Genomic DNA, 54,545 nt, shown 5'->3' on the forward strand with positions numbered 1-54,545 from the left:
GCTCAGATCCAGCGACGGGCGGTTGGTCAGAACCGCCCGTTCGCACATTCTGGCAGGTTTCGAACACACAAGAGCGCAGAGTAAGCGTGAAAACCATCGCGCAGGGAAGGCCGGGTCGGTCCGGCTGTACCTGTGGTTCCTGCCCCGTGCATTCTTTCCGCACGGGGGCCACGGGCCTCAGCCGAGGCTCGGCCTTCCCTGCGCCCTCGCTTCGGAAGAGGGCGGAATTGATCGCAACGCTCGGACGCGAAAGCGGGCGCGAGGATGAATCATCGTGCCAAAAATTCGGTTGTCGTCCGCGCGAAAGCGGGGAGCCATCCTTGCCGACGCCGATGCGAGACACGCTGGCGCGACGCGATGATGCGCCAACGGCCGCCGGTGGCTATGGATCCCGGCGTTCGCCGGGGTGACACCGAACGGGAGGTGGTAGATGCGGGCTCGCGGATGGCGTTCAATGTGTCAGCCATGTCCCCGAACGCCCGTGAGCCATCTGTCCAACGGTCGCCCGCGGCGCATGACGGAGAGAGGTTCATGGCGACCACCCCAGAAACCAAAAAGGCCGGGCGGGGCCCGGCCTTGATGATCAGATGACGCGGCCACCCTCAGTAGGGGATCGGAATCCGGGTCGGGTAGCCACCCAGATCGGACGGCGCCATCAGCGGCTGGCGGTCGATCGGGCGGTTCAGGTTCTCGCGGGCGAACGACGGATAGCCGACGGCCGGTGGGAAGGCGTAATCCGAGAACTTGCGGTCGCCGGGGAGAACCTCGGTGCCGCCGTCGAGGAAGGAGCGGCGGGTGATGTAGATGCGGGTGCGCGGGCCGGACTGGTAGGAGTAGTTCGGATTGCCGCTGCTATAGGTGGTCGTGACGCGACGCTTCGCGGGGGCGGCATCGGCCGAGGTGACGGCAAGAGACGTGACGGCAAGACCGGTCGCGGCGATCACCGCCAAGGCCTTGACCCGGGTCGCAGCAGAAAATTCAATCATCACGTCCTCTTCCTCGCGCCAAAAGGGGCGGGCGCTCGCCATGCGCATGATTTGGCCCGCACAATATCTGGGTCGGCTGTGGCATCACAAGGTCATTCCCGCGGGCGCACCGAAGATAAATTCCCGCTGTGGCGGGAAAGTTGCATCAAAATCCGTCACTTGGCTGCCGATGCGGACGCCCGAATGGGGCGTGGTCACGCCCAGCAACATACGGACGCAGGCGGACATTCACAGTGCGCCGCGCAGCCTCGGATTGGCGGTCGACGTCACCCAATCGGCGCTGCCGGTGGCGACGGCGGGTTCGTCGCAGCCGCCGCGCCGCTGATCGGACCCCGTGAACAGCTGGCTCAGGGCCCGGTGCCGGTCGGGCGCCAGCAGGGTCAGCCGGTTGAGCATGCAGCCGACCATGGCGCGGCGCGCCGGCATCGTCACGCCCTGGCACGACCAGCCGGAGATCCGCAAGCTCGGCTCGGCGATGGTCTTGAGAAAGCCGAGGCAGGCACCGGCGCCCTCGGGAGCCCCCGCCCGCCGCACCAGGCTCACCGGCCCGAACCGGCTGTCGATCACGCCGGCGGTCTCGAGCTCGGACGCGGAATTGCGCCCCATCCGGATCGCCAGATCGGCCCGGGGATCACGCCTTGCATCGCGCTCCGGTCCGAGCCGGTAGACCTCGAGCTCGGCAGCGGGGCGATCGACGGGTTCGCCCCAGCGCAACACGTCCTTGCGGCCGCCGTCGGGATGGATGAGGACGGTGTAGGTGGCGGTCCTGTCGGGCTGGTCGGTGAGACGGAGCGAGAACGCCGGCACTGCGGCGTCGGCCAAGGTCCAGCCGGCGCGTCCGGGCGTGTCATCGCCGCGGTCGAGCTGGTTCCAGCCGGCCACGCCGAGCATGGCGATCAGCGCCAGAGCCCCCACATAGGCGAACAGGCGCGCAAAGGTGCCGCAGACCTCGTCCGCGAAGCTCCTGAGCCCTTGCAGGACGGACCCGGATCGGGGCGCTGCGGCTGTTCTGGCCGAATTGGACTGCATCGAATGCGAGACGTCGTGGTAACGTTGTGTCAGGGACGTTTCTCGCATAGAAGCGCTGCCGCTTCGGTTTCCGCTTGTACGCGCGGCCGGCCTTATTTCTTCGGAGAGTGAACGATGGGTTACAAAGTCGCAGTGGTCGGCGCGACCGGCAATGTCGGACGGGAAATGCTCAATATCCTCGACGAGCGCCAATTCCCGGCGGACGAGGTCGTGGCGCTGGCCTCACGCCGCAGCGTCGGCGTCGAGGTGTCCTATGGCGACCGCACCCTGAAGTGCAAGGCGCTCGAGCACTACGATTTTGCCGATGTCGACATCTGCCTGATGTCCGCCGGTGGCTCGGTATCGAAGGAGTGGTCGCCCAAGATCGGCGCCGCCGGCGCGGTGGTGATCGACAACTCGTCGGCTTGGCGCATGGATCCCGACGTGCCGCTGATCGTGCCGGAGGTGAATGCCGACGCCGCAGCCGGCTTCAACAAGAAGAACATCATCGCCAATCCGAACTGCTCGACCGCCCAGCTCGTGGTCGCGTTGAAGCCGCTGCATGACAAGGCGAAGATCACGCGCGTCGTGGTGTCGACCTATCAGTCGGTGTCCGGCGCCGGCAAGGATGCGATGGACGAATTGTTCTCGCAGACCAAGGCCGTCTACACCAACGACGAGCTGATCAACAACAAGTTCCCCAAGCGCATCGCCTTCAACGTCATTCCGCAGATCGACGTCTTCATGGAAGACGGCTTCACCAAGGAAGAGTGGAAGATGATGGCGGAGACCAAGAAGATCCTGGATCCGAAGATCAAGCTGACCGCGACCTGCGTGCGCGTGCCGGTGTTCGTCGGCCACTCCGAAGCCGTCAACGTCGAGTTCGAGAATCCGATCACGGCGGACGAGGCCCGCAACATCCTGCGCAACGCGCCGGGCTGTCTCGTGATCGACAAGCACGAGCCGGGCGGCTACGTGACGCCGTACGAGGCGGCCGGCGAGGACGCGACTTACATCAGCCGCATCCGCGAGGACGGCACGGTCGAGAACGGCCTCGCCTTCTGGTGCGTGTCCGACAATCTGCGCAAGGGCGCGGCGCTGAACGCGATCCAGATCGCGGAAGTGCTGATCAACCGCAAGCTGATCACCGCCAAGAAGAAGGCGGCGTGAGAGGCTGACGGTGCGCCCCCTCTCCCCGCAAGCGTCCGGCCATCGCATACGACAATCGAAGTGTTGCGATCATCTGTCTCCAAGTCGTCACGGCCGGGCTTGTCCCGGCCATCCACGCGGTTAGGCGCACTGAGAACGACGTGGATGCCCGGGACAAGCCCGGGCATGACGGAATAACTAATCAGAAGGGTCATTCGCTGGGACAGTCCCAGTGGGACGACCGAGCGCTTTCTGGGTGGGGATTGTAATTGGCAGAGAGCAGCAAGACCGAGCCGGCGGAAGCATCCGTGACGGCGAAGCACGCGCCAGGTCCGCTCGAGCGCGGGCTCGAAGGCTTCCTGTTCAAGAGCCGCTGGCTGATGGCGCCGTTCTATGTCGGCCTCGTCGTCAGCCTCGCGGTGCTGTTGTTCAAGTTCGTCCTGCTGCTGTGGGAGAACATCGTCCATCTGCCCTACGCCAAGGAGAGCGACATCATTCTCGGCGTGCTCAGCCTGATCGACGTCTGCCTGACCGGCAACCTGGTGCTGATCGTGGTGTTCTCCGGCTATGAGAACTTCGTCTCGCGCATCGATCCGGGCGGCCATCCGGACTGGCCGGAATGGATGACCAAGGTCGACTTCGCCGCACTGAAGCAGAAGCTGCTCGCCTCGATCGTCGCGATCTCGGCGATCCAGCTGTTGAAGGCGTTCATGAATCTCGACGCCGGCTACGACTCGACCAAGCTCGCCTGGCTGGTCGGCGTGCATATGACCTTCGTGGTGTCGACCCTGATGCTGGCGCTGTCGGACCGCTGGTCGGGCGACCATTGATGGGCGGCGAATAGCGAGGCGCGCATGGCGAATAGGGCAGGTGAGCTACTCGCTGTTCCCCCTTCGCTATTGGCCAGCGCGCGCGCTCTTGAATTCCTTGGTCGCCCTGTCCAGCACGAACAGCGATCCCTCGGCGACGCCGAAATAGGCGCCATGGAGCTGAAGGTCTCCCGCCTCGACGCGGCTGCGCACGAACGGGAAGGTCATCAGGTTCTCGAGGCTGCGGAACACCGCGGCCTTCTCGATCCGGGTGACGAAGTCCTGCATGCTCTCATGCGAGCGCTGCTCGACGACCTCGCCGGGCTTGATGAACATCGACATCCAGCGGCCGATGAAGTCGCCGGGCGACAGCGGCGCGGCCTTGTCGACGAAGGCGCGGATGCCGCCACATTGGGCATGGCCCAGGATGACGATGTGCTTCACCTTCAGCACGGTGACGGCATATTCCAGCGCCGCCGAGACGCCATGCGCGTTGGCGTCCGGCTGATAGATCGGCACCAGGTTGGCGATGTTGCGCAGCACGAACAGTTCGCCGGGGCCGACGTCGAAGATCACTTCGGGCGAGACGCGCGAGTCGCAGCAGCCGATCACCATCACTTCGGGCGACTGGCCGCGCTCCGAGAGCTCGAGGTAACGGCTCTGTTCGGTCGGCAGGCGTTGGGTGGTGAAGGCGCGGTAGCCTTCGAGCAGGCGTTGCGGAAACGAGATCATGGATCCTGCCTAAACACATGCGGCTTCCGGGAACAAGCCTTTCGGGCCGGCTCCCGAAATGGTATCGCGGGCCGCGCCGATAAACCAAGGGAAACGCCGCAATGATCCGCCCGCGCCGCAGTCTTTTGTTCATGCCCGGCTCCAATGCGCGCGCGCTGGAGAAGGGGCGGAACCTGCCGGCCGACGGGCTGATCCTCGATCTCGAGGATTCGGTGGCGCCGGACGCCAAGGCCGCCGCCCGCGACCAGATCGCCAAAGCGGTGGCGGCCGACGGCTACGGCAAGCGGGAACTGCTGATCCGGATCAACAGCCTGGATACGGCGTGGTGGAGCGACGACGTCGCCATGGCCGGGCAGGCGGCGACCGACGGCATCCTGGTTCCCAAGGTGTCGAGCGTCGAGGACCTCCGCCTGGTCACGGATCGTCTGGCCGAGGTCGGGGCCGATCCGGCGCTGAAGGTGTGGGCGATGATCGAGACGGCGCGTGCCGTGCTCGATGCCGATCTGCTCGCGGCCACCGTGCACGAGGACGGCTCGCGACTCGCCGGCTTCGTGTTCGGGCCCAACGACATTTCGCGCGAGACCCGCATCCGCATGCTGCCGGGCCGCTCCACGATGCTGCCGATGATCAGCCACTGCATCCTGGCGACGCGCGCCCATGGGCTGGAGATTCTGGACGGGCCTTACAGCGATTTCGCCAACACCGACGGCTTCGCGCAGGAATGCATCCAGGCCCGCGATCTCGGCTTCGACGGCAAGACGCTGATCCATCCCGGCCAGATCGACGCCTGCAACGCGATCTTCACCCCGCCGGCCGACGAGGTTGCTGCGGCACGCAAGATCATCGCCGCGTTCGAGCTGCCGGAGAATGCCTCGCGCGGCGCGATCCAGATCGAGGGCCGCATGGTCGAGCGGCTGCATGCCGAGATGGCGCGGCGCACGATCGCGATCACCGATGCGATCGCGGCGGTGGCGAAGTGAGGCGTCAGATGCGGCGGAGGCTGAGGATGTAGTTGACGAGGTCGCCGCGCTGCTCGGCCGTCAGGATGACGTTCGGCATCGTCGGATGGCTGCTCTGCAGGAACACCTTGAGCGACAGCTCGGTCGTCGACGGCATGTTGGCGACCGCCACGAAATCGGGGGCGGTCGTGGTCTGGGCTCTCGCTCCGCTGGCGTCGATGGCGTGGCAGGTGCTGCACCAGGCCTCCGCCAGCTTGCGCCCCGCCTGCACGCTGTCGGCGGCCGGCGTTACGCCGCCGGCATTGTGCAGCCGGATCAGCAGCATCGCGCCGAGCGCGAGCAGGATCGCGGCGCCGACATGGAGCCAGGTGTTGCGGTGCAGATTCGGCAGGCTCATCGCATTGCTCCGCTGGATGGGAGGGAGACGGCGATCAGTGCTTGACCGCGGCGCTGCCCAGGCGGTCGATGGTCGGGGCGTTGAGGCAGTACTCCTCGTAGTGCTCGGCGCTCGTGCCGGCGGCGAGATCGCGATGGCAGCGCGGCTTGTCCTTGCACATGGCGCAGACGCGCTCCATGTCGCGCAGCACCAGCGGCTCGGCGCGCCCCAGCGCGGCCTCGTCGATGCCGAGCGCCTTCAGCATCTGCGGCAGCTCGTCGGCGGCGTGCTCGCCTTGGCGGACCAGCTCGTCGAGATCGGCCGGCGTGACCTGCAGGTCCATCGCGATGCGCTCGAAATCGTCGCGGTCGAGCTGCCGGAGCTCGCTCAGCTCACGCCGGTGCCGGAGCCATTGCGCGAACGTATCGATCAGGAACTGAACCCGCGGATAGGGCTTGGCGTCTACGGTCATGACACGTCTCCGATGATTGACCGCAATCAATCACCGGGTGGACGTGCGGACGTTGCGGTAGATCAAGCAGCAAATCGGCCCTGCGCCGGCCGCAAAGCTGCCCGGCGACGGTCAGCGCGAGGCAAATCGTTCGGCCGCCCACGCATACAGGCTGCCGGGGATCGGCGCCTCGCCGCCGCGACCCTTCGGCGAGATGTGCAGGCCGATGATCTGGGGATCAGCGATCAACCCGGAGAAGTCGGACGGATCGAAGAACGCCTTCGGCTCGGCATGCACCGCGTAGAAGCTGCGCTTCGGCAGCGCATGGCGTAGCGAGCCATGGCGGCGGGCCAGCGCCGTCAGCGCGGCCGGGCCGAAGATGGCGACGCGGATGTCCGACAGGCGGTCGGAGCCGCCGCGCAGGCGGCGCAGCGCAAAGGTGAGGCGGTGACGCAGCGACAGCCAGTTCGGCGTCAGCTCGTCCTGCGCCATCAGCGCGGTGAATTCGGCGACGATCGGATCCTCCGGCGGCAGGTAGAGCACGGAATTGCCGAGCTGCCGCGGCCGCTCCCAGGCGAAGTAGGGCAGAGCCGGATCAATCTCGACCGGCCTGAGCAGCAGCACGTCGGCATCGAGCCAGAGGCCGGCGCGTTGTGCCATCAGCCGCATCCGGAAGAAGTCGCTGAACTGCAAGGTGGTCCAATCGCGCCAGCTGCCGTCGGGCTGCGGCGGCCTGAGACGTTCGGAGAATGCGTAAGGAAGGATCGCCTCGGCCTCGGCATTGCCGACCCCGTCGGGCAGGCCGGGCAGCGGATCGAAGCTGTAGACCGTGACCTTGTGGCCGGCCGCGAGCTGCGACCGCAGGCAGGTCTGGCGCAGCCGGTCGAGCGGCCCCCGCCAGAAGGTCACGACCTCGGGCACTACACGCGTCAACGGCGGACCTGCTGGGCTGCTCTCGAAACAAGGCCCCGGACGAGGTCCGGGGCCCGTGAACTCTCGGCTGTCAGGCGGGGCTCAGGCCCAGGCGCGCTCGGCCAGCTTGGCCTCATAGCTGTCGATCGAGGCCTTCTTTTCCAGCGTCAGGCCGATGTCGTCGAGCCCGTTGAGCAGGCAATGCTTGCGGAACGGATCGATGTCGAACTTGACGGTGCCACCGTCGGGACCGCGGATCTCCTGCTTGGCGAGGTCGACCGTCAGGGTCGCGTTGGCGCCGCGCTCGGCGTCGTCGAACAGCTTGTCGAGATCGGCCTGCGACACGCGGATCGGCAGAATGCCGTTCTTGAAGCAGTTGTTGTAGAAGATGTCGCCGAACGAGGTCGAGATCACGCAGCGGATGCCGAAATCGAGCAGCGCCCAGGGGGCGTGCTCACGGCTCGAGCCGCAGCCGAAATTGTCGCCGGCGACCAGGATCTTGGCGTTGCGGTACGCCGGCTGGTTGAGCACGAAATCCGGGTTCTCGCTGCCGTCGTCCTTGTAGCGCTGCTCCGAGAACAGGCCCTTGCCGAGGCCGGTGCGCTTGATGGTCTTCAGGTACTGCTTGGGGATGATCATGTCGGTGTCGACATTGATGATCTTCAGCGGCGCGGCGACGCCTTCCAGCGTGGTGAACTTGTCCATCGGGGCACCTTCGAGAATACGGGCAGGCCGCTGTTTAGCCCGAACGGCAGGACGGATAAAGTCAAAATCCCGGTGCTATCGGCGGGATCGTCAGTCGACGGACGCCTCGATCGCCTCCATGTCGTCGTCGGACATTCCGAAATGATGGCCGATCTCGTGGATCAGGACATGGCGGACGATGTGGCCGAGGCTCTCGTCGTGCTCGGCCCAGTAGTCGAGGATCGGTCGGCGATAGAGCCAGATCATGTTGGGCAGGCGCGGCAGGTCGTCATTGCTGCGAAACGGCAGTCCCGTGCCCTGAAACAGGCCGAGCAGGTCGAACTCGCTTTCGGCCTGCATCTCGTCGAGCACCTCCTCGGTCGGAAAGTCGTCGACCCGGATGACGACGCCCTCGCACATCCTGCGAAAATGCTCGGGCAGACGCTCGAACATCTCGTGCGCCATGACTTCCATGTCGGCGAGCGAGGGGGCTTTCAGATCTGTCCACATTGCCGCCTTCTAGCCCGGCTTTGATCATCTTGCATCTTGGTTCTATGACATGTGTGGCGGAGCTGGTTGACGCAGGGGATGAAACCGGCGACCGTGACGCGCGAACTGGGGGGTGGGGGACAGATGAGGCAGATGTCGATGGTGCTGGCCGGAGCGGCGCTGGCTGCGGCGGTCGTGGTCTCGATCTCGGCGGCAGCGCAAGCGGAGCAGGCCGCCGGCGCGCGCGGCGCCGTGCAGAGTGAGGTGAGCACCGATCTCTCCGCGCAGCGCCGGCAACGACGAATCCAGATCTATCCGCGCTACGAGGGTCATTGGCAGCCCGACGTGGTGCCGCGCTTCAATCCGGGGCCGAACGCAGTTCGGGTATGCGATGCCACCTATGTTCCGGAGCATCGGCCGAGCGGCACCGTGATCGTCCCGCATATGAGTTGCATCTGGCGACGCGGCTGACTCCTGGGTCCCCCGCACTGATCGGCTCGGCAGGCGCGCACATGATCTGGTCGCGATCGATCGCGACGTTGCCCTGATGTTACCGTCCGGACACAGTGCCGATATGTCGCGCACTGCGGCGGAACCACGCGCGACATTCGGCATTCTGCTCCTGCGCAGGTCTTCATGTCCCATTCACGTCGCTCGTTCGAGACTGATCTGCGTCGCGCTGCTGCGGCCGCCATTCAGGCAACTGACAAGGCGGAATGTACGGAGCCGGACGTGATGTCAGGCGATCGAGGGAGAAGTTCATGACTGTGATGAAACTGTTGGGCATCGCGGCGGTTGGCGCCGTTCTCGTGATGGCTGCCCCCGCCGAACGCGCGCAGGCGCTGTCGCTGATCAATCTGGGCGCCGCGACCGCGGTGCAGCAGGGCACGGCGCAGGAGACCACTCAGGCGCATTGGCACGGCCGCCGGCATTGGCATCCCCGGCGCCACTATTATCCTCGGCATTACTACCATCCGCGTCATCACTGGCGGCCGCATCACTACGGACATCGCCATCACGGCCGCTGGTAAGTCGCGCTTTCCGTCCGATCGAGACAATGACCGAAATCATGCAGGCCCGCTTTGCGGGCCTGCATGTTGATGGGGGCTGGCAACGAGATTCGCCGTGAAACCATCAGTCGACAGAACCTGGTTCGGGATCGGCATTGTCACGGTGGCGATGCTGCTCGCAAGTTCCGCCGCCACCTCTCCTGTCGCCGCAGCTCCCGCCGTTACGCAGGCGCGTCAGACCGTCACGGATGCTGGCCCGCGCCGGCAGGGTCGCCGATCGAAGCCTGTGGTGGCGACGGCAGAGGTGCCGCATTATCTCGACCGTCCCACGGACTACACGCCAGCCTATCCGCCGGGACCCTTGGTTCTGTTCACGCCGTTCTACGATTGAGGCCGTGTCCGCAAGGCGCGTTGCGTTTCCTGCGTGTGGTTAGTTGCGAAGTCCCCGCACGAGCAGCACGTGAGCCGTTGTGCCGTCATCCGTGATCCTGAGTTGCAGGACGACGTAGAGGCTCCCGTGCATCTCCTTCGCCGCGACGCCACGCCGCAGATGCGCGTGCAACGTGCATCATTCATGCCGCATTCACGTCGCTATCTCTACGTTCATGATGGGGGTGCGCGAATCCACCGATCGGACGACCAGCATCGGCGCTGCATGGGTCCATCGTTGCACAGCATTCAGGGAGAAGGGACCATGATGAGGATGAAGGACCAGCGTGCTGGTCTTGCTCGTCGCCTCAGTCTTGCGGCGGCCACACTGTTTGTCTTGGCGGGCGCGTCCGGACGGCCTGCGCTTGCGATGTCGCCGGTGAGTCTCGGTGCCGGCTCCGCCACGCAGACACCTTCGGACGTGTTGGCCGTTCAGGTCCGAGGCCCCGGTGGCGGTGGCGGCGGGCATCCCGGCGGTGGTGGATTCCACGGTGGGGGCGGTGGCGGCTTCCACGGCGGTCCGGCGTTCCACGGCGGAGGCGGTGGCCCGGCGTTCCATGGCGGCGGCGCCATGTTCAGGGGCGGCGGCAGTCCCGCGTTTCATGGGGGAGGACATGCCTTCGGCGGTGGTGGCCCGCGTCCGGCCTTCCACGGTGGTGGCCCGGCATTCCACGGCGGATTCGGTCCGCGGCCGGTGTTCCATGGCGGCGGCTATCATTATCGCCCGCACTACGCCTACCGGCCGTACTTCCACCATCACCGCCGTCATTTCTACGGCTACCGCAGCTACTACACGCCGATTTATACGACGGGCTACTACTATCCCTACCGTCGCTGCCGCGTCGTCTGGACCCATTACGGGCCACGCCGCATCTGCCACTACCGGCATTGGCGGGGTCATCATTGGCGCCATCATCACCGATGGCATCATCGGCACCGCCACCATTGGCGCTACTACTGATCGTGCTTGAAGTTCGTCAAAACAGGAAGGGCGCCCAACGGCGCCCTTCTCTCATTTCAGGGGGATGGAGTGAGGCGCGACAATCAGAGCCAGTCCTTGAACTGCCAGTTCTTCACGCTCAGCTTCCACGGCACCAGCGTCTCGATGCGCCATTTGGCAAAGCGGCCGGGCGGCCAGTTCGACAACCGCCGCTCCTCCTTCGGAGCCTCCGGCTGGGCGATGATCTTGGCGGGCGGTGTCTTGCGGCGCTGGCGCGTCGCATCGCGGATGAGGTCGACGTATTCCGGCTTGTCGGCCATGTCAGGCTCCTCGGCACGTTCCTCTGCAGACGCGGCGCGTCCGGTGGTAGGATTTTGCGCCCGCGGTCCTAAGAAAGTATTGCCGAACTGCCAAGACTTCACTGAAGATTCGTACCGATCATCACGTCGTGCGCCGGAGCGCATCGTCAGGAGCAACCGACCTCACGATCACTGCGAATGTCAGGACTTTGCTTTCTTCGAGGCCAGTTGCATCCGGCTGGTCAGATCGGCTTTCTCCATCAGCTGCTTCTTGGCTTCCAATTGAGTCCTGCTCGCGAGCGCTGCCTTCTCGCTGAGTTGGCGCTTGGCTTCCAACTGATGTTTCGCAACGGCTTCGGCTTTGCTCGCAAGCTGCTTCTTGGCCTCAAGTTGCATTGATGCGGGATCAGACATTGTCGTGCTCCTTCGCAAGTCCGGGGATATGAATTTTTACGAAGTCGACTTGTTCATCCGTAAGCCCATCGAAAAGACGTTCGGCGGTCAGGTCTTCGGCCGTGAGTTGGCAATCCTTGGTAAGGCTGGGGTCCTTGCCTTGTGCAGCAAGGTCGACTTGATGTTCAAAGCCAGCCTGGCAGAGCTTGGAAAGCGCGCAGGTGATGCAATCGCTGCGATCCCGTCGCGCGCTCAAATAGCTCTTCTCTGCGATGCAGAACTCGTCGAAGTCAGGGCCGTCGTAAGGATTTTGAGGATCGACATTGAATGGATGAATCATACGATTCTCCCGCTCGACGGCGCCTAACCGATCAAATCATAAGAGACCTGTCTTCGAATTGCAACCTTGAAGAGTGCAGTCAGTAAACCGCTCGCACTGCAGCAGGTCGATGATCAGTTCGAAATAAATGGCCGGACATCCCGACGTTTCCGGCGCAAAGTTGAAGGCGTCGGCAGGCATAACAAAGGCGACGTTCGTTGACACGAACGTCGCCTTTTGAAGTCGAGCAACGCAGAAAGCGATGACCGGGCGGCTTGATCAGCGCCAGTCGCGCACGTCGACGAAGTGTCCGGCGATCGCAGCCGCCGCGGCCATCGCGGGTGACACCAGGTGGGTGCGGCCCTTGAAGCCCTGGCGGCCTTCGAAGTTGCGGTTCGAGGTCGAGGCGCAGCGCTCCTCCGGCGCCAGCTTGTCGGGGTTCATGGCAAGACACATCGAGCAGCCCGGCTCGCGCCATTCGAAGCCCGCCTTGATGAAGATCTTGTCGAGACCCTCGGCCTCGGCCTGCTCCTTGACGATGCCCGAGCCCGGGACGACCATCGCGTTGACGTGGCCGCTGACGGTCTTGCCTTCGGCGATCTTGGCTGCGGCGCGGAGATCCTCGATGCGGCCGTTGGTGCAGGAGCCGATGAAAACGCGGTCGAGCTTGATGTCGGTGATCTTCGTGCCCGCGGTCAGGCCCATGTACTTCAGCGCGCGATGCTTGGAGATGCGCTTGGCCTCGTCTGCGATCTTGTCCGGATCGGGCACCACGCCGGTCACCGAGATCACGTCCTCGGGCGAGGTGCCCCAGGTCACGATCGGCGGCAGCTTGGCGGCGTCGAGCCGGAGCTCGTGGTCGAAATGCGCGCCGTCGTCGGAGCGCAGGGTCTCCCAGTAGCGCATCGCTGCGTCCCAGGCGGCGCCCTGCGGCGCCTTGGGACGGCCGCGCAGGAAGTCGAACGCCTTCTGGTCGGGCGCGACCAGACCGGCGCGCGCGCCGCCCTCGATCGACATGTTGCAGACGGTCATGCGGCCTTCCATCGACAGCGCGCGGATCGCCTCGCCAGCGTATTCCAGCACGTAGCCGGTACCTCCCGCGGTGCCGATCTCGCCGATGATGGCGAGGATGATGTCCTTGCCCGTCACGCCGTCCGGCAGCACGCCGTCGACCGTGACGCGCATGTTCTTCGCCTTCTTCTGGATCAGCGTCTGTGTCGCCAGCACGTGCTCGACCTCGGAGGTGCCGATGCCGTGCGCCAGCGCGCCGAACGCGCCATGCGTCGAGGTGTGGCTGTCACCGCAGACGATCGTGGTGCCGGGCAGCGTAAAACCCTGCTCGGGGCCGATGACGTGGACGATGCCCTGGCGGCGGTCGAATTCGTTGTAATATTCGATGCCGAATTCCTTGGCGTTCTCCGCCAGCGCCTTGATCTGCTCGATGCTCTCCGGATCCGGATTCGGCTTGGAACGGTCGGTGGTCGGCACGTTGTGATCAACCACGGCCAGCGTCTTCTCCGGCGCATGCACCTTGCGCCCGGTGGCGCGCAGGCCTTCGAACGCTTGCGGCGACGTCACCTCGTGCACCAGGTGGCGGTCGATGTAGAGCAGGCAGGTACCGTCCTCGGCTTCGTGCACCAGATGGTCGTTCCAGATCTTGTCGTACAGGGTGGTCGGCTTCGACATGAGCGAATGCTCCCGGGAATTTAAGGTTTGAGACACGACGCGTGACGGGCACGCGCGAACAATCAGGAAGAGGCGCTGCGGCTTACAGCGCGCGCCTAAGCTCGGACGTCGCAGACGTCGCGAACCTTCCGAAGAACCGCCCGGGCAGCCGGCTATGATCGTCGATGACGACGCGGCGGCAGGCCATGCTGTTGCGATCTAGAACCATTTCAGGGCGATATATAGCACGCGGGCAAGGGAGTGCGAGATGCGTTTGCGCCCGCCGTCATTGCGAGCGAAGCGAAGCAATCCAGGGCTGAGCGAGGACTCTGGATTGCTTCGTCGCTCCGCTCCTCGCAATGACGGTGCCCAAAACAAAAAAGCGCGGGACCAGCCCGCGCTTTTCGTCAATCCAATCGAAGCAACGATTACTCGTTCACCGCGGCCTGCTGGCGGTCCTGCTTCTCGACGATGCGGGCCGACTTGCCGCGCAGCTGGCGCAGGTAATACAGCTTGGCGCGACGCACCTTGCCGCGGCGCACGACCTTGATCGAGTCGATCATCGGGGAGAGGATCGGGAACACACGCTCCACGCCCTCGCCGTAGGAGATCTTGCGGACGGTGAAGCTCTCGTTGATGCCGCCGCCGGACCGGCCGATGCAGACGCCTTCATAGGCCTGCACGCGGGTGCGCTCGCCTTCGACCACCTTCACGTTGACGATCACGGTGTCGCCCGGGCCGAACTCCGGAATGGTCTTGTTGGCGGACAGCTTGTCGAACTGCTCTTTTTCGAGCTGCTGAATCAGGTTCACGGGTAAATCTCCATCGGCGGCGCGCCCAGCCGGGTCACGCGGGGGCTGCGCTTGTTCCTGCCGTCACTTGCGGAATTGGGCGCTCCTATAAGCCAAAGCGCGAGGCTTGTCACCCGTCTGTCGTGCTTTTTGGCGCTTTTTGGCTGGTCCTGCTTTGTTCCAGGGTCTGGCGCACCTGCCATTCGGCCCACAGATCCGGCCGCCGCGCTTGCGTGAGCGCCTCGGCCTGCGCGCGCCGCCACGCCGCGACCTTGGCGTGATCGCCCGAGGTGAGCACATCCGGAATGGGACGGCCCTCGAACAGCTGCGGGCGCGTGTATTGCGGGTACTCCAGTAGGCCGTCGGAGAAGCTCTCGTCAGTGCCGGATTCGAGCTTGCCCATCACACCGGGCAGCAGTCGCACGCAGGCGTCGATCAGCACCAGCGCGGCGATCTCGCCGCCCGACAGCACATAATCTCCGATCGAGACCTCGATCAGCTCGCGCGCGTCGATGACGCGCTGGTCGATGCCTTCGAAACGGCCGCAAACGATCAGCGGGCCGGGACCGTCGGCAAGCTCGCGGACGAAGGCCTGGGTCAAGGGCCGACCGCGCGGGCTCATCAGCAGCTTCGGCCGTTCGGGTGCGACGGCGGCGGCATCGATCGCGGCGGCCAGCACGTCCGCGCGCAGCACCATTCCCGGGCCGCCTCCAGCCGGCGTATCATCGACACTCCGGTGCTTGTCGGTCGCCGAGGCCCGGATGTCGCGCGCCTCCAGCGCCCAAATGCCGCCAGCCAAGGCTCGGCCGGCCAGGCTCACGCCGAGCGGCCCGGGAAACATCTCGGGAAACAGCGTCAGCACGGTGGCCTGCCAGAGCGGGGCAGAGGGCGGAGGCGAAGCGGTCATGGCGTTCTGTTACGGCACCAGCGCGATGAGATCGAGCCCCTGCATCGGCGATGTATGCTGGTGCGGCTCCACACACCGCTGTCGTCCCGGACAAGCCGTGACGCGCACCAGCGCGTCGCGGCGCCGATCCGGGACACATACCGCGTGATTTTCGAAACCGGCAAGCGGCCAGTCCCGCGCAAGCCAATCAGCTGCGGTGGCTATGGGTCACCGCTTTCGCGGGGACGACGGGCCGAGTTTGAGGCGGCAGCGTCGCTCTCTTGTGAAGCCGAATCATCGGACGAGTCTTTGTCCTCGCCCTCAATCTCACCTGGCAATTCGATGATCACCCGCCCACCGGCGAGGTCCACCGTCGGCACCACAGCATTGGTGAACGGCAGCATCAGCGTGCTCCCGGAGGGCGGAGCGATCTCGATGATGTCGCCGGCGCCGAAATTATGGATGGCGAGCACGCGGCCGAGCGGGGCGCCTGAGGTGGTCTCGGCGGCCAAGCCGATCAGGTCGGCGTGGTAGTATTCGTCGTCATCGGTCTCGGGCAGGCGCTCGCGCGGCACATAGAGTTCGAGCCCGTTGAGCCGTTCGGCCGCATTGCGGTCCGCGACGCCCTTGATCGCGGCGACCAGATGATCCTTGGCCTCGCGCGCCTTCGCGACCTCGAACGATCGGCTGCCGTCCTTGGTCGTGAGCGGACCGAAATGCAGCACGGCCAGCGGATCCTCGGTGAAGGTCCACAGCCGGACCTCGCCGCGCACGCCGTGCGCGGCGCCGATCCTGGCGACGCAGATGAGCTTGGACATCAGAAGGCCTCGTCCTTCGAGATGGGCGCAAGGGCGCGCTCCTCAGGACGAGGCGCGAGTTCCTCATGCAAGGGAGCACGGCGCAAGCCGTGCGTCTCGAAGCATGAGGCCTCGCTCGTCAAGGGACCTTAGCCCTTGGCGGCGGCTTCGGCCTGCGCCTTGCGCTCCTTGCGCGGCACGGCCTTGATCGGGTTCTGGCGGGCTTCGCGCTTCTTGACGCCGGCGGCATCGAGGAAACGGGCGACGCGATCCGACGGCTGCGCGCCCTTGGCGAGCCAGCCCTTCACCTTCTCCATGTCGAGCTTGAGGCGCGCCTCGTTGTCCTTCGGCATCAGCGGATTGAAGTAGCCGAGACGCTCGATGAAGCGGCCGTCGCGCGGAAAGCGCGAGTCGGCGACGACGACGTGATAGACCGGGCGCTTCTTGGTGCCGGCACGGGCGAGACGAATGACGACGGACATGAAAGTTCTCCTTAGGTGTCGATGTCTTGATACGAAGTTGGATGGGTCGTCATTGCGAGCGAAGCGAAGCAATCCAGAGCGGCGTGCGCGACTCTGGATTGCTTCGTCGCTTCGCTCCTCGCAATGACGGGAGTGAGGTCATTTCTTCTTCCCCGGAGGCAGGCCGAGACCCGGCAGGGTCGGCTTGCCGCTGAGACCGGTGAGGCCCGGAAGATTGGGCAAGCCGCCGCGCAGGCCAGCGGGAAGATCCTTCGGCAAATTCGGCAGGCCGCCGGGCATGCCGCCCGGCATCTTCTCGGCCATCGCCTTGAGCTGCTCCGGCGAGGGCATGCCGCCACCGCCGCCAAAACCCATCGCCTGGGCGATGCCGGCGAGCGGGCCGCGCTTGCCGGAGCCCATAGCCTTCATCACGTCGGCCATGTTCCGGTGCATCTTCAAGAGCTTGTTGACGTGCTCGACGCTCTGGCCGGAGCCGGCAGCGATGCGCTTCTTGCGGCTGGCCTTGAGCAGGTCGGGATGCTTGCGCTCCTCGCGCGTCATCGAATCGATGATCGCGACCTGGCGCTTGAGGATCTTGTCGTCGATCCCGGCGGCGGCGATCTGGTTCTTCATCTTCGAGATACCGGGCATCATGCCCATCAGCCCGCCGATGCCGCCCATCTGCGCCATCTGCTGCAGCTGCTCGCGCATGTCGTTGAGGTCGAACTGGCCCTTGCGCATCCGCTCGGCGGCGCGCGCGGCCTTCTCGGCGTCGATGTTCGCCGCGGCCTTCTCGACCAGCGAGACGATGTCGCCCATGCCGAGGATGCGGCCGGCGATACGCGACGGATAGAAGTCTTCGAGCGCGTCGGTCTTTTCGCCGGTGCCGAGCAGCTTGATCGGCTTGCCGGTGACCGCGCGCATCGACAGCGCGGCGCCGCCGCGGCCGTCGCCGTCGATCCGGGTCAACGCGATGCCGGTGAGGCCGACGCGCTGGTCGAACGAGCGGGCGAGATTGACGGCGTCCTGGCCGGTCAAGGAGTCCGCGACCAGCAGCACCTCGTGCGGATTGGCGACCGCCTTGATCTCGGCGGCCTCCTTCATCATGTCCTCGTCCAGCGTGGTGCGGCCGGCGGTGTCGAGCAGCACCACGTCGTAGCCGCCGAGCTTGGCGGCCTCGATGGCGCGGCGCGCGATCTGCGGCGGCATCTGGCCGGCGACGATCGGCAGGGTCGGAATGTCCAAGTCGCGGCCGAGCACCGCGAGCTGCTCCATGGCGGCCGGACGGTAGACGTCGAGCGAGGCCATCAGCACCTTGCGCTTGTCGCGCTGGACCATGCGGCGGGCGAGCTTGGCGGTGGTGGTGGTCTTGCCCGAGCCCTGCAGGCCGACCATCATGATCGGCACTGGCGGCACGGCATTGAGGTCGATGGTCTGGCCGTCGTCGCCGAGCGTCTTGACCAGCTCGTCATGGACGATCTTCACGACCATCTGGCCGGGGGTGACCGACTTGACCACGGTGGCGCCGATCGCCTGCTCGCGCACGCGCTCGGTGAAGCTGCGGACAACCTCCAGTGCGACGTCGGCCTCGAGCAGCGCCCGGCGGACCTCGCGCATCGCGGCGTCGACATCGGCTTCCGAGAGCGAACCACGCCCCGTCAGCCGATCGAGAATGCCGCCAAGCCTTTCCGACAGATTGTCGAACAATGCCGTATCCTTTGCCCTTGCCGGGCGCTCGCTTCATTGCCGCCCGTCATCGCCGCGTGCTGCGGCCTATGACGACCATATAGGCCTCGGCAGATCGGCCGAAACCGTCAGTCCAAACACGTTTGCGCCCGAGGGCGCACAGCGCTGTCGGGCGGTGACCTCCGGCCTCCAGGGCCGGGCGGTGGCTCGAAAAGACGAAACTTTCCGAAATTCGGCCGGGTTAAACCCTCCGCAGCCGCAAAAGTCAAGGAAACTTGCTTCGCGCCGTCCCGTTGCCGGACCCTGTGCGGCCGCTTACCTCTTCAGCCAGTTCAGCTTTGCCTTCGCGAGGACGACCTTGTTGCGCCGTTCCAGGACCTATTCCGGCCCCGTCACCGACCATTTCGACGGCAAGCGCTTCTACGATCCCGACGGCGTTCCGCCCAAATCCCTCTCCCAGGTGCTGCGCTGGCAGTTCGACCGCAACGGCAAGCGTTCCCGCTGGCCGGCCTGGGCGCCGAGCCCGCATGCCGACGCGCCGCCGCACCGGATCGACGGCGAGGCGGTGCGGCTGTCCTTCATCGGCCATGCCAGCTGGCTGGTCCAGACGGGCGGGCTCAATATCCTGGTCGATCCTGTCTGGTCGGAGCGGGTCTCGCCGTTGTCCTTCGCCGGCCCGCGACGCCACAATGATCCCGGCATCGCCTTCGAGGCGTTGCCGCACATCGATGTCGTGCTGGTCTCGCACGGGCACTACGACCATCTCGATATCCGGACCTTGTCGAAGCTGACCGCGCGATTTTCGCCGCGGGTGGTCACACCGCTCGGCAACGACCTCACGATGATCGACGCCGACTCCAAGATCCGCGCAGAGGCCTATGACTGGCACGATCGCGTGACCTTGAACGAGGAGGTCGCGGTGACGCTGGTGCCGACGCGGCACTGGACGGCGCGCGGCCTGTTCGACCGCAACAAGGCATTGTGGGCAAGCTTCGTGCTGGAGACGCCGCGCGGCCGGCTCTACATCGTCTGCGATTCCGGTTACGGCACGGGCAAGCATTTCCGCCGCGTTGCGGAGCAGCACGCGCCGATCAGGCTGGCGATCCTGCCGATCGGCGCCTACGAGCCGCGCTGGTTCATGCGCGACCAGCACATGAACCCGGAGGATGCCGTGCAGGCGCTGCAGGATTGCGGCGCGGAGGCCGCGCTGGCGCATCACCACGGCACGTTCCAGCTGACCGACGAGGCGATCGACGCGCCCGTCCACGCCCTGCACGCTGCGCTCGATTCGGCCGGCATCCCACGCGAGCGTTTTGGCGTGCTGAAGCCGGGGCAAGTGGTGGAGATTTAGTCCGCTGCCGCAACAACAATGGTGTCGTCCCGGCCTTGAGCCGGGACCCATAACCACCGAATCAAGTCTTGCGAAGGCCGGCAGCTCCATCTCGCGCGATAACATCCGCCGCGGCGTATGGGTCCCGGCTCAAGGCCGGGACGACACTGAGTTTGTCGTGGCCGCGTCGCGTCTCACAGTATGAGACAGACTTATACCTACTGCGCCGGCTTGATCGCCCAGGTCACGTTGACCGTGATCGACAGCGTCTCCTCGCCCTGTGCCACCGGTGTCGGCGTCGCGGCCATCGGCGCGGCGAAGGTCTTGGCGCGGAACACCGGCGCCGGAGCGCCGTCCTCGGCGATGTTGAGCGGCTGGCCGAGCGTCACGCCAGCGGCCTTGGCGTAGATCTCGGCCTTGCGGCGCGCGTCGGCGACGGCCTTCTCGCGCGCCTGGTCGAGCAGCTTGGACGGCTCGGCGACGCTGAAATAGATGTTGCCGACGTCGTTGGCGCCGGCGCCGACCAGCGTGTCGATGACGCTGGCGACCTTGCCGACATCGTGCACCTTGATGGTGACGCGGTTCGAGGCGCGATAGCCGGTCACGGCCGGCTGGCCCGGCCGGTTCTGCGCATATTGCGGCTGAATCGACAGCCGCGACGTCTGATAGTCCTTGTCGGCGATCCCCGCGCTCTTCAGCGCCTGGAGCACCTTGGCCATCGCGGCATTGTTGGCCTCGGCGGCCTCGCGCGCCGTCTTCGCATCCGACGCCACCCCGGCGTCGATCTGCGCCAGATCCGGCGGCGCCGTCACGCTGGCCTCGCCGCTGACGGTGATTGCCGGGGTGTCCTGGCGCGCGATGTCGTCCGCCAGCGCCGGCAGTGTCGTAGCGGCCGCCAGTGTGGCAACAAACATCGATCTGATCATCATGGTGCTCACTTCAGCGGCACGTAGACGTTGATGACGAGCTTGTCCTCGGCCGTCTTCAAGGGGTCGGTCAAATACTCCTCGATGAAGGTGTCCTTGGCCTCCAGCCGGCGCTCATCAAGGTGGTTGGTGATCGCCTCGTAGGTGTTGTCCATGTTGTCGTAGGAGCCGCGATGGACGAACTTCAGCGCCTTGCCCTCGGGCGACTGGCCGATGCTCATGCCCTTGCCGAGCGTCTTCGGCTCCTGCTCGATCGGCATCTCGGCCAGGAAGGTGAAGCCGGTGTCGTCGGTCGAGGTGTAGACGATCATGCCGTTGCCGGCGGGCTTGATGCCCTGCTTGTCCAGCGTGGCCGACAGCGACTTGAAGGAGTCGATCAGCGTATCGAATGCGTTGTCCCAATTGGCGGTGCCCTTGACGAGGACAACCTTCTTCGCCTCGAGCTTGATCTCGTCACCGAAGGCGTCGCCCGCCTGGGCCGGCGCCGCGGCCGGCGGCGGCGTGGCGGGGGACTGGGCGGCGGTCGGAGATGACGACGGCGAGGGGCTCGCGCTGGCGGCCGGCGTCGGACTGGTCGCGGGCGCGGGACTGGCCGACGCGGCAGGCGCAGGAGAGGCCGGCGCTGCCGGCGCGCTCGGGGCCGGTGCGGGCGTGGCTGAGGCCGCCGGAGCCGGTGAGGCCGCCGGCGCCTGGGCCCGGGCGGGCATGCCGCCGAGCAGGAGCGCGACCGAGCTCACGGCCAGAACGAGGCGGAAAGTGCTGAGATTCATTCGACTATTCTCCAGTGGCCGTGCTGCTTTGCCCGGTTCGTGCCGGCGAATGAACCGGTCCTAACATGCTCGGCGGCGCGGCGTCCCATGACAGATGCGTCATGTCGCTCTGCAGGCTGGTCAATGCCGCGCCATTCGCCATATAAGGCGGACACAATTTGGATATTTTCATGAGCGCGCTGGCCAACCACAGCTTCGTCAAGATGAACGGGATCGGCAACGAGATCGTCGTGGTCGATCTGCGCGACGTGAAGCATGTCGTCACGCCGGACGAGGCGCGGGCGGTGGCATCCCGGGTGCCGTACGATCAGCTGATGGTGCTGCAGCCGCCGCGGCTCGACGGCACCGAAGCGTTCATCCGCATCTACAACAATGACGGCTCCGAGTCCGGCGCCTGCGGCAACGGCATGCGCTGCGTGGTACGCCAGGTGTTCGGCAAGACCGGCCAGACCAGCGCGACGTTCGAGACCCGCGCCGGGTTGTTGAACTGCTGGCAGGGGCCGGCGCCCGACCTCTTCACCGTCGATATGGGCGCGCCGAAGTTCGGCTGGCGGGACATTCCGCTCGCCGAGGAGTTCCGCGACACCCGCTACATCGAGCTGCAGATCGGCCCGATCGACGCACCGATCCTGCATTCGCCGTCGGTCGTCAACATGGGCAACCCGCACGCGGTGTTCTGGGTGGACGACGTCAACGCCTATGACCTGGAGCGCTTCGGGCCGCTGCTGGAGAACCATCCGATTTTCCCGGAGCGTGCGAACATCACACTCGCCCACATCGTCGATCGCGACCACATCACGATGCGCACCTGGGAGCGCGGTGCGGGGCTGACCAAGGCCTGCGGCTCGGCGGCCTGTGCGACAGCGGTCGCGGCTGTCAGGCTGAAGCGTGCCAACCGGATCGTGCAGATGAGGCTGCCCGGCGGCGAGCTCACGATCGAGTGGCGCGAGCGCGACGATCACGTGCTGATGACGGGCACCGCGACGTTCGAGTTCGAGGGACGGTTCGAGCCGTCGATGTTCGCCAGCGTCGCATGAGCGTCGACGTCGTCACCTTCGGCTGCCGCCTCAACGCGTTCGAATCCGAGCTGATCGCGAAGCATGCCGAGGCGGCCGGCGCCGCCGACACCATCGTCATCAACAGCTGCGCCGTCACCAACGAAGCCGTGGCGCAGGCGCGACAATCGATCCGCAAGCTGAAGCGCGAGCGCCCCGCGGCGCGCATCGTCGTGACCGGCTGTGCGGCGCAGACGCAGGCTGGCATGTTCGCTGCCATGCCCGAGGTCGACCGCGTCATCGGCAATGACGACAAGCTGCGGCCCGATGCGTGGCGCGCGACGGCGCAGGCGCTGGCCTCGCCACGATTCGGCATCGAGGCTTTCGAGAAGGTCGCTGTCTCCGACATCATGGCGGTGACGGAGATGGCGCCGCATCTGGTCGACGGCTTCCAGCGCGGCCTGCCGCGGGTGTTCGTCCAGGTGCAGAACGGCTGCGACCATCGCTGCACCTTCTGCATCATCCCGTTCGGCCGCGGCAATTCGCGCTCGGTGCCGATGGGCGCCGTGGTGGATCAGGTGCGGACGCTTGTCGAGCGCGGCCATGCCGAGATCGTGCTCACCGGCGTCGACCTGACGAGCTACGGCGCGGATCTGCCGGCGACGCCGAAGCTCGGCAGATTGGTCAAGCAGATCTTGCGCCACGTGCCCGAGCTGCAGCGTCTACGCATCTCCTCGATCGATTCGATCGAGGCCGATGCCGACCTGCTCGATGCGCTCGCAGATGACGCCAGGCTGATGCCGCATCTGCATCTGTCGCTGCAGGCCGGCGACGATCTGCTCCTGAAGCGCATGAAGCGGCGACATTCGCGCGCCGACGCGATCGCGTTCTGTGACCAAGTGCGGCGGCTGCGTCCGGATATCTCGCTCGGCGCCGATCTGATTGCGGGATTTCCGACCGAGACCGAGGAGATGTTCTCGCGCTCGATCGACCTGGTCGAGGAATGCGGCCTGACGTTTCTGCACGTGTTTCCGTATTCGCTGCGCCCGGGCACGCCGGCGGCGCGCATGCCGCAGGTGGATGGCGCCGTCATCCGCGATCGCGCCAAGAGGCTGCGGGCCGCGGGAGAGGCGGCGTTGCTGCGGCGTCTGGATGCCGAGATCGGCAGCGAGCGCGAGGTGCTGATCGAGAGCGAGACGCTGGGGCGGACGGAGCACTATCTGCCGGCGGCCGTCCGCGGCGCTGTGCCGGGGACGGTGCAGCGGTTGATGATCGTCGGGCATGATGGCGCGAGGCTGTTAGTCCAGGACTCCGTCATGCCCGGGCTTGACCCGCCTGCGCGGCCGTAGCCGCTTCGGGGCGGCGAAGGCCCGGACATCCACGCCGCCTTGGGCAACTGAGACGTGGATGGCCGGGACAAGCCCGGTCATGACGAGTGGAGAGAGACGGGCTCACTCCCCGTTCCACCCGCACAGCCGCAGCCGCTCATGCATGTGCAGCGGCGCTGGTGCGACGACCTGCACCGGGGGCTTGTTCTTCGACAGCGGGATCGAAATCTCCCGCGCATGCAGATGCAGCCGCGGCTCGCCGAAGCGCGGCCCGTTGCCGTAGATGTTGTCGCCGACGATCGGCCAGCCGGATGCGGCGGAGTGCACGCGCAGTTGATGCGTGCGGCCGGTGACCGGTTCCATGGCGAGCCAAGTGAGCTTGGGTGTCTTGGTGGATTGAGGTTCGCTCTCTCCCCCGGCACCCTGCGCTCCCTCCCCCCTTGTGGGGGAGGGTTGGGGAGGGGGGTGGCTCCGGGCGACACTGCCCGTGGGGACCCCCGCCCCCGACCCCTCCCCGCGAGGGGGAGGGGAGTCGGTGTCGCAAGTCGAGATCGAGATCTGAGGTGGGGGAGTGAGAGAATATGACCTCCCCAACACCCGCCATTTCGTCACTGCCGGCTGGCCCTGCGGGTCCGGTTTCTGCCACCAGCCGCGTTCGGCGTTGAGCTTGCCGAGCGGGAGCTCGATCACGCCCTCGTCAGCGTCGGGCCCGCCTTCGACGACAGCCCAATAGGTTTTCGAAATCTTGCCATGCTTGAACAAAAGCCCGAGCGACGCCGTTGCCTTGCGATGACGGCCGAGCACCAGACATCCGGAGGTTTCCTTGTCGAGCCGATGCGCGAGCACCGGCGGGCGCGGCAGGCCGAAGCGCAGCGCGTCGAACGAGGCTTCGAGGTTCGGCCCGCCCTTCGGCCCCTTGTGCACGGGAATGCCGGCCGGCTTGTCGATCACCAGCATCAGCCCGTCGCGGTGGAGCACGCGGGCGAGCATCTCCTCGTCGGTGGGTTGGTTAATGTCCATGGAAACCGTAACGCGGGTGTGAGCTTTCGTTTGCGAATGGAAAGGGCTAACACCACGCCATGAACGATACCACCTCCGAAACACCCAAGCTGTCGTGGTGGCGGCGTCTGTCGGCCGGCCTGAAGCGCACCTCCGGCGCGCTCGGCACCGCCGTCGCCGATCTCGTCACCAAGCGCAAGCTCGACCGCGCGATGCTCGACGACATCGAGGACGTGCTGCTGCGCGCCGATCTCGGCACCCAGGTGGCGGCGCGGATCGCCGAAGCCGTCGGGACCGGCCGCTACGACAAGGCGATCAGTGCCGACGAGGTCAAGGCGGTGGTCGCGACCGAGGTCGAGAAGGTGCTGTCGCCGGTGGCGAAGCCGCTCACGATCGACGCTGGCCACAAGCCGTTCGTCATTCTCGTCGTCGGCGTCAACGGCTCCGGCAAGACGACCACGATCGGCAAGCTGGCGCAGAAATTTGCCTCCGAAGGCAAGCAGGTGATGCTGGCCGCGGGCGATACCTTCCGCGCCGCCGCGATCGAGCAGCTCAAGGTGTGGGGCGAGCGCACCAGGGCGCCGGTCATCGCCGGCGCGCAAGGCTCTGATTCCGCGAGCCTGGCGTTCAACGCCATCACCGCGGCCAAGGAGCAGGGCCGCGACATCCTGCTGATCGACACCGCCGGCCGGCTGCAGAACAAGGCCGAGCTGATGAACGAGCTCGAGAAGGTGGTGCGTGTCATTCGCAAGGTCGACACCTCGGCGCCGCATGCGGTGCTGCTCGTGCTCGACGCGACGGTGGGACAAAATGCGCTGTCGCAGGTCGAGGCGTTTCATCGTACGGCAGGCGTCACCGGCCTCGTGATGACCAAGCTCGACGGCACGGCGCGCGGCGGCATCCTCGTGGCGCTGTCGGAGAAGTTCAAGCTGCCGGTGCACTTCATCGGCGTCGGCGAGGGGGTCGAGGATCTCTCACCGTTCGCCGCGAGAGATTTTGCGCGGGCGATCGCCGGCATCGAGGATTGACGTCGCCACGCCCGGGCTCCGGCCCACCGCCAGATCGAGACGACCGGATCAACCGCTGCCGTGGCTGCAGCCAACAGGATATGGAATGGACAAGACCCAGCCGCACCCGCTGTTCAAGCTCGCGACCGAGCTCGGTCCGCTGATCATCTTCTTCGTGGTCAATGCCAAGTTCAACCTGTTCGCGGCGACCGGCGCGTTCATGGTCGCGATCATTGCCGCGCTGATCGCGTCCTACGTGGTGACGCGACACGTCCCGCTGATGGCGCTGGTGACCGCCGTCGTCGTCATCGTGTTCGGCACGCTGACCCTGGTGCTGCACGACGAGACCTTCATCAAGGTCAAGCCGACCATCATCTACGGGCTGTTCGCGGCCGTGCTCGGTGGCGGGCTCTTGTTCAATCGCTCCTTCATCGCGATCATGTTCGATCAGATGTTCAATCTGACGCCCGCGGGCTGGCGCATCCTGACGTTTCGCTGGGCGCTGTTCTTCGCCGCGATGGCGGTGCTGAACGAGATCATCTGGCGCACGCAGAGCACCGATTTCTGGGTCGGCTTCAAGGCCTTCGGCGTGGTGCCGCTGACCATGATCTTCGCCATCGCCCAGATGCCGCTGATCAAGCGCTACCACCTCGACCCGGCCTCGTTGGAAGCCAGCGACGCCGCGGAAGGGGATGTGAGCAAGGGGTAGTTGCGGCAAACTCTGCTGTCGTCCCGGCCTTGAGCCGGGACCCAGAACCACAGGCTTGAGTTTGGGGCAGGCGCGTCGTTAACATCTTGCCCACCACGACGGCCGCGGAGTATGGGTCCCGGCTCAAGGCCGGGACGACACCGTGGGTCGTTGCGCGAGCTCGGCAGTCACGTCCACTTGCAACGACGAGAAACTAACGACTTGCCGACCGCGAACTAACTCCCTGCCTTCAGCGCCTTCTCGATTTCCGGCTTCAGCACCGCATCGATGTTCTGCGCCGTGATCGGGCCGACCAGCTTGTAGACGATGGTGCCTTCGCGGCCGACGACAAAGGTCTCGGGCACGCCGTAGACGCCCCATTCGATGCCGGCGCGGCCGTTGCCGTCGACGCCGACGACGTCGTAAGGGTTGCCGTAGCGGCCGAGGAAGCGGCGGGCGTTGTCGGCGCCGTCCTTGTAGTTGATGCCGATGATCTGGAAGCGCTTGTCGCGGCCGAGTTCGACCAGCAGCGGCGCCTCGTCGTGGCAGGGCACGCACCACGATGCCCAGACGTTGACGATGCTGACCTTGCCCTTGAGCGCAGCCGGGTCGAGGCCGGGCACCGGCGTGCCGTCCTTCGCCAGCTCTGGCAGCGCCGGCAGCGGTGTGGCCGGCGCAGGGCGGCCGATCAGCGCGGAGGGAATCTGCGACGGATCGCCGTTGCCGAGGCGCGACCAGAACAGCGCCGCCAGCCCGAGGAACACCGCCAGCGGCAGCAGCATGAGGAATGAGCGGCGCCGCGGCGCCGGCTCTGTCGGTTCGGTCATTGGATGTCCGTCGCGGCGCGGCCGGAACGGCGGCTGATGCCGCTGTCCTCGAGCGCGCGCAGGCGCGCCTTCTGGGTGCGGTAGTCGATGGCGATCCAGCCGATCAGCAGCATCACGACCAGCGCCGCCGCAAGATAGGAGGTGGCGATGAAGGAGGTATAGGGGCCAAGGTCCATGTCAAGCCGCTCCCGCGATCCGGCCTGCCGCATCGTCGGCTGGTGCGGTCGTTGTGTAGGTGCGGGCCTGCATCATCTGCAGGCTGCGGACACGCCGGCGCAGGATCTCGTTGCGCATCGCGGCGACGTGCAGCGTCACGAACAGGAAGGTGAAGCCGACGGCCATCACCAGCAGCGGGATCAGGAAGGCCTTGTCGAGCGCCGGACCGCCCATCCGCATCACCGACGCCGGTTGATGCAGCGTGTTCCACCAGTCGACTGAGAACTTGATGATCGGCAGGTTGATCGCGCCAACCAGCGTCAGCACCGCGGCGGCGCGTGCCGCGCGCGTGGGATCCTCGACCGCGCGCCACAGCGCCATCAGGCCGAGATACATCAAGAACAGGATCAGCACCGAGGTCAGCCGCGCATCCCACTCCCAATAGGTGCCCCACATCGGCCGGCCCCACAGCGAGCCGGTGAGGAGCGCGAGGAACGTGAAGCTGGCGCCGATCGGGGCGGCGGCCTTGGCGGCGACGTCAGCGAGCGGATGCCGCCACACCAGGGTGCCGAGCGAGGCGATGCTCATGATGCTCCAGACGAACATCGACAGCCAGGCATTGGGCACGTGGATGAACATGATCTTGACGGTCGCGCCCTGCTGATAGTCGTCGGGCGCCACTGCGGAGAGGTACAGGCCGGCAGCCAGCAGCGCGGCCGTGACCAGCGCCAGCCACGGCAGCAGCCGCGCCGCCAGCGCAAGGAACCGAGTGGGATTGGCGAGGTCGATCAGCGACATGAGACCCTTGTTAACGGCGGACGCGGTTGCAGGCAATCAGCACGGCGTCGCTAGGTAAGAGTTGATCATGGTCAAACCCCGGCGGGCGGTGGGTCAATCCAGCCCGTTCCGCAAGCTTGTCGCAGCGGCGAACGGGCCGATCACGAAACTCACCAGCGACAATGCGCACAGGATCGAGAACGGCGCCCCGAACGGCAGCGGGCCGACGATGGCCGCCTGCGACGCCGCGACGCCGAAGATCAGCACGGGGATCGAAAGTGGCAGCACCAAGACCGCCAGCAGCAGCCCGCCGCGGTGCATGGTCACCGCCAGCGCGGCACCGATCATGCCGATGAAGGTCAGGGCAGGCGTGCCCGCCAATAACGTCAGCGCGACGGCGCCAGTCGCCGTGGCGTCGAGGTTGAGCAGCAGGCCGAGCACGGGCGTCGCGATCACCAGCGGCAGGCCGGCGGCGAGCCAGTGCGCCAGCGCCTTGGCGGCGCAGGCCAGCTCCAGCGGTGTCCGGCTCATCACGACCAGGTCGAGCGAGCCGTCCTCGTGGTCGGCGGTGAACAGCCGGTCCAGGGTGAGCAGGCTGGAGAGCAGGGCGCCGAGCCAGAGGATGGCGGGGCCGAGCCGGGTCAGCAGCGCCAGGTCGGGCCCTACCGCGAACGGCATCAGCACCACGACGGTGAGAAAGAACAGCACGCCGATCAACGCGCCGCCGCCGATGCGCAGCGCAATCCGGATGTCGCGGCGGATGAGGGCACCGAGGGCGGTCATGCGGGCAGGGCCTGGGCTGATGGCGCATTGCGCGGGAGTGAGCCGTGCTCCGACCGCTGGCACACTTCGTTCCCTCCCCCCTTGTGGGGGAGGGCTGGGGAGGGGGGTGGCTCCGGGCGAGACCGCCGGTGGGGACTCCTACCCCCGACCCCTGCCCGCAAGGGGGAGGGGGGCGCGCATCGATAGGATGGGTGGAGCGATGGGGTTGCGCTCAGTTCGATAGGCCACGTCGTATGGCACCCCCCTCCCTGACCCTCCCCCACAAGGAGGGAGGGAATGGAGGGGCCGGCGGGCGTCGTGAAGAAGGGGGGCATCATCCGATCGTTCCGATCCGCAACTCGCGCGTGTCGATGCCGAGCGGGCCGTGCGTCGCCGCGACGATCAGCCCACCCCCGGCGAGATGCTCCCGCATCAGCCCCGCGAACATCGCCTGTCCGGCGACGTCGAGCGCCGCGGTGGGTTCATCGAGCAGCCACAGCAGGCGGGGCACCGCGAGCAGGCGGGCCAGCGACAGACGGCGGCGCTGGCCGGCCGACAGATAGGCGGCGGGCAGGTCAATGGCGTGGGCGATGCCGACGGCCGCGAGGCAGTCGGAGATCGGCCGCGTGACCCCGCCGCCGAGGAATTCGGCCCAGAAGGTCAGGTTTTCGCGCACGCTGAGCGACGGCTTCAGCGCGTCGCGGTGGCCGAGATAATGCGCCTGCTCGGGCACCGTCAGCTCGCTCTCACCGCCCTCGATGGCGATGGAGCCGCCCGCCGGGAGCAGCAGGCCGGCAATCAGCCGCAGCAGCGATGTCTTGCCCGCACCATTGTGTCCGGTCACTGCCAGCGCCTCGCCCGCGACTGCTTCGAAGGCCAGTCCTGCGAACACCTCGCGGCCGCCGCGCACGCATCTGACGTCGCGGCCGAACAGCTTCGGAGACAGTGTTGAAGTCGCCTGCATGGCCTGTCGTGAGCGCCCTTACGAAATTGATGGCTAGCGCGTGAGAATTTGTGGGTGATGCCACGTCGGGACTTGCTTGTCTCTGTGGCGGCGCAGTTAGAAAGCTTCTATAAGCCCGACCTTGATGCAGCACACAATCGTCCGCTGCAAGCCATCCGGCGCCTCGCGCTGACGGTTCTTAAATACCCCCTCCGGGTATGCAGATCAATTGGGATTTCCACGCATGACCTCGCTCGACAGCTTCAAGTGTCGCAAGACCCTCAAGGTCGGAACGAAGAGCTACATCTATTACAGCTTGCCCACAGCCGAGAAGAACGGTCTCAAGGACATCTCGAAGCTGCCGTACTCGATGAAGGTGCTGCTCGAGAATCTGCTGCGCAACGAGGATGGCCGTACCGTCACCAAGGACGACATCGTCGCGGTGTCGAAATGGCTGCGCAAGAAGTCGCTGGAGCACGAGATCGCTTTCCGCCCGGCACGCGTGCTGATGCAGGATTTCACCGGCGTCCCGGCTGTCGTCGACCTCGCGGCGATGCGCAACGCGATGCAGGCGCTCGGCGGCGATGCCGAGAAGATCAACCCGCTGGTGCCGGTCGATCTCGTCATCGATCACTCGGTGATCGTGAACTACTTCGGTGACAACAAGGCGTTCGGCAAGAACGTCGCCGAGGAGTACAAGCAGAACCAGGAGCGCTACGAATTCCTGAAGTGGGGCCAAAAGGCGTTCTCGAACTTCTCCGTCGTGCCGCCCGGCACCGGCATCTGCCACCAGGTCAATCTCGAGTATCTGGCGCAGACGGTCTGGACCAAGAAGGAGAAGATGACGATCGGCCGCACCAAGGGCACCTTCGAGGTCGCCTATCCGGATTCGCTGGTCGGCACCGATTCGCACACCACCATGGTCAACGGTCTGGCCGTGCTCGGCTGGGGCGTCGGCGGCATCGAGGCCGAGGCCTGCATGCTCGGTCAGCCGCTGTCGATGCTGCTGCCCGACGTCGTCGGCTTCAAGCTGACCGGCGCGCTGAAGGAAGGCGTCACCGCGACCGACCTCGTGCTGACCGTCACCCAGATGCTGCGTAAGCTCGGCGTGGTCGGCAAGTTCGTCGAGTTCTTCGGCCCCGGCCTCGACCATCTCTCGGTCGCCGACAAGTCGACCATCGCCAACATGGCTCCAGAATACGGCGCGACCTGCGGCTTCTTCCCGGTCGACACCGCGACGATCGATTATCTCAAGACCTCCGGCCGCAAGGCGCCGCGCGTCGCGCTGGTCGAGGCCTATGCCAAGGCGCAGGGCCTGTTCCGCACCGCCAAGTCGGCCGACCCGGTGTTCACACAGACGCTGACCCTCGATCTCGCCGACGTCGTGCCGTCGATGGCCGGTCCGAAGCGTCCCGAGGGCCGCATCGCGCTCCCCGCAGTCGCCGAAGGCTTCGCGACCGCGCTGGCCGGCGAGTACAAGAAGCCCGATGCGGCCGAGCAGCGCTTCCCGGTCGAGGGCAAAGACTTCGATATCGGCCATGGCGACGTCGTCATCGCCGCCATCACCTCCTGCACCAACACCTCGAACCCGAGCGTGCTGATCGGCGCCGGCCTCTTGGCCCGCAACGCCGCCGCCAAGGGCCTCAAGGCCAAGCCGTGGGTGAAGACCTCGCTCGCCCCGGGCAGTCAGGTGGTTGCTGAATACCTCGCGAACTCCGGCCTGCAGAAGGATCTCGACAAGGTCGGCTTCAATCTGGTCGGCTTCGGCTGCACCACCTGCATCGGCAATTCCGGCCCGCTGCCGGAGGAGATCTCGAAGTCGATCAACGACAATGGCGTCGTCGCGGCGGCCGTGCTGTCGGGCAACCGCAACTTCGAAGGCCGCGTCTCGCCGGACGTGCAGGCCAACTACCTGGCCTCGCCGCCGCTGGTCGTCGCCTATGCGCTGGCCGGCACCGTGACCAAGGACCTTGCGGTCGAGCCGATCGGCATCGGCAAGGACAAGAAGCCGGTCTACCTGAAGGACATCTGGCCGACGACCAAGGAGGTCAACGACTTCGTCAAGAAGTTCGTCAAGGCGTCGATCTTCAAGAAGCGCTACGCCGACGTGTTCAAGGGCGACACCAACTGGCGCAAGATCAAGACCGTCGAGAGCGAAACCTATCGCTGGAACATGTCGTCGACCTACGTGCAGAACCCGCCGTATTTCGAAGGCATGAAGAAGGAGCCGGAGCCGATCAAGGACATCGTCGAGGCCCGCGTGCTGGCGCTGTTCGGCGACAAGATCACGACCGATCACATCTCGCCGGCCGGTTCGATCAAGCTGACCTCGCCCGCCGGCAAGTTCCTCAGCGAGCACCAGGTTCGCCCGGCCGACTTCAACCAGTACGGCACCCGCCGCGGCAATCACGAGATCATGATGCGCGGCACCTTCGCCAACATCCGCATCAAGAACTTCATGCTCAAGGGCGCCGACGGCAACATCCCAGAGGGCGGTCTGACCAAGCACTGGCCCGACGGCGAGCAGATGTCGATCTACGACGCCGCGATGAAGTATCAGGAAGAGGGTGTGCCGCTGGTGGTGTTCGCCGGCGCCGAATACGGCAACGGCTCATCGCGCGACTGGGCCGCCAAAGGTACCCGGCTGCTCGGCGTCCGCGCCGTGATCTGCCAGAGCTTCGAGCGCATCCATCGCTCCAACCTGGTCGGTATGGGCGTGCTGCCGCTCACCTTCCAGGAAGGCACGTCCTGGTCCTCGCTCGGCCTCAAGGGCGACGAGAAGGTTACCATCAAGGGCCTGCAGGGCGACCTGAAGCCGCGCCAAACCCTGACCGCCGAGATCGTCTCGGCCGACGGTGCGGCGCGGCAGGTGCCGCTGCTCTGCCGGATCGATACGCTCGACGAGCTCGACTACTACCGCAACGGCGGCATCCTGCACTACGTGCTGCGCAAGCTCGCCGCTTAACCAAAGCGCGATGCGACAGTTTGGCTCACTCTGAAGTGAGTAGCGGGTGATGAAGGAGGCGGCCTATGACAAAGGCCGCCTCCTTTGCATTTTCGGTTTGTTAACTACGAGGACGGCATCGCGGATGCAGTGATGCGCAGGGCGCAGCGGACGGTGGTCCAGACGGGACAGTGGCGATGAGTGGACAGATGTCGTGGTGGTCGCGCGCAGCGCTGAGTGTCTGTGCGGTCATCGCTTTCGTCCGGCCCGCCGCGTCCGATCCCCGTGCGGTGATCGAACTCTTCACCTCTCAAGGCTGTTCGTCCTGCCCGCCGGCTGACAAGATCCTCGGCGAGCTCGCCAGAGATCCTTCGGTCATCGCGTTGTCGCTGCCGATCGACTACTGGGACTATCTCGGCTGGAAGGACACGCTGGCCGACTCCCGCTTCACGGCCCGGCAGCGGGCCTATTCTCGTGCGCGCGGGGACCGCGAGGTCTATACGCCGCAGGCGGTGATCAACGGCTCTGTGCATGTGATCGGCAGCGACCGTGAGGCCATCGAAGGCGCGATCGAGGAAACCGTCCAGGGCGGCGCGGTGATGTCGGTGCCGGTGAGGCTGTCGGTCGACGGCCAGGAGCTCGCCGTCTCGGTCGCCGCGGCCAGCGAGCATGCGCCGCGCCGGCACGGCGAGGTCTGGGTCTGCTCGATCTCGCGGGTGGTCCCGATCTCGGTCGGGCGCGGCGAGAACAGCGGCCGCGACCTGACCTATTACAACGTCGTTCGCGGTCTCCAGAAGCTGGGTGACTGGACCGGGTCGCCGGTCAGCTGGAGCGTGCCGCTGGAGAAGATCGCCCGCGAGGGCGTCGATGGCACCGTCGTCTATGTGCAGGACGGCAGTCGCGACCGCCCTGGGCCGATGCTCGGCGCCGCCTTTTCCGAGTTGCCGTTGGGCGGACGGGCTTCAGCAACGGCGCGTGGTCCCGAGCGCTGATCTTCCGTCGTCCCGATCTTCGTTTTCGCTGACCTGCGTGAGGCGCGTCACGTCCGTGCGACGGCGCGCCGCGACATCTTCCGGCAGCTCACGCCAGAAAAGCAAAAGGACCAACTTGCGTTGGCCCTTTGCCTTACTTGTGAATAGACCCGATCCTGACGACCCCGGGGGGCTGGGGGCTGAGGAATCCGGAACCGAAAGGACCGGGCCAACGCACACGAATCTTATGCCGAAGGTCGGGGGCGGTCGGTGGGCGGAAAGACGGCGCGATTATGATTCCGCTAACGATCCCGTGACGCTTGCGTGTTCGCGGAACTGATGACCTTGCAGGCTCGGTCGAACTTCAACAACGAAAACGGCCCCTTGCGGCTTCTGCCGGATGGCGCGATCATGTCACACAGATGACAGGAGGACGCCAATGAACCTCACGCCGGAGGACGCCGACCCCAGCGAGAACCGCGCGGCGGCGCGCAGTGCGGCCGCAGCGCCGAACCGGGTGACGTTCGACCGCCTGGAGCTGAACCGCATCCTGAACCTCTACGGTCGCATGGTCGCCGACGGTGAGTGGCGCGACTATTCGATCGACTTCCTGCGTGACCGGGCCGTCTTCTCCGTGTTTCGCCGGGCGTCCGAGGTGCCGATCTACCGCATCGAGAAGGATCCGCGTCTCGCACGCAAGCAGGGCATGTACAGCGTGATCTCGGCCACCGGGCTGATCCTGCGCCGCGGCCACGAGCTTGAGCGCGTGTTGCTGGCGATCGCGCCGAAGCCGGCGCTGGTCTGATCCGACCCGCCGGGTGATCACGACATTTCGACCGGCGTCGCTTTTACGCCGGGACGTCGCTGCTCCCGGCCCCGAGCGGGCGCTGCATCATCACAGTATCGAGCCAGCGGCCGAATTTCAGGCCGACGCTCGGGTGGGTGCCGATCATCTGGAAGCCGCAGGCGGTATGCAGCCCGACCGAGCCGGCATTGGCGGAGTCGCCGATGACGGCGATCATCTGGCGAAAGCCTCCCTCCTCACAGGCGTCGATCAGCTGCCGCATCAGTCGCATCCCGATGCCGCGACGCTGGCTGGCGGGAGCGAGATAGACCGAGTTCTCCACCGTGAAGCGATAGGCAGGGCGGGGCCGGTAGGGCCCGGCATAGGCATAGCCTACCACCTCTCCGTCCAGCAGGGCGGCGAAATAGGGGAAGCCGCCGTCGCGGAGCGCCCGGAAGCGGCGCGTCATCTCCGCCAGATCCGGAGGGTCGAGCTCGAAGGTGGCCGTGCCCTCGCGGACGGCCTGGCCGTAGATGGCGGTGATGGCGGGGAGGTCGGCCTCCTGGGTGGGCCGGATTTCAATGTTCGACATGGGGTGCAAGCATACCCACGCGGACGCGGCGATCAATCCGGCCTCGCGGCATGGCTGTCGCTGCCGCTTTGCGCCGGTCGCAATCGGGTTTGTGCAAACGAAAAGCCCCGGCGGTGAGGCCGGGGCTTCGAAGGTCGCTCGTTCGAGCGGTTGGATCAGTCGCGCTGTCCGAGCAGCTGCAGCAGCAGCGTGAACAGGTTGATGAAGTTCAGGTACAGCGACAGCGCGCCGGTGATCGCTGCGCGCTCGGCGATGTCGCCGCCCGCGGAGGCGTAGCCGTAGATGTACTCGTTCTTCAGGCGCTGCGTATCCCAGGCGGTCAGGCCGGCGAACACGAACACGCCGATCACCGAGACGATGAACTGCAGCATCGAGCTCGCCAGGAACAGGTTCACCAGGCTCGCCAGCACGATGCCGATCAGGCCCATGAACAGGAACGAGCCCATGCCCGTCATGTCACGCTTGGTCGTGTAGCCGTACAGGCTGAGCGCGCCGAACGTCGCCGCGGTGATGAAGAACACCCGCACGATCGAGGTGTGGGTGTACACCAGAAAGATCGACGACAGCGAGATGCCCATCAAGGCCGAAAACACCCAGAACAGGAGTTGAGCGGTCGACGGCGCGAGGCGGTTGATGCCGGCCGAGATCGCGAACACCATGACCAGAGGGGCCAGGATGAACAGCCACTTCAGCGGGCTCACGAACATCGCGTAGCCGAACTGCGTCAGATAGGCGTTGCCGAACTTGAACACGCCGGCCGCCGGATCGCCGGTCACCGACGCCATGTAGACGCCGAGCGCCGCGAGGCCGGTGATGGCCAGGCCGATGCTCATGTAATTGTAGATGCGCAGCATGTAGGCGCGCAGACCGGCGTCGACGGTCGCGGCATCGGCGCGCCCGGCCACCCGGCCAAAGGGTGAAGCATAGTTGCGGTTGAGGTCCGACATGGTCGAATTCCCGTTGGTTGCCCGGCAGCCCGATCCTGGCAGGACCTTCAGCCGGTTCTCGAAAAACCCTATCTCATACCCGCTGCCATCGATATTAAATTTGCGTCATCGGCAAATTCGCCATCTTTGGCAGGTCTCTGAGCCCATTCCCTAGATGGGAAACTAGCATATCCGCCGCAAGCTTCCACGCGCGGCTGAATGTCGCTCCGAACGCGTCCCAGCCGTATAAATCGCGTTAACCGTGCGGCATGAGCGCGCAAGCGCTCGATCAAGCCGCTAGAGATTCCGAAGAACCGTCGCCGGCTTCTGGTTCAGCGCGAGCAGGGTGCCGGCCAGTCCGAGGCCGACGGTCACGATCAGCGCCGCCAAGACGACCAGCGCGGCGCTGCCCGCCTGCCAGGCGAAGCTCAAGGTCATCAGCCGGGTCACGATCAGCCAAGCGGAGACCGAGCCGGCGATGACGCCGAACGCGGCGGTGGCAAACCCGATCATCAGATATTCGAGCGCGTAGGCGCCGAGCAGCCGCAGCCGCGTCGCGCCCAGGGTCTTCAGGATGACCGCGTCGTAGACCCGGTGACGGTGGCCGGCGGCCAGCGCGCCGCCGAGCACCAGGATGGCCGAGATCAAGGTCACCGCGCTGGCGCCGCGGATGGCAAGCGCGAGGTTGGAGACCACCGAGCCCACGGTCTCCATCACCTCTCGGACCCGCACGCTGGTCACCATCGGGAAGGCGTCGGCCACCTTGCGGATGACACGGGCATCCTCGGCGGCATCGGAGCGCGCTTCGGTCAGGGTCGCGACATGGGTGTGCGGCGCGCCCTTGAAGGCATTCGGGGAGAACACCAGCACGAAGTTGATGCCGAGCCCCTGCCAGTCGATGGTGCGCATGTTGCCGATCCGCGCCGTGATATCGCGTCCGAGCACGTTGACGATGATGTCGTCACCGAGCTTGAGGCCGAGGCCGTCGGCGATGCGCTTCTCGATCGAGACCAGCGGCGGTCCGCTGTAGGTCTCGCTCCACCACTCGCCGTCGACCACCTTCGAGCCCTTGGGAATCTCGGCGGTATAGGTCAGGCCGCGATCGCTCTGCAGCACCCATTCGGTGTCCGTCGTCGCCTTGAGGTCCTCGGCGCGGACGCCGCGGGCGGAGACGATGCGCCCGCGCAGCATCGGCACGTCTTCGACAGCGGATTGAGGGGCGAGGTCCTTGAGGAAGCCGCGGAAGCGGTCGGCCTCGCCGGAGGGGACGTCGATGAAGAAAAACGACGGCGCCTGCTCCGGCAGTTGCGCCAGAAATTGCCGCCGCAGATTGCCGTCGATCTGGGTGATCGTGACCAGCACCGCGAGACCCAGTCCGAGCGACAGCACCACGGACGGTGTCAGCGCGCCCGGGCGGTAGATGTTGCTGACCGCCAGCCGCAGCATCGGGAAGCGACTGCGCGGCAGGGCGCGCGCAATTGCCATCACCGCGGCGGCAATGCCGCGCAACAGCACGAACACCAGCGCGGCGGCGACGACGAACACCGCGGCGATGCGCTTGTCGTAGGACAGGCCGATCACGACCGCGATCAGCAGCGCGACGGTGCCCGCGATCAGCACCAGATAGCTCCAGCGCGGCCGGTGCCATTCGGCGATGACCGCCTCGCGGAACAACGCCGCCACCGGCACGTCGCGCACGCGCCCGAGCGGCCACAGACCGAACGCCAGTGCGGTGAGCAGGCCATAGACGAAGGACAGCGCCAGCTCGTCGGAATGAATAGCCGGGATCACGGGCAGCGGCAGGATGTTGCCGAACAGCCCGACGATGGCGAAGGGCAGGGCCGCGCCGGCGCAGAGGCCGATGATCGAACCGATCGTGGCGAGCACCATCACCTGCACGAGGTAGATGCCGAACACGTCGCGGCTGGTGGCGCCGAGGGCCTTGAACGCCGCGATCACCTCGGTGCGGCGGTCGACATGGCTCTTGACCGCGTTGGCGACGCCGACGCCGCCGACCAGCAGCGCGGCGAGACCGACCAGGGTGAGGAACTGGGTGAAGCGGCCGATCGTCCGCTCGAGCTGCGGCGAGGCATTGCTGCGGCTGCGGATCTCCCACCCGGCCGACGGCAAGGTCAGGCGGGTGTCGGCGATGAAGGACGCTGCGGCGTGGTCGTCCTTGGCATTGTCGGGCAGCCGGACCCGGTAGGTCCAGCGCACCAGGCTGCCCGGCTGCAGCAGCGACGTGGCGCGCAGGCCGGCCTCGCTGATCAGGAAACGCGGCCCAAGGCCGATGCCGCCGGACAATTTATCTGGCTCGGCCTGGAGCGCGCTGCGGATCTGGAAGCGGACGGTGTCGATGCTGACGGTGTCGCCGACCTTGAGGTCGAGCCGCGCCAGCAGTGCCGGATCGGCCGCCGCGCCGAACACGCCGTCGCGTTCGGCGAGAATGTCCGGTAGCGGCAGGTCGGGCTGCAGCTCGGCCTTGCCCAGCAGCGGATAGGCGCCGTCGACCGCCTTGAGCTCGACCAAGGCCAGCTTGGCGTCACCGGCGCGCACCATCGCCCGCAAGGTTGCCGCCAGCGAGACCTGGCCGCGCGTCCGCAGGAAGGCGATCTCCTCGGGCTTGGCCTCGCGCTGAAACAGCGAGAAAGCGACGTCGCCGCCGAGCAAGGTCCGCCCCTCGCGGACCAGCCCGTCATTGAGGCTGGCCGCCACCGACCCGACACCGGCGATGGCGAGCACGCCGAGCGCGATGCAGGCGATGAAGACGTAGAAGCCGCGCAAGCCGCCGCGCAGCTCGCGCAGCGCGTAGCGCACCGGCAACGCGGCCATGCGGCCGCCCGCGATCGGTTCGGACACCGTGCTCATGCGTCGGCTTGCTCGTGTGCGTCGCTCTCGGCTTCGATCCGTCCCGAGCGCAGCCGCACCACCCGGTCGCACCGATGCGCGAGGCCGCTGTCATGGGTCACCAGCACCAGCGTCATGCCGCGCTCGGCATGCTTGGTGAACAGCAGGTCGACGATCTGCTGGCCGGTGGTCTCGTCGAGATTGCCGGTCGGCTCGTCGGCCACGAGAATTGCGGGGTCGGGAGCGAGAGCGCGGGCCAATGCCACGCGCTGCTGCTCGCCGCCGGAGAGCTGCGTCGGATAGTGATGCAGCCGGTGGCCGAGCCCGACCTGCTCGAGTTCGCGGGCGGCACGCTCCGCGGCGCCGGCATGGCCGGCCAGCTCGAGCGGCACTGCCACATTCTCCAGCGCGGTCATGGTCGGGATCAGGTGGAAGGACTGGAAAACGATGCCGACCTGGCGACCCCGGAACCGGGCCAGGGCGTCCTCGTCCAGGGCATTGAAAGCGGTGCCGCCGACCACCACCTCACCACTGTCAGGACGTTCCAACCCCGCCATCACCATCAGCAGCGTGGACTTCCCCGATCCCGAGGGGCCGATCAGGCCGATCGTCTCGCCCTGTCCCACCCGCAGGCTGATGTCCTTGAGGATATGAACACGTGCCGCTCCGGTGCCGAGCGAGAGGTTGACGTTGGAGATGGTAATGGTGTCCGGCGCAAGGCCGGCCAAACGCGAGGTTTCGATGAGACTGTCCATGGCTCGGTCATATGGCAACTCCGCAAGCCGGGTCGAGAGGCGCGGACATATCTTCGTGCACATACTCGTGTTGATGCTCGCCTTGATGACAGTCGGGCCCGCGTTTGCGGGCGCTGACGACGTCAAGCCGATCAAGCTGGTCGTGCTCGGCGATTCCTTGAGCGCGGGTCTTGGCCTGTCCGCCTCGGATGCGTTTCCAGCCAAGCTGCAGAAGGCGTTGCAGGCCCAGGGCCTGCCGATCGACCTCACCAATGCCGGCGTATCCGGGGACACTTCGTCCGGCGGCCGCGACCGGCTCGACTGGTCGGTGCCTGACGGGACCGAGGCCGTCATCGTCGAGCTCGGCGCCAACGATGCGCTGCGCGGCATCGATCCCGCGGTGACGCGCAAGGCCTTGACCGAGATCGTGACCCGGCTGAAGGCACGGGGCATCGCCGTCATGCTGTGCGGCATGCTGGCGCCGCCGAACTACGGCAGCGACTATGCCGCGAAATTCAACGCGATCTATCCCGATCTGGCCAAGGAATTCGGCGTCCCGCTGTATCCGTTCTTTCTCGACGGTGTCGCCGCCGACCCCAAGCTGAACCAGGCCGACGGCATCCACCCCACCGCAGCCGGCGTCGACATCATCGTGTCCCGGATGTTGCCTACGGCGGAAGCATTCCTGCGTCCACTTCGTGGGCAATGACGGAACGAAGCGCCGCGTCGATCATTTGCGATAACCTTAAGGGCCGGGTTTTCCGCAGCTTTTACCGGCGTTAACCCGCCTTCCGTCGCGGAGTCATATAAGTTCGGTAGGAATGATGCATTGGCGATTCGTCGTCGATCATTTCTCGAAGGCATGATCTCGTCAATTTTCGAGATCAGCCTCCAGCATCGGGAGTCCTGAAACGATGCCGCGTCTGTTTACTGGACTGGAAATCCCGGCCGAGGTTGGCCACACGCTTTCCGGTTTGCGGGGTGGCCTCCCCGGCGCCCGCTGGATCGATCCCGAAAATTACCATGTGACGTTGCGCTTCATCGGTGACATCGACGGCGCCTCCGCCAACGAGATCGCCTCGATGCTGTGGCGGGTGAACCGCAAGCCGTTCGAAGTGACGGTGCAGGGTCTCTCCAGCTTCGGCGGCCGCAAGCCGCGCGCCGTCGTTGCCAACGTCGCGCCGAGCCGCCCCCTGATCGAGCTGCAGGCCGAGCTCGAGCGGCTCATGCAGCGGATCGGGCTCGATCCGGAAGGTCGCAAATTCGTGCCCCACGTCACGCTGGCGCGGCTGCACGATGCGTCGAGCCAGGACGTCGCCGACTATCTCTCCGTCCGCGGCTATTTCCCGAGCCGCGTGTTCACGGCCGAGCGCTTCGTGCTGTTCTCGTCGCGCGCCTCGACCGGCGGTGGCCCCTACGTGGTCGAGGACGCCTACGACCTTTCCCCGGGGTGAGGTCTGGAGCGCGGTCGTTCAAGCCAGCCGCTCGCTGAGGCCAGGAGCGAAGACTAACGTCGTTAGCCCCGGACTAACGGTCACGGCGGCGTTTGCGTGCCATATACCACGACCTCACGGCTCCGACGCATGGCGGCTTCCACCATTTGCGGATTGCATTTTCCGTAAGTCTCGTGACCTAGAGTGGGCTCATGCTGTCCACTCCGTCAGACGCGTTCCGCGCGCAATATCAGTCTTTGGTCGATACCGGTGCGATCGAGGCCGACCTCGCCCAGGCCGAGGTCGCCGACGCCCTGGCGGCGCTGGAGCGCCGCCTCTCGACCTACAAGCCGACGCGCAAGCAAGGCTTGTTCGGCCGCCTTTTTGCCGACAAGAGCGAGCCGCCGAACGGCCTCTATGTCCACGGCGAGGTCGGGCGCGGCAAGACCATGCTGATGGACCTGTTCTTCCAGAACTGTCCCGTCGAGCACAAGCGCCGCGCGCATTTTCACGAATTCATGGCCGAGGTGCACGAGCGCATCTACGGCTACCGCCAGAACATCGCGCGCGGCGAGCTTGCCGATGCCGACGTGATCGGGCTCACGGCACAGGCGATCTTCGATCAGGCCTGGCTGCTCTGCTTCGACGAATTCCATGTCACCGACATCGCCGACGCGATGATCCTCGGGCGTCTGTTCGCCAGGCTGTTCGAGCTCGGCACCGTGGTGGTGGCGACCTCGAACGTCGCGCCCGAAGACCTCTACAAAGGCGGCCTCAACCGCGCGCTGTTCCTGCCCTTCATCAAGCAGATCGCCGACCATATGGACGTGATGCGGCTGGATGCGCGCACCGATTTCCGGCTGGAGAAGCTGGCCGGCGTGAAGATGTGGCTGGTGCCGGCCGATGTCGACGCGCGAGCGGCGCTCGACAAGGCCTGGGCGCGGCTCACGGGGCATGCCAAGTGCAAGCCGCGCGACATGACGATCAAGGGGCGTATCCTGCATGTCCCGTGCTCCGCCAACGGCGTCGCCCGCTTCGGTTTTACCGATCTCTGCGAGAAGCCGCTGGCAGCCTCGGACTATCTGCGGCTCGCGCACGACTATCATACGATCCTGATCGATCACGTTCCGGTCATGGATCTGGCCGAGCGCAATGCCGCCAAGCGGTTCATCACCCTGATCGATACGCTCTACGACAACGCCGTGAAGCTGATCGCGTCCGCCGAAGCCGACCCGATTTCGCTCTACGTCGCGACCGAGGGCATCGAGGCCATGGAGTTCAAGCGGACCACCTCGCGCCTGATCGAGATGGGCTCGGACTCCTACCTGGCCCTGCCGCACGGGCGGAAGGACTCGGCGGCATCCGGGACTTCCACGGGGTTGGTCGAAACCTGACAAATACCGGAGTTTTGGCGAGCGCCTGCCGCCGGGCACACAGCCGCGAAAAGGCCACGCCAATCATGCTGAAAGGATCATCAGCAGCCGTCGCCCGGTCCTGATCGAAATCAAGGCACGCCCGCCAATTGGCCATAGCGTGACTTGAACGGCCCGGGCGAAAGGGATAACCACCCACTCGACTTTTCAACCTCCCTCACCCCTTCGGGTTCAAAGGAAAATTTGCCATGGCGCGCGACAAGATTGCTTTGATTGGCTCCGGTCAGATCGGCGGAACGCTGGCTCACCTCGTCGGCCTCAAGGAGCTCGGCGACGTCGTGATGTTCGACATTGCCGAAGGCGTTCCACAGGGCAAGGCGCTCGACATCGCGCAGTCCTCGCCGGTCGATGGCTTCGATGCGCACTTCACCGGCGCCAACTCTTACGAGGCGCTCGACAACGCCAAGGTGTGCATCGTCACCGCCGGCGTGCCGCGCAAGCCGGGCATGAGCCGCGATGATCTGCTGTCGATCAACCTGAAGGTGATGGAGCAGGTCGGCGCCGGCATCAAGAAGTACGCCCCCGATGCGTTCGTCATCTGCATCACCAATCCGCTCGACGCGATGGTCTGGGCGCTGCAGAAGGCCTCGAACCTTCCGGCGAAGAAGGTCGTCGGCATGGCCGGCGTGCTCGACTCCGCGCGCTTCCGCTACTTCCTGGCCGATGAGTTCAACGTCTCGGTCGAGGACGTCACTGCCTTCGTGCTCGGCGGCCATGGCGACACCATGGTGCCGCTGACCAAGTACTCGACCGTCGCCGGCATTCCGCTGCCGGATCTCGTCAAGATGGGCTGGACCTCGCAGGCGCGCATCGACGAGATCGTCGACCGCACCCGCAATGGCGGCGCCGAGATCGTCAACCTGCTCAAGACGGGCTCCGCCTACTACGCCCCGGCGGCGTCGGCGATCGCGATGGCCGAGAGCTATCTGCGCGACAAGAAGCGCGTGCTGCCCTGCGCGGCGCATCTCAACGGCGAGTTCGGCGTCAAGGACATGTATGTCGGCGTGCCCGTCGTGATCGGCTCCAAGGGTGTCGAGCGCATCGTCGAGATCGAGCTGGCCGGGAAGGACCGCGAGGCGTTCGACAAGTCGGTCGCCGCCGTCCAGGGCCTGGTCGACGCCTGCAAGAAGATCGCGCCCGACCTGCTCGGCCGCTGATCAGGGGTCATTCACGGGGCGTAGTCTCGCCCACATCGAGTTGCAGGATGTTTGGTATATGGTATACCAGACATCCTAACAACAATTCTGGTCGTCACCCCATCGCGGGTTCGGGGAGCAAGCGCTTATGAACATTCACGAATATCAGGCCAAGGCACTGCTGCACGAGTTCGGCGTGCCGATTTCCAAGGGCGTGCCGGTTCTCCGTCCGGAGGACGCGGATGCGGCGGCGAAGACGCTAGGTGGCCCGGTCTGGGTCGTGAAGAGCCAGATCCACGCCGGCGGTCGCGGCAAGGGCAAGTTCAAGGAGGCCTCTGCCGGCGACAAGGGCGGCGTCCGCCTCGCCAAGTCGATCCAGGAGGTCAACGAGTTCGCCAAGCAGATGCTGGGCGCCACGCTGGTGACGGTGCAGACCGGTCCGGACGGCAAGCAGGTCAACCGTCTCTACATCGAGGACGGCTCGGACATCGACAAGGAATTCTATCTGTCGCTGCTGGTCGACCGCGAGACCTCGAGGGTCGCCTTCGTGGTGTCGACCGAAGGTGGCGTCAACATCGAGGACGTCGCCCACAGCACGCCTGAGAAGATCATCACCTTCTCGGTCGATCCGGCCACCGGCGTCATGGGCCATCACGGCCGCGCCGTCGCCAAGGCGCTGAAGCTCTCCGGCGACCTCGCCAAGCAGGCCGAGAAGCTGACCACCCAGCTCTACAACGCCTTCGTCGCCAAGGACATGGCGATGCTCGAGATCAACCCGCTGGTCGTCACCAAGCAGGGCCAGCTGCGCGTGCTCGACGCCAAGGTCTCGTTCGACTCCAACGCGCTGTTCAAGCACCCGGAAGTCGTCGCGCTGCGCGACGAGACCGAGGAGGACGCCAAGGAGATCGAGGCATCGAAGTACGACCTCAACTACGTCGCGCTCGACGGCACCATCGGCTGCATGGTCAACGGCGCCGGCCTCGCCATGGCGACGATGGACATCATCAAGCTGTACGGCATGGAGCCCGCCAACTTCCTCGACGTCGGCGGCGGCGCCAGCAAGGAGAAGGTCGCGGCGGCGTTCAAGATCATCACCGCCGATCCGAACGTGAAGGGCATCCTGGTCAACATCTTCGGCGGCATCATGAAGTGCGATGTCATCGCCGAGGGCGTCGTGGCCGCGGTCAAGGAAGTCGGCCTGAAGGTGCCGCTGGTGGTGCGACTCGAGGGCACCAATGTCGATCTCGGCAAGAAGATCATCAGCGAGTCCGGTCTGAACGTGCTGCCCGCCGACAATCTCGACGACGCCGCGCAGAAGATCGTCAAGGCCGTCAAGGGAGGCTGAGCGCCGTTTCAGGCGCTCGCTCATTCCTCACCGCAACGCTTTTAGAGAAAGCACGATGTCCATCCTCATCGACAAGAACACCAAGGTCATCTGCCAGGGCTTCACCGGCAAGAACGGCACCTTCCACTCCGAGGCGGCGATCGCCTACGGCACCAAGATGGTCGGCGGCACCTCGCCGGGCAAAGGCGGCTCGACCCATCTCGGCCTGCCGGTGTTCGACACCGTCAAGGAGGCCCGCGAGGCCACCGGCGCCGACGCCTCGGTGATCTACGTGCCGCCGCCGGGCGCGGCCGACGCGATCTGCGAGGCGATCGACGCCGAGGTCCCGCTGATCGTCTGCATCACCGAGGGCATCCCGGTGCTCGACATGGTCCGGGTAAAGCGCTCGCTTGTGGGATCCAAGTCGCGCCTGATCGGGCCGAACTGCCCGGGCGTCATGACCGCCGGCGAGTGCAAGATCGGCATCATGCCGGCTAACATCTTCAAGCCCGGCTCGGTCGGCATCGTGTCGCGCTCGGGCACCCTGACCTATGAAGCGGTGTTCCAGACGACGTCCGAGGGCCTGGGCCAGACCACGGCGGTCGGCATCGGCGGCGACCCGGTCAAGGGCACCGAGTTCATCGACATGCTCGAGATGTTCCTGGCCGACCCCAAGACGACCTCGATCATCATGATCGGTGAGATCGGCGGCTCGGCCGAGGAGGACGCGGCACAGTTCATCAAGGACGAGGCGAAGCGCGGCCGCAAGAAACCGATGGTCGGATTCATCGCCGGCGTCACCGCCCCTCCCGGCCGCCGTATGGGCCATGCCGGCGCGATCATCTCGGGCGGCAAGGGCGATGCCGGCTCGAAGACCGCTGCGATGGAAGCTGCTGGTATTACAGTCTCTCCGTCTCCGGCGCGGCTTGGCAAGACGCTTGTCGAAAAGTTGAAATCCTGATTCAGGACTTAGTGCTTTTCGGCGCGAATATTTACAATAAATAAGGTAAACGGTCCTAACCCGAGCCTGATCCGCGTGCCCCGCGGGTCAGGCATTGCGCCGTTTTGATTGGGCGCATCGAAATTACCAGGACGCCACCATGTCTCGCCAAGATGCGAACGCCGCCTTCGCCCTGTCGTCTTTTCTGCAGGGCACCAATGCCACCTACATCGATGAGATCTACGCCCGCTACGAGAAGGACCCCGCTTCGGTCGACCCGGAGTGGCAGGAGTTCTTCAAGAGCCTGAAGGACGCGCCGGCCGACGTGCAGAAGAATGCGTCGGGCCCCTCCTGGGCGCGCAGCAACTGGCCGGTCTCCCCCCGCGACGACTTGACCTCGGCGCTGGACGGCAACTGGGCCGTCGTCGAAAAGAAGGTCGGCGAGAAGCTCGCCGCCAAGGCCCAGACGAAGGGCGTCGAACTGTCGGTGGCCGACGTCAATCAGGCCACCCGCGACTCTGTCCGCGCGTTGATGCTGATCCGCGCCTACCGCATGCGCGGCCACTTCCACGCCAAGCTCGATCCCCTCGGCATCGAGGCGCCGCGCAACCGTGAGGAACTCGATCCGCGCTCCTACGGCTTCACCGAGGCCGACTACGACCGCAAGATCTTCCTCGATCACGTGCTCGGCCTCGAATACGGCAGCCTGCGTGAGATCGTCGCGATCTGCGAGCGCACCTACTGCCAGACGCTCGGCGTCGAGTTCATGCACATCACGAACGCCGCCCAGAAGGCCTGGATCCAGGAGCGCATCGAGGGGCCGGACAAGGAAATCTCGTTCACCCGCGAGGGCCGTCGCGCCATCCTGACCAAGCTGATCGAGGCCGAGGGCTTCGAGAAGTTCTGCGACGTCAAGTTCACCGGTACCAAGCGCTTCGGCCTCGACGGCGGCGAGTCGCTGATTCCGGCGCTGGAGCAGATCATCAAGCGCGGCGGCAATCTCGGCGTGAAGGAGATCGTGCTGGGCATGCCGCATCGCGGCCGCCTCAACGTGCTGACCCAGGTGATGGGCAAGCCGCACCGCGCGCTGTTTCACGAGTTCAAGGGCGGCTCGGCCAATCCCGACGCGGTCGAAGGCTCCGGCGACGTCAAGTACCACCTCGGCGCCTCCTCGGACCGCGAGTTCGACGGCAACCGCATCCATCTGTCGCTGACTGCCAATCCGTCGCATCTGGAGATCGTCGATCCCGTCGTGCTCGGCAAGGTCCGCGCCAAGCAGGACCAGCATGGCGATCCGCCGGACATGCGCATCTCGGTGCTGCCGCTCTTGATGCATGGCGACGCTGCGTTCGCCGGCCAAGGCGTCGTGGCGGAGTGCTTCGCGCTGTCCGACCTGAAAGGCTACCGGACCGGTGGCTCGATTCATTTCATCGTCAACAACCAGATCGGCTTCACGACCTATCCGCGCTATTCGCGGTCGTCGCCCTATCCGTCCGACGTCGCCAAGATGATCGATGCGCCGATCTTCCACGTGAACGGCGACGATCCGGAAGCCGTGGTGTTCGCAGCCAAGGTTGCGATCGAGTTCCGGCAGAAATTCCACAAGCCGGTCGTGATCGACATGTTCTGCTACCGCAGGCATGGCCACAACGAGGGCGACGAGCCGGCCTTCACCCAGCCGGTGATGTACAAGAAGATCGGCGCCCATGCGTCGACCCTGGAGATCTACTCCAAGCGCCTGGTCGCCGAAGGCGTGATGACCGAGGGCGAGGTCGAGAAGGCCAAGGCCGACTGGCGCGCCCGTCTCGACGCCGAGTTCGAGGCCGGTACGTCCTATCGTCCGAACAAGGCCGACTGGCTCGACGGCAAGTGGGCAGGCTTCAAATCCGCCGACCAGGAGGAGGAGGCGCGCCGCGGCGTTACCGGCGTCGAGATCGACCGCCTCAAGGAGATCGGCCGCAAGATCACCAAGGTGCCGGACGGCTTCCGCGTGCACCGGACGATCCAGCGCTTCCTCGAGAACCGCGCCAAGGCGATCGACAGCGGCATCGGGCTCGACTGGGCGACCGGCGAAGCGCTGGCGTACTGTTCGCTGCTGCTCGAAGGCCACAAGGTTCGTCTCTCCGGTCAGGACAGCGAGCGAGGCACCTTCTCGCAGCGCCATTCGGTGCTGATCGACCAGGAGGACGAGAGCCGCTACACGCCGTTCAACCATCTGGCGCCGGAGCAGGGCCACTTCGAGGTCATCAACTCGCTGCTCTCGGAAGAAGCCGTGCTCGGCTTCGAATACGGCTACTCGCTCGCAGAGCCGACCGCGCTGACCCTCTGGGAGGCACAGTTCGGCGACTTCGCCAACGGCGCCCAGGTGTTGTTCGACCAGTTCATCTCGTCGGGTGAGCGTAAATGGTTGCGCATGTCCGGCTTGGTCTGCCTGCTGCCGCACGGCTACGAGGGCCAGGGCCCCGAGCATTCGTCGGCACGCCTCGAGCGCTATCTGCAGATGTGCGCCGAGGACAACATGCAGGTGGTCTATCCGACCACGCCGGCGAACTACTTCCACGTGCTGCGGCGACAGTTGCATCGCGAGATCCGCAAGCCGCTGATCGTAATGACGCCGAAATCGCTGCTGCGCCACAAGCGCGCGGTGTCGCGGCTCGAGGAGCTCGCCAAGGGCACGACGTTCCACCGCATCCTGTACGATGACGCGCAGATGCAGGCGGACGACAAGACCAGGCTGGTGCCGGACGAGCAGATCCGCCGCATCGTGCTGTGCTCGGGCAAGGTCTATTACGACCTCTATGACGAGCGCGAGAAGCGCGGGCTGAACGACGTCTACCTGATGCGCGTCGAGCAGCTCTATCCGGTGCCGCTCAAGGCGCTGGTCGCCGAGCTCGGCCGCTTCAAGAACGCCGAAGTGGTGTGGTGCCAGGAAGAGCCGCGCAACATGGGCGCCTGGCACTTCATCGAGCCCTATCTGGAATGGGTGATGAACCAGACCGGCGGCAAGAGCAAGCGTCCGCGCTATGCCGGCCGTGCCGCCTCTGCAGCGACCGCGACGGGCCTGATGTCGAAGCATCTCGCCCAGCTGAAGTCGCTGCTCGACGAAGCCTTGAACTGAACCTGCCTTTTTGACGCGCCCCGCAACCTGCGGGGCGCAAGTACATCGCGTTGATCGTCCGTCCCGCATCGCTTGCCCGCCGCAAGGCGATGGCGGACCGGCTTTATGACCGCACGGGTTATTGAGGACAAAGACCATGACTGAAATTCGCGTTCCGACGCTGGGTGAATCCGTCACCGAAGCCACCATCGGCCGCTGGTTCAAGAAGGCCGGCGACGCCGTGGCGGTCGACGAGCCCCTCGTCGAGCTCGAGACCGACAAGGTGACGATCGAGGTGCCCGCGCCGTCGGCCGGCACCTTGGGTGAGATCATCGCCAAGGATGGCGAGACCGTCGCCGTTGGCGCGCTGCTCGGCCAGATCACCGATGGCGCGGCCGCTGCGAAGCCGGCCGCTGCTGCTCCCGCCGCGACTCCGGCGAAGCCCGCCGCGGCTGCCCCTGCTGCCGCTCCAGCGCCGGCCAAGGCGCTGCCCGCCGATACGCCGCAGGCCCCGTCGGTGCGCAAGCTCTCCGCCGAGAGCGGCGTCGATGCCACCACCGTGCCGGGCTCTGGCAAGGATGGCCGCGTCACCAAGGGCGACATGCTGGCGGCGATCGAGCGCGCCGCCTCCGCCCCGACCCCGGTCAATCAGCCGGCGGCTTCCGTGCAGGTGCGTGCGCCGTCGCCGGCGGATGACGCCGCGCGCGAGGAGCGCGTGAAGATGACCCGGCTGCGCCAGACCATCGCGCGCCGCCTCAAGGACGTGCAGAACACCGCGGCGATGCTGACGACCTTCAACGAGGTCGACATGACCAACGTCATGGCGCTGCGCAGCCAGTACAAGGATGTGTTCGAGAAGAAGCACGGCTCGAAGCTCGGCTTCATGGGCTTCTTCACCAAGGCCGTCGTGCAGGCGCTGAAGGACATCCCGGCCGTGAACGCCGAGATCGACGGCAGCGATCTCATCTACAAGAACTACTACCACATCGGCGTCGCCGTCGGCACCGACAAGGGACTGGTCGTCCCGGTCGTGCGCGACTGCGACCACAAGTCGATCGCTGACATCGAGAAGGGCATCGCCGATTTCGGCCGCCGCGCCCGTGACGGCCAGCTCAAGATCGACGAGATGCAAGGCGGCACCTTCACGATCACCAATGGCGGCATCTACGGCTCGCTGATGTCGACCCCGATCCTGAACGCGCCGCAGTCCGGCATTCTCGGCATGCACAAGATCCAGGAACGGCCGGTGGTGGTCGGCGGCAAGATCGAGGTCCGGCCGATGATGTATCTGGCGCTGTCCTACGACCATCGTGTCATTGACGGCAAGGAAGCCGTGACCTTCCTGGTGCGCGTCAAGGAGAGCCTGGAAGATCCGGCGCGGCTGGTGCTGGATCTCTGAGGCGAACGACGACTTGACGAATTGAGGCGCGCCTGGCAGCGCGCCTCAGACCTAACGGGGGCCAGCATGACCGACAGGGTTGCAGTGATCACCGGCGGCAGCCGCGGCATCGGCCGCGCCACTGCCCTTGCCGCGGCGGCGCGCGGCTTCAAGATCGTGGTCGGCTACGCCTCGAACGAGGCGGCAGCGCAGAGCACGGTCGCCGCGATCGAGGCCAAGAACGGCAAGGCGATCGCGGTGAAATGCGACGTCGGCCGCGAGCACGACATCCTCGCGCTGTTCAAGGCCGCCGACAAGTTCGGCACGCTCGGCGCGCTCATCAACAATGCCGGCATCGTCGGCCCGACCTCGCGCGTCGACGAGATGAGCGCGGAGCGCATCGAGCGGCTGATGGCGGTCAACGTCACCGGCAGCATCCTCTGCGCCCGCGAGGCCGTGAAGCGGATGTCGACGCGGCATGGCGGCCAGGGTGGCGTCATCATCAACCTGTCGTCGGTCGCCGCCAAGCTCGGCTCGCCGAACACCTATGTCGACTACGCCGCCTCGAAGGGTGCGATCGATTCCTTCACCATCGGTCTGGCCCACGAGGTCGCGAGCGAGGGCATCCGCGTCGCCGCCATTCGCCCCGGCCTGATCGATACCGACATTCACGCCTCCGGCGGCGAGCCCGATCGCGCCCATCGCCTCGCGCCGATGGTGCCGATGAAGCGCGTCGGCACCGCGGAGGAAATCGCCAATGCCATCGTCTGGCTGCTGTCGGACGAGGCCTCCTATGTCACTTCGGCCATTCTCGACGTGTCGGGCGGACGCTGACGACCGTCATCATCTCTGACTACAAAGCTTACGGAACATTCGATCATGGCATCCTACGATCTCGTCGTCATCGGTACCGGACCCGGTGGTTATGTCTGCGCCATCCGCGCGGCGCAGCTCGGCATGAAGGTGGCCGTGGTCGAGAAGAACGCCACCCTCGGCGGCACCTGTCTCAATGTCGGCTGCATGCCGTCGAAGGCGCTGCTGCACGCGTCTGAATTGTTCGAGGAGGCCGGGCACTCCTTCGCCAAGATGGGCATCAAGGTCCCGGCGCCGGAGATCGATCTGCCGGCGATGATGAACTTCAAGCAGCAGGGCATCGACGGCAACGTCAAGGGCGTCGAGTTCCTGATGAAGAAGAACAAGATCGACGTGCTCGTGGGCAAGGGCAAGATCCTCGGCACCGGCAAGCTGCAGGTCACCGGCAATGACGGTGCTGCGCAGACCGTCGAGACCAAGAACATCGTCATCGCCACCGGCTCGGACATCGCGCGCCTCAAGGGCATCGAGATCGACGAGAAGCGCATCGTGTCCTCGACCGGCGCGCTGTCGCTGGACAAGGTGCCGTCGAGCCTGCTCGTCGTCGGCGCCGGCGTGATCGGCCTTGAGCTCGGCTCGGTGTGGCGCCGCCTCGGCGCCAAGGTCACCGTGGTCGAATTCCTCGACCGCATCCTGCCCGGCATGGATGGCGAGATTGCCAAGCAGTTCCAGCGCATCCTCGAGAAGCAGGGCTTTGCGTTCAAGCTCGGCGCCAAGGTCACCGGCGTCGACACGTCGGGCGCGACGCTGTCGGCGACCATCGAGCCCGCAGCGGGCGGAGCGGCTGAAAAGATCGAAGCCGATGTCGTGCTGGTGGCGATCGGCCGCGTGCCCTACACTGAGGGACTCGGTCTGCAGGAAGCGGGCGTCATCATCGATAATCGCGGCCGCGTCCAGATCGATCATCATTTCGCGACCAGCGTGCCCGGCGTCTACGCCATCGGCGACGTCGTCGCGGGCCCGATGCTCGCGCACAAGGCCGAAGACGAGGGCGTCGCTGTCGCGGAGATTCTCGCGGGCCAGGCCGGCCACGTGAACTACGACGTCATTCCGGGCGTGGTCTACACCACGCCCGAAGTGGCCTCCGTCGGCAAGACCGAGGACGAGTTGAAGCAGGCCGGCGTCGCCTACACCGTCGGCAAGTTTCCGTTTACCGCGAACGGCCGTTCCAAGGTCAACCAGACCACTGACGGTTTCGTGAAGATCCTCGCCGATGCGAAGACCGACCGCGTGCTCGGCGCCCATATCATCGGCCGCGAGGCCGGGGAAATAATTCACGAGGCCGCCGTATTGATGGAGTTCGGTGGCTCTGCCGAGGATCTTGCGCGCACCTGCCACGCGCATCCGACGCGCTCGGAGGCCGTCAAGGAAGCCGCGCTTGCGGTGGGTAAGCGGGCCATCCATATGTGACGGACGCCCGGAGGCGCCTTAGGTGGGTGCGACAAAACGCCCCGCTTATGACGCTGAACCGAACGGCAAGGCGCGAGGTCCTATCGTCATAGCGGCCTCAACCCTCGAGGCCCGGCGGAGATGGAGTCCGATGCTGCGCCGCCTGCTTCAGCCGTTCTGGGTTCTGCTTGCGATCATCTTCCTGATCGAAGCTTGGTTGTGGGACCATCTCGAGCCGGTCGTGGCGCGCATCGTCGCCGCGATTCCGCTGCGGAGCTTGAAGCACTGGCTTGCCGCGCGGATCGAGACGCTGTCTCCGGCGCTGACCTTGATCGTCTTCGTCGTGCCGGTCGTGCTGCTGTTTCCGCTCAAGCTGCTCGGCATGTGGCTGCTGATGCACCATCAGTGGAAGCTCGCGCTGGCCACGATCGTGTCCGGCAAGATCGTCGGTGTCGGTGTCACCGCATTCATCTTCGACGTCACGCGCAGCAAGCTGCTGCAGATGGGCTGGTTCGCCTGGCTGTATGAGGCCGTGCTCACGCTGCGCAGCAAAGCCTCGGCCCTCGTCGAGCCGATCAAGCAGCGTGTCCGTGAGGTCGTCGGCGAGTTGCTTCGGGGCAATACCCGCGGCTGGTCGGCCCGCGTGGTTCGCCAGATCCTGCGCTTCCGCCGCAGCGTGCAGGCGCGCTGATCAAGAAGAGCCATTGGGCGGCATCATTCGCCTGCTCACCACCCGCGTCATTCCGGGGCAATCGTCCGTGTGCAGCCGCAAAGCGGCAGCGTGCCGGCGATTGAGCCCGGAATCTCGAGATTGTTGAGAATGAACGCAAGCCAAGCTTGAGATTCCGGGTTCAAGGCCTGTGGCCTTGCCCCGGAATGACGGCTTTCGTGGCTAATGCAGATGCAAGAGATGCGGCTGAAACAGGCCGAGCAGCGTCATGGCGATCCCGATCAGCGCGAGCCCACCGGAGGCCCAGGCCAGCACGATCATTCCCGTAATGATCGTCGCCGACGCCAGCACGATGCCGATCTGGAAAGCGGCCGACGCCAATTCGTAGTGGTGATATTTCGCCGTCGCCTCGTCGCGCTCGTGCTCGGCATGCTTGGCGCGTTCGGCCAATTGTTCGCTGCCTTCGCCGGTCTCCGGCTCCGAACGATAGCGCGCGGCATTCTTCTGCCAGTCATCGATCTGCTTCTGCAACGCCGCCTTGGCCGCCTCGTCCGGCAGCGCCGGCAGGTTCAGCTTGCCCTGCTCGGCTGCGGTCTGCACCACGGTGCGGCGCACGGTCTTGGCCTGGAAGAAGGCCCAGAGGTTGGATGCCTCGACGTTCTTGCTGATCGATTCGGTCTGCGCGCCCTTGCCGAGCGTTTCCGACAGCGCCAGGAACAGCGCGATGACGGCGATCAGCAGCGCGATCTTCTTGTTCTCGCCGGAGGCATGCTCGGCGTGCTCCGCATGCTCCATGCTCTCATGTGCGCTCATCTGTTCCCCTCCGGATCAAGCGAGGGAGACGATTGCCGGAACCACGGTGGTCGCGCAAGGGAAACGATGTGACGGAACGGTGTCAGCGCCGCGGATGCGCCGACGCGTAGACCTGCAGCAGCCGTTCAGAATCGATGCCGGTATAGATCTGCGTGGTCGACAGCGAGGCGTGGCCGAGCAGCTCCTGGATCGCGCGCAGATCGCCGCCGCGCGACAGCAGGTGCGTGGCGAAGGAGTGGCGCAGCGCGTGCGGCGTGGCGCTGTCGGGCAGGCCGAGCGCGCCGCGCAGCCGCTCCATCGCGAGCTGAATGATGCGCGGGCTCAACGGACCGCCCTTGGCGCCGACGAACATCGGCCCAGCTCCCGGAAGCGGGTAGGGGCAGAGCCTGGCGTACTCGTCGATCAGCTGCAGCACGTTCTGCAGCACCGGCACCATGCGCGTCTTGTTGCCCTTGCCGGTCACGACCAGCACGTCGCCTTCGCCCGGCCGCGGCACCTCGCCGCGTTTCAATCCGAGCGCCT

57 protein-coding genes (1 of these 57 running past the window's edge) are annotated in these 54,545 nt (G+C 65.8%); 26 read left to right on the forward strand and 31 right to left on the reverse strand.

Annotated features, from left to right (window positions below; genetic code table 11):
* Positions 1-602: 602 nt before the first annotated feature.
* Positions 603-986 carry a hypothetical protein gene (locus ACQR1F_RS26340; protein ID WP_434838831.1) on the reverse strand — a complete coding sequence of 128 codons (384 nt, stop codon included), beginning with the start codon at positions 984-986 and terminating at the stop codon, positions 603-605.
* 228 nt (positions 987-1,214) lie between these two features.
* Positions 1,215-2,015, reverse strand: coding sequence for a hypothetical protein (locus tag ACQR1F_RS26345; RefSeq protein ID WP_434914140.1), 801 nt, complete (start codon positions 2,013-2,015; stop codon positions 1,215-1,217).
* Positions 2,016-2,129: 114 nt separating this feature from the next.
* Between ACQR1F_RS26345 and ACQR1F_RS26350 the strand changes: the two genes are divergently transcribed.
* Positions 2,130-3,164: an aspartate-semialdehyde dehydrogenase gene (locus ACQR1F_RS26350; RefSeq protein WP_434884107.1), complete on the forward strand. Its 1,035-nt coding sequence runs from the start codon at positions 2,130-2,132 to the stop codon at positions 3,162-3,164.
* A 248-nt stretch (positions 3,165-3,412) separates the two neighbouring features.
* Entirely contained in the window at positions 3,413-3,973 is a 561-nt protein-coding gene (locus tag ACQR1F_RS26355) for a TIGR00645 family protein (protein WP_434885597.1), read from the forward strand.
* Positions 3,974-4,039: 66 nt separating this feature from the next.
* On the opposite strand, the gene ACQR1F_RS26360 is transcribed toward ACQR1F_RS26355, so the two are convergent.
* Complete coding sequence (locus ACQR1F_RS26360; protein ID WP_434885598.1) at positions 4,040-4,684, reverse strand: carbonic anhydrase; 645 nt, start codon at positions 4,682-4,684, stop codon at positions 4,040-4,042.
* A gap of 101 nt (positions 4,685-4,785) precedes the next feature.
* On the opposite strand from ACQR1F_RS26360, the gene ACQR1F_RS26365 reads away from it, so the two are divergent.
* On the forward strand, positions 4,786-5,664 hold the full coding sequence (locus tag ACQR1F_RS26365; RefSeq protein ID WP_434914141.1) for an HpcH/HpaI aldolase/citrate lyase family protein: 879 nt from the start codon (positions 4,786-4,788) through the stop codon (positions 5,662-5,664).
* A gap of 4 nt (positions 5,665-5,668) precedes the next feature.
* On the opposite strand, the gene ACQR1F_RS26370 is transcribed toward ACQR1F_RS26365, so the two are convergent.
* From ACQR1F_RS26370 to ACQR1F_RS26390, 5 genes are all read right to left on the reverse strand, one after another.
* On the reverse strand, positions 5,669-6,040 hold the full coding sequence (locus tag ACQR1F_RS26370; protein WP_315800740.1) for a c-type cytochrome: 372 nt from the start codon (positions 6,038-6,040) through the stop codon (positions 5,669-5,671).
* 34 nt (positions 6,041-6,074) lie between these two features.
* Complete coding sequence (locus ACQR1F_RS26375) at positions 6,075-6,491, reverse strand: DUF6455 family protein (protein WP_434881653.1); 417 nt, start codon at positions 6,489-6,491, stop codon at positions 6,075-6,077.
* A 111-nt stretch (positions 6,492-6,602) separates the two neighbouring features.
* Complete coding sequence (locus tag ACQR1F_RS26380) at positions 6,603-7,403, reverse strand: hypothetical protein (protein ID WP_434914142.1); 801 nt, start codon at positions 7,401-7,403, stop codon at positions 6,603-6,605.
* 81 nt (positions 7,404-7,484) lie between these two features.
* Complete coding sequence (gene leuD / locus ACQR1F_RS26385; protein WP_315800737.1) at positions 7,485-8,087, reverse strand: 3-isopropylmalate dehydratase small subunit; 603 nt, start codon at positions 8,085-8,087, stop codon at positions 7,485-7,487.
* Between the two features lie 90 nt (positions 8,088-8,177).
* On the reverse strand, positions 8,178-8,576 hold the full coding sequence (locus ACQR1F_RS26390) for a metallopeptidase family protein (protein WP_315800736.1): 399 nt from the start codon (positions 8,574-8,576) through the stop codon (positions 8,178-8,180).
* 132 nt (positions 8,577-8,708) lie between these two features.
* Between ACQR1F_RS26390 and ACQR1F_RS26395 the strand changes: the two genes are divergently transcribed.
* The 4 genes from ACQR1F_RS26395 to ACQR1F_RS26410 all read left to right on the forward strand — a co-directional run bounded on the left by ACQR1F_RS26395 (position 8,709) and on the right by ACQR1F_RS26410 (position 10,955).
* Positions 8,709-9,026, forward strand: coding sequence for a hypothetical protein (locus ACQR1F_RS26395; RefSeq protein WP_434848436.1), 318 nt, complete (start codon positions 8,709-8,711; stop codon positions 9,024-9,026).
* A gap of 290 nt (positions 9,027-9,316) precedes the next feature.
* Positions 9,317-9,586, forward strand: a complete 270-nt coding sequence (locus ACQR1F_RS26400; RefSeq protein ID WP_434914143.1) for a hypothetical protein — start codon at positions 9,317-9,319, stop codon at positions 9,584-9,586.
* A 94-nt stretch (positions 9,587-9,680) separates the two neighbouring features.
* Positions 9,681-9,956: a hypothetical protein gene (locus ACQR1F_RS26405; protein ID WP_315800733.1), complete on the forward strand. Its 276-nt coding sequence runs from the start codon at positions 9,681-9,683 to the stop codon at positions 9,954-9,956.
* Positions 9,957-10,259: 303 nt separating this feature from the next.
* On the forward strand, positions 10,260-10,955 hold the full coding sequence (locus ACQR1F_RS26410) for a hypothetical protein (RefSeq protein WP_316215505.1): 696 nt from the start codon (positions 10,260-10,262) through the stop codon (positions 10,953-10,955).
* Positions 10,956-11,038: 83 nt separating this feature from the next.
* Here ACQR1F_RS26410 and ACQR1F_RS26415 read toward each other — a convergent pair whose 3' ends face one another.
* The 9 genes from ACQR1F_RS26415 to ffh form a co-directional block, all read right to left on the reverse strand.
* Positions 11,039-11,254 (reverse strand): hypothetical protein, encoded by a 216-nt coding sequence (locus ACQR1F_RS26415; RefSeq protein WP_315800731.1) that lies wholly within the window; start codon positions 11,252-11,254, stop codon positions 11,039-11,041.
* 180 nt (positions 11,255-11,434) lie between these two features.
* Positions 11,435-11,647, reverse strand: coding sequence for a hypothetical protein (locus ACQR1F_RS26420; RefSeq protein ID WP_315800730.1), 213 nt, complete (start codon positions 11,645-11,647; stop codon positions 11,435-11,437).
* The gene (locus ACQR1F_RS26425) at positions 11,640-11,966 is read right to left on the reverse strand and encodes a hypothetical protein (protein WP_315800729.1); all 327 of its coding nucleotides are present in this window, start codon (positions 11,964-11,966) and stop codon (positions 11,640-11,642) included. The genes ACQR1F_RS26420 and ACQR1F_RS26425 overlap by 8 nt, the downstream gene beginning before the upstream one ends.
* Positions 11,967-12,224: 258 nt before the next feature.
* A complete protein-coding gene (leuC, locus tag ACQR1F_RS26430; protein WP_315800728.1) occupies positions 12,225-13,631 on the reverse strand; it encodes a 3-isopropylmalate dehydratase large subunit in 1,407 nt (468 codons plus the stop codon).
* Positions 13,632-14,038: 407 nt separating this feature from the next.
* A complete protein-coding gene (gene rplS / locus ACQR1F_RS26435) occupies positions 14,039-14,422 on the reverse strand; it encodes a 50S ribosomal protein L19 (protein WP_315800727.1) in 384 nt (127 codons plus the stop codon).
* A 109-nt stretch (positions 14,423-14,531) separates the two neighbouring features.
* Complete coding sequence (gene trmD / locus ACQR1F_RS26440; protein WP_434914144.1) at positions 14,532-15,308, reverse strand: tRNA (guanosine(37)-N1)-methyltransferase TrmD; 777 nt, start codon at positions 15,306-15,308, stop codon at positions 14,532-14,534.
* A gap of 200 nt (positions 15,309-15,508) precedes the next feature.
* Positions 15,509-16,105: a ribosome maturation factor RimM gene (gene rimM, locus ACQR1F_RS26445; protein ID WP_434914145.1), complete on the reverse strand. Its 597-nt coding sequence runs from the start codon at positions 16,103-16,105 to the stop codon at positions 15,509-15,511.
* A gap of 128 nt (positions 16,106-16,233) precedes the next feature.
* Complete coding sequence (gene rpsP / locus ACQR1F_RS26450) at positions 16,234-16,566, reverse strand: 30S ribosomal protein S16 (protein ID WP_008964221.1); 333 nt, start codon at positions 16,564-16,566, stop codon at positions 16,234-16,236.
* A 138-nt stretch (positions 16,567-16,704) separates the two neighbouring features.
* Positions 16,705-18,252: a signal recognition particle protein gene (gene ffh / locus ACQR1F_RS26455; RefSeq protein ID WP_434891440.1), complete on the reverse strand. Its 1,548-nt coding sequence runs from the start codon at positions 18,250-18,252 to the stop codon at positions 16,705-16,707.
* A 337-nt stretch (positions 18,253-18,589) separates the two neighbouring features.
* Between ffh and ACQR1F_RS26460 the strand changes: the two genes are divergently transcribed.
* Entirely contained in the window at positions 18,590-19,582 is a 993-nt protein-coding gene (locus ACQR1F_RS26460; RefSeq protein ID WP_316238532.1) for an MBL fold metallo-hydrolase, read from the forward strand.
* Positions 19,583-19,779: 197 nt separating this feature from the next.
* Here the strand turns inward: ACQR1F_RS26460 and ACQR1F_RS26465 are convergent, their stop codons facing one another.
* Together ACQR1F_RS26465 and ACQR1F_RS26470 are read right to left on the reverse strand one after the other, a co-directional pair.
* Positions 19,780-20,490 (reverse strand): SIMPL domain-containing protein, encoded by a 711-nt coding sequence (locus tag ACQR1F_RS26465; protein WP_434891438.1) that lies wholly within the window; start codon positions 20,488-20,490, stop codon positions 19,780-19,782.
* Positions 20,491-20,495: 5 nt separating this feature from the next.
* Positions 20,496-21,257 (reverse strand): GyrI-like domain-containing protein, encoded by a 762-nt coding sequence (locus tag ACQR1F_RS26470; RefSeq protein ID WP_434914146.1) that lies wholly within the window; start codon positions 21,255-21,257, stop codon positions 20,496-20,498.
* A 170-nt stretch (positions 21,258-21,427) separates the two neighbouring features.
* Between ACQR1F_RS26470 and dapF the strand changes: the two genes are divergently transcribed.
* Entirely contained in the window at positions 21,428-22,294 is an 867-nt protein-coding gene (gene dapF, locus ACQR1F_RS26475) for a diaminopimelate epimerase (RefSeq protein ID WP_434888006.1), read from the forward strand.
* Positions 22,291-23,601 (forward strand): tRNA (N(6)-L-threonylcarbamoyladenosine(37)-C(2))-methylthiotransferase MtaB, encoded by a 1,311-nt coding sequence (gene mtaB, locus ACQR1F_RS26480; RefSeq protein ID WP_434914147.1) that lies wholly within the window; start codon positions 22,291-22,293, stop codon positions 23,599-23,601. The genes dapF and mtaB overlap by 4 nt, the downstream gene beginning before the upstream one ends.
* Positions 23,602-23,703: 102 nt before the next feature.
* On the opposite strand, the gene ACQR1F_RS26485 is transcribed toward mtaB, so the two are convergent.
* Positions 23,704-24,600: an RluA family pseudouridine synthase gene (locus ACQR1F_RS26485; protein ID WP_316180306.1), complete on the reverse strand. Its 897-nt coding sequence runs from the start codon at positions 24,598-24,600 to the stop codon at positions 23,704-23,706.
* Between the two features lie 59 nt (positions 24,601-24,659).
* Here ACQR1F_RS26485 and ftsY point away from each other — a divergent pair, with 59 nt between their 5' ends.
* Both ftsY and ACQR1F_RS26495 read left to right on the forward strand, forming a co-directional pair.
* Complete coding sequence (ftsY, locus tag ACQR1F_RS26490) at positions 24,660-25,607, forward strand: signal recognition particle-docking protein FtsY (RefSeq protein WP_434914148.1); 948 nt, start codon at positions 24,660-24,662, stop codon at positions 25,605-25,607.
* A gap of 85 nt (positions 25,608-25,692) precedes the next feature.
* A complete protein-coding gene (locus tag ACQR1F_RS26495) occupies positions 25,693-26,295 on the forward strand; it encodes a septation protein A (protein ID WP_316215510.1) in 603 nt (200 codons plus the stop codon).
* 215 nt (positions 26,296-26,510) lie between these two features.
* Here the strand turns inward: ACQR1F_RS26495 and ACQR1F_RS26500 are convergent, their stop codons facing one another.
* The 5 genes from ACQR1F_RS26500 to ccmA form a co-directional block, all read right to left on the reverse strand.
* Positions 26,511-27,101, reverse strand: a complete 591-nt coding sequence (locus tag ACQR1F_RS26500; RefSeq protein ID WP_315800715.1) for a DsbE family thiol:disulfide interchange protein — start codon at positions 27,099-27,101, stop codon at positions 26,511-26,513.
* Positions 27,098-27,277, reverse strand: coding sequence for a heme exporter protein CcmD (gene ccmD / locus ACQR1F_RS26505; RefSeq protein ID WP_315715913.1), 180 nt, complete (start codon positions 27,275-27,277; stop codon positions 27,098-27,100). The genes ACQR1F_RS26500 and ccmD overlap by 4 nt, the downstream gene beginning before the upstream one ends.
* Position 27,278: 1 nt before the next feature.
* Positions 27,279-28,055, reverse strand: a complete 777-nt coding sequence (locus ACQR1F_RS26510) for a heme ABC transporter permease (protein WP_315800714.1) — start codon at positions 28,053-28,055, stop codon at positions 27,279-27,281.
* Between the two features lie 93 nt (positions 28,056-28,148).
* Positions 28,149-28,817 carry a heme exporter protein CcmB gene (gene ccmB, locus ACQR1F_RS26515; protein ID WP_315740697.1) on the reverse strand — a complete coding sequence of 223 codons (669 nt, stop codon included), beginning with the start codon at positions 28,815-28,817 and terminating at the stop codon, positions 28,149-28,151.
* Positions 28,818-29,130: 313 nt separating this feature from the next.
* Positions 29,131-29,760: a heme ABC exporter ATP-binding protein CcmA gene (ccmA, locus tag ACQR1F_RS26520; protein ID WP_434881663.1), complete on the reverse strand. Its 630-nt coding sequence runs from the start codon at positions 29,758-29,760 to the stop codon at positions 29,131-29,133.
* Between the two features lie 223 nt (positions 29,761-29,983).
* Between ccmA and acnA the strand changes: the two genes are divergently transcribed.
* The 3 genes from acnA to ACQR1F_RS26535 all read left to right on the forward strand — a co-directional run bounded on the left by acnA (position 29,984) and on the right by ACQR1F_RS26535 (position 34,459).
* Positions 29,984-32,704, forward strand: a complete 2,721-nt coding sequence (gene acnA, locus ACQR1F_RS26525; protein WP_316238529.1) for an aconitate hydratase AcnA — start codon at positions 29,984-29,986, stop codon at positions 32,702-32,704.
* A gap of 188 nt (positions 32,705-32,892) precedes the next feature.
* Entirely contained in the window at positions 32,893-33,675 is a 783-nt protein-coding gene (locus ACQR1F_RS26530; protein WP_434884165.1) for a DUF1223 domain-containing protein, read from the forward strand.
* 418 nt (positions 33,676-34,093) lie between these two features.
* On the forward strand, positions 34,094-34,459 hold the full coding sequence (locus tag ACQR1F_RS26535) for a DUF2794 domain-containing protein (RefSeq protein WP_315800711.1): 366 nt from the start codon (positions 34,094-34,096) through the stop codon (positions 34,457-34,459).
* 43 nt (positions 34,460-34,502) lie between these two features.
* Here ACQR1F_RS26535 and ACQR1F_RS26540 read toward each other — a convergent pair whose 3' ends face one another.
* From ACQR1F_RS26540 to ACQR1F_RS26555, 4 genes are all read right to left on the reverse strand, one after another.
* Positions 34,503-35,030, reverse strand: a complete 528-nt coding sequence (locus tag ACQR1F_RS26540) for a GNAT family N-acetyltransferase (RefSeq protein WP_315800710.1) — start codon at positions 35,028-35,030, stop codon at positions 34,503-34,505.
* 155 nt (positions 35,031-35,185) lie between these two features.
* Positions 35,186-35,977 carry a Bax inhibitor-1/YccA family protein gene (locus tag ACQR1F_RS26545; protein ID WP_315800709.1) on the reverse strand — a complete coding sequence of 264 codons (792 nt, stop codon included), beginning with the start codon at positions 35,975-35,977 and terminating at the stop codon, positions 35,186-35,188.
* A 276-nt stretch (positions 35,978-36,253) separates the two neighbouring features.
* On the reverse strand, positions 36,254-38,824 hold the full coding sequence (locus ACQR1F_RS26550) for an ABC transporter permease (RefSeq protein ID WP_434914149.1): 2,571 nt from the start codon (positions 38,822-38,824) through the stop codon (positions 36,254-36,256).
* Positions 38,821-39,558, reverse strand: a complete 738-nt coding sequence (locus tag ACQR1F_RS26555; RefSeq protein ID WP_315800707.1) for an ABC transporter ATP-binding protein — start codon at positions 39,556-39,558, stop codon at positions 38,821-38,823. The genes ACQR1F_RS26550 and ACQR1F_RS26555 overlap by 4 nt, the downstream gene beginning before the upstream one ends.
* Before the next feature lie 55 nt (positions 39,559-39,613).
* Here ACQR1F_RS26555 and ACQR1F_RS26560 point away from each other — a divergent pair, with 55 nt between their 5' ends.
* The 11 genes from ACQR1F_RS26560 (at position 39,614) to ACQR1F_RS26610 (ending at position 53,231) form a co-directional block, all read left to right on the forward strand.
* Positions 39,614-40,246 (forward strand): arylesterase, encoded by a 633-nt coding sequence (locus ACQR1F_RS26560; protein ID WP_315800706.1) that lies wholly within the window; start codon positions 39,614-39,616, stop codon positions 40,244-40,246.
* A gap of 205 nt (positions 40,247-40,451) precedes the next feature.
* Positions 40,452-40,991 carry an RNA 2',3'-cyclic phosphodiesterase gene (thpR, locus tag ACQR1F_RS26565; RefSeq protein ID WP_315800705.1) on the forward strand — a complete coding sequence of 180 codons (540 nt, stop codon included), beginning with the start codon at positions 40,452-40,454 and terminating at the stop codon, positions 40,989-40,991.
* A gap of 191 nt (positions 40,992-41,182) precedes the next feature.
* Entirely contained in the window at positions 41,183-42,364 is a 1,182-nt protein-coding gene (gene zapE, locus ACQR1F_RS26570) for a cell division protein ZapE (RefSeq protein WP_316215518.1), read from the forward strand.
* A gap of 227 nt (positions 42,365-42,591) precedes the next feature.
* Entirely contained in the window at positions 42,592-43,560 is a 969-nt protein-coding gene (gene mdh / locus ACQR1F_RS26575) for a malate dehydrogenase (protein WP_315800703.1), read from the forward strand.
* Positions 43,561-43,687: 127 nt separating this feature from the next.
* Positions 43,688-44,884, forward strand: a complete 1,197-nt coding sequence (sucC, locus tag ACQR1F_RS26580) for an ADP-forming succinate--CoA ligase subunit beta (RefSeq protein ID WP_434838845.1) — start codon at positions 43,688-43,690, stop codon at positions 44,882-44,884.
* A 55-nt stretch (positions 44,885-44,939) separates the two neighbouring features.
* Positions 44,940-45,824: a succinate--CoA ligase subunit alpha gene (gene sucD, locus ACQR1F_RS26585; RefSeq protein WP_172112915.1), complete on the forward strand. Its 885-nt coding sequence runs from the start codon at positions 44,940-44,942 to the stop codon at positions 45,822-45,824.
* Positions 45,825-45,963: 139 nt separating this feature from the next.
* A complete protein-coding gene (locus ACQR1F_RS26590; RefSeq protein ID WP_434914150.1) occupies positions 45,964-48,921 on the forward strand; it encodes a 2-oxoglutarate dehydrogenase E1 component in 2,958 nt (985 codons plus the stop codon).
* Between the two features lie 136 nt (positions 48,922-49,057).
* Complete coding sequence (gene odhB, locus ACQR1F_RS26595) at positions 49,058-50,299, forward strand: 2-oxoglutarate dehydrogenase complex dihydrolipoyllysine-residue succinyltransferase (protein WP_434881668.1); 1,242 nt, start codon at positions 49,058-49,060, stop codon at positions 50,297-50,299.
* Positions 50,300-50,365: 66 nt separating this feature from the next.
* A complete protein-coding gene (locus tag ACQR1F_RS26600) occupies positions 50,366-51,112 on the forward strand; it encodes an SDR family oxidoreductase (protein WP_315800699.1) in 747 nt (248 codons plus the stop codon).
* Positions 51,113-51,157: 45 nt separating this feature from the next.
* The gene (gene lpdA, locus ACQR1F_RS26605; RefSeq protein ID WP_434881670.1) at positions 51,158-52,561 is read left to right on the forward strand and encodes a dihydrolipoyl dehydrogenase; all 1,404 of its coding nucleotides are present in this window, start codon (positions 51,158-51,160) and stop codon (positions 52,559-52,561) included.
* A gap of 130 nt (positions 52,562-52,691) precedes the next feature.
* Complete coding sequence (locus ACQR1F_RS26610; RefSeq protein WP_316180326.1) at positions 52,692-53,231, forward strand: hypothetical protein; 540 nt, start codon at positions 52,692-52,694, stop codon at positions 53,229-53,231.
* Positions 53,232-53,432: 201 nt separating this feature from the next.
* On the opposite strand, the gene ACQR1F_RS26615 is transcribed toward ACQR1F_RS26610, so the two are convergent.
* Both ACQR1F_RS26615 and ACQR1F_RS26620 read right to left on the reverse strand, forming a co-directional pair.
* Positions 53,433-54,023: a DUF4337 domain-containing protein gene (locus ACQR1F_RS26615; protein ID WP_315800696.1), complete on the reverse strand. Its 591-nt coding sequence runs from the start codon at positions 54,021-54,023 to the stop codon at positions 53,433-53,435.
* A gap of 82 nt (positions 54,024-54,105) precedes the next feature.
* Positions 54,106-54,545 carry the 3' portion of a tyrosine recombinase XerC gene (locus tag ACQR1F_RS26620; protein ID WP_434914172.1) on the reverse strand. 463 nt of this gene lie beyond the right edge of the window, so the window shows 440 of its 903 coding nt (coding positions 464-903); its start codon lies off the right edge, out of view; it ends in the stop codon at positions 54,106-54,108.

Origin of the sequence: Bradyrhizobium sp. HKCCYLS3013, assembly GCF_051167615.1 — a bacterium.
Taxonomy (GTDB): Bacteria; Pseudomonadota; Alphaproteobacteria; order Rhizobiales; family Xanthobacteraceae; genus Bradyrhizobium.

What these genes read in the sequence shown, in the direction of transcription:
- ACQR1F_RS26340 (WP_434838831.1), bottom strand. Translation starts at nt 986, where the DNA reads ATGATTGAATTTTCTGCTGCGACCCGGGTCAAGGCCTTGGCGGTGATC.
- ACQR1F_RS26345 (WP_434914140.1), bottom strand. Translation starts at nt 2,015, where the DNA reads ATGCAGTCCAATTCGGCCAGAACAGCCGCAGCGCCCCGATCCGGGTCC.
- ACQR1F_RS26350 (WP_434884107.1), top strand. Translation starts at nt 2,130, where the DNA reads ATGGGTTACAAAGTCGCAGTGGTCGGCGCGACCGGCAATGTCGGACGG.
- ACQR1F_RS26360 (WP_434885598.1), bottom strand. Translation starts at nt 4,684, where the DNA reads ATGATCTCGTTTCCGCAACGCCTGCTCGAAGGCTACCGCGCCTTCACC.
- ACQR1F_RS26365 (WP_434914141.1), top strand. Translation starts at nt 4,786, where the DNA reads ATGATCCGCCCGCGCCGCAGTCTTTTGTTCATGCCCGGCTCCAATGCG.
- ACQR1F_RS26370 (WP_315800740.1), bottom strand. Translation starts at nt 6,040, where the DNA reads ATGAGCCTGCCGAATCTGCACCGCAACACCTGGCTCCATGTCGGCGCC.
- ACQR1F_RS26375 (WP_434881653.1), bottom strand. Translation starts at nt 6,491, where the DNA reads ATGACCGTAGACGCCAAGCCCTATCCGCGGGTTCAGTTCCTGATCGAT.
- leuD (WP_315800737.1), bottom strand. Translation starts at nt 8,087, where the DNA reads ATGGACAAGTTCACCACGCTGGAAGGCGTCGCCGCGCCGCTGAAGATC.
- ACQR1F_RS26390 (WP_315800736.1), bottom strand. Translation starts at nt 8,576, where the DNA reads ATGTGGACAGATCTGAAAGCCCCCTCGCTCGCCGACATGGAAGTCATG.
- ACQR1F_RS26395 (WP_434848436.1), top strand. Translation starts at nt 8,709, where the DNA reads ATGTCGATGGTGCTGGCCGGAGCGGCGCTGGCTGCGGCGGTCGTGGTC.
- ACQR1F_RS26400 (WP_434914143.1), top strand. Translation starts at nt 9,317, where the DNA reads ATGACTGTGATGAAACTGTTGGGCATCGCGGCGGTTGGCGCCGTTCTC.
- ACQR1F_RS26410 (WP_316215505.1), top strand. Translation starts at nt 10,260, where the DNA reads ATGATGAGGATGAAGGACCAGCGTGCTGGTCTTGCTCGTCGCCTCAGT.
- ACQR1F_RS26415 (WP_315800731.1), bottom strand. Translation starts at nt 11,254, where the DNA reads ATGGCCGACAAGCCGGAATACGTCGACCTCATCCGCGATGCGACGCGC.
- ACQR1F_RS26420 (WP_315800730.1), bottom strand. Translation starts at nt 11,647, where the DNA reads ATGTCTGATCCCGCATCAATGCAACTTGAGGCCAAGAAGCAGCTTGCG.
- ACQR1F_RS26425 (WP_315800729.1), bottom strand. Translation starts at nt 11,966, where the DNA reads ATGATTCATCCATTCAATGTCGATCCTCAAAATCCTTACGACGGCCCT.
- leuC (WP_315800728.1), bottom strand. Translation starts at nt 13,631, where the DNA reads ATGTCGAAGCCGACCACCCTGTACGACAAGATCTGGAACGACCATCTG.
- trmD (WP_434914144.1), bottom strand. Translation starts at nt 15,308, where the DNA reads ATGACCGCTTCGCCTCCGCCCTCTGCCCCGCTCTGGCAGGCCACCGTG.
- rimM (WP_434914145.1), bottom strand. Translation starts at nt 16,105, where the DNA reads ATGTCCAAGCTCATCTGCGTCGCCAGGATCGGCGCCGCGCACGGCGTG.
- rpsP (WP_008964221.1), bottom strand. Translation starts at nt 16,566, where the DNA reads ATGTCCGTCGTCATTCGTCTCGCCCGTGCCGGCACCAAGAAGCGCCCG.
- ACQR1F_RS26465 (WP_434891438.1), bottom strand. Translation starts at nt 20,490, where the DNA reads ATGATGATCAGATCGATGTTTGTTGCCACACTGGCGGCCGCTACGACA.
- ACQR1F_RS26470 (WP_434914146.1), bottom strand. Translation starts at nt 21,257, where the DNA reads ATGAATCTCAGCACTTTCCGCCTCGTTCTGGCCGTGAGCTCGGTCGCG.
- dapF (WP_434888006.1), top strand. Translation starts at nt 21,428, where the DNA reads ATGAGCGCGCTGGCCAACCACAGCTTCGTCAAGATGAACGGGATCGGC.
- mtaB (WP_434914147.1), top strand. Translation starts at nt 22,291, where the DNA reads ATGAGCGTCGACGTCGTCACCTTCGGCTGCCGCCTCAACGCGTTCGAA.
- ACQR1F_RS26485 (WP_316180306.1), bottom strand. Translation starts at nt 24,600, where the DNA reads ATGGACATTAACCAACCCACCGACGAGGAGATGCTCGCCCGCGTGCTC.
- ftsY (WP_434914148.1), top strand. Translation starts at nt 24,660, where the DNA reads ATGAACGATACCACCTCCGAAACACCCAAGCTGTCGTGGTGGCGGCGT.
- ACQR1F_RS26495 (WP_316215510.1), top strand. Translation starts at nt 25,693, where the DNA reads ATGGACAAGACCCAGCCGCACCCGCTGTTCAAGCTCGCGACCGAGCTC.
- ACQR1F_RS26500 (WP_315800715.1), bottom strand. Translation starts at nt 27,101, where the DNA reads ATGACCGAACCGACAGAGCCGGCGCCGCGGCGCCGCTCATTCCTCATG.
- ccmD (WP_315715913.1), bottom strand. Translation starts at nt 27,277, where the DNA reads ATGGACCTTGGCCCCTATACCTCCTTCATCGCCACCTCCTATCTTGCG.
- ACQR1F_RS26510 (WP_315800714.1), bottom strand. Translation starts at nt 28,055, where the DNA reads ATGTCGCTGATCGACCTCGCCAATCCCACTCGGTTCCTTGCGCTGGCG.
- ccmB (WP_315740697.1), bottom strand. Translation starts at nt 28,817, where the DNA reads ATGACCGCCCTCGGTGCCCTCATCCGCCGCGACATCCGGATTGCGCTG.
- ccmA (WP_434881663.1), bottom strand. Translation starts at nt 29,760, where the DNA reads ATGCAGGCGACTTCAACACTGTCTCCGAAGCTGTTCGGCCGCGACGTC.
- acnA (WP_316238529.1), top strand. Translation starts at nt 29,984, where the DNA reads ATGACCTCGCTCGACAGCTTCAAGTGTCGCAAGACCCTCAAGGTCGGA.
- ACQR1F_RS26530 (WP_434884165.1), top strand. Translation starts at nt 32,893, where the DNA reads ATGTCGTGGTGGTCGCGCGCAGCGCTGAGTGTCTGTGCGGTCATCGCT.
- ACQR1F_RS26535 (WP_315800711.1), top strand. Translation starts at nt 34,094, where the DNA reads ATGAACCTCACGCCGGAGGACGCCGACCCCAGCGAGAACCGCGCGGCG.
- ACQR1F_RS26540 (WP_315800710.1), bottom strand. Translation starts at nt 35,030, where the DNA reads ATGTCGAACATTGAAATCCGGCCCACCCAGGAGGCCGACCTCCCCGCC.
- ACQR1F_RS26545 (WP_315800709.1), bottom strand. Translation starts at nt 35,977, where the DNA reads ATGTCGGACCTCAACCGCAACTATGCTTCACCCTTTGGCCGGGTGGCC.
- ACQR1F_RS26550 (WP_434914149.1), bottom strand. Translation starts at nt 38,824, where the DNA reads ATGAGCACGGTGTCCGAACCGATCGCGGGCGGCCGCATGGCCGCGTTG.
- ACQR1F_RS26555 (WP_315800707.1), bottom strand. Translation starts at nt 39,558, where the DNA reads ATGGACAGTCTCATCGAAACCTCGCGTTTGGCCGGCCTTGCGCCGGAC.
- thpR (WP_315800705.1), top strand. Translation starts at nt 40,452, where the DNA reads ATGCCGCGTCTGTTTACTGGACTGGAAATCCCGGCCGAGGTTGGCCAC.
- zapE (WP_316215518.1), top strand. Translation starts at nt 41,183, where the DNA reads ATGCTGTCCACTCCGTCAGACGCGTTCCGCGCGCAATATCAGTCTTTG.
- mdh (WP_315800703.1), top strand. Translation starts at nt 42,592, where the DNA reads ATGGCGCGCGACAAGATTGCTTTGATTGGCTCCGGTCAGATCGGCGGA.
- sucC (WP_434838845.1), top strand. Translation starts at nt 43,688, where the DNA reads ATGAACATTCACGAATATCAGGCCAAGGCACTGCTGCACGAGTTCGGC.
- sucD (WP_172112915.1), top strand. Translation starts at nt 44,940, where the DNA reads ATGTCCATCCTCATCGACAAGAACACCAAGGTCATCTGCCAGGGCTTC.
- ACQR1F_RS26590 (WP_434914150.1), top strand. Translation starts at nt 45,964, where the DNA reads ATGTCTCGCCAAGATGCGAACGCCGCCTTCGCCCTGTCGTCTTTTCTG.
- odhB (WP_434881668.1), top strand. Translation starts at nt 49,058, where the DNA reads ATGACTGAAATTCGCGTTCCGACGCTGGGTGAATCCGTCACCGAAGCC.
- ACQR1F_RS26600 (WP_315800699.1), top strand. Translation starts at nt 50,366, where the DNA reads ATGACCGACAGGGTTGCAGTGATCACCGGCGGCAGCCGCGGCATCGGC.
- lpdA (WP_434881670.1), top strand. Translation starts at nt 51,158, where the DNA reads ATGGCATCCTACGATCTCGTCGTCATCGGTACCGGACCCGGTGGTTAT.
- ACQR1F_RS26610 (WP_316180326.1), top strand. Translation starts at nt 52,692, where the DNA reads ATGCTGCGCCGCCTGCTTCAGCCGTTCTGGGTTCTGCTTGCGATCATC.
- ACQR1F_RS26615 (WP_315800696.1), bottom strand. Translation starts at nt 54,023, where the DNA reads ATGAGCGCACATGAGAGCATGGAGCATGCGGAGCACGCCGAGCATGCC.